This window comes from Staphylococcus sp. SM3655 (assembly GCF_016917315.1).
In the GTDB taxonomy this organism is placed as follows: Bacteria; Bacillota; Bacilli; order Staphylococcales; family Staphylococcaceae; genus Staphylococcus; species Staphylococcus aureus.
This window is the reverse complement of record NZ_CP070305.1, coordinates 865,071-922,741: the sequence shown is the minus strand read 5'-3', so window position 1 is coordinate 922,741 and position 57,671 is coordinate 865,071. Positions and strand designations below refer to the sequence as shown.

Here is a 57,671-nt window from a genome sequence, read left to right as displayed (position 1 = left end):
TTTGATGATTGTTTATTGCAAGCCAAAATTGCCCTCCATTATTCAAATAGTTATGTTCGATGTTCTCCAAATCAGGTTGATCATCTCTATCAATTTTTATATTAAATTCATTTTTTTGAATCGATAAAATAAACTCGATTAGCTCTTCCTTATAAGACATATTATATTCAATTATGTTTATAGCCATTTTTATCTCCTTTTTCATTTAATTTAATTATAAAATGTGCGTTTAGTTTGTATCTAGTGTACTCAGTACAGCCTCAAATGAAGTTTCATTCCACTTGGCACTTAATAAAGACAAGTATTTTAGCAGTAATACAATAAAGTCCAATAAATTTCCCTAACTTCAATATCCACTTTTTAAAAAATGTATTTTTAATTAATAAAAAAACTCTCCCCAATTTCTATGGGAAGAGCTATATATTTAATGTCTAAACATTACTTTTATTTATTATGAAGGAATTAGAATCCCCAAGCACCTAAACCTTGTGCTTTGTATGCTTTAACAGCTGCGTTGATTTGTTGGTCAACAGTGTTTGTTGGACCCCAACCTGGCATAGTTTGGAATAAACCTGAAGCACCTGATGGGTTGTAAGCATTTACTTGACCATTTGATTCACGAGCGATGATTGCAGCCCATGTAGAAGCTGAAACACCAGTACGTTGAGCCATGATTTGAGCTGCTGATGAACCAGTAGCACCTGCAGTATTACCATTGCTTAATCTCACTGAACTTGAAGTAGTTGAAGTGCTGTAGTTATGGTAAGTTGGAGCTGAAACAGCTTCAACGTTTGAGTTACTTGATTGTGCATTGTAGCTTACTGATTGTACATTTGAACCTTGGTTGTATGAAGTAGTGTAGTCTGCACCTGCAACGTTTGAGAAACCAGCAGTTTGACCATTAGCTGCTTCATAGCTCCATGACCATGTAGTACCATTTGAAGTGAAGTTATATTGGAAACCATCTTTTACAAAGTGGATGTCATATGCACCATCTTTGATTGGAGCTGCATTTAATTGATCTTGGTGATTATGCGCTAAGTCAACTAAGTGTGCTTGATCAACGTTTACTTCAGCAGCGTGTGCTTGATGTCCTGTACCTGCTGCGTAACCTGTTACACCTAATGCCACTGCTAATGATGATGCCATAATTGTCTTTTTCATAGTAAAAAATCCTCCAGTAATAATTGTAAGTTTATGTTTTTAGTAATTATATTTTGAATTTGAATGTCGTAGTGCAAGTTTAAATTGTCTTTTATTTCTTTCAACGGTACTCACTATATCACAAAAAACCAGCCAGTAAATTACACTTTCTTTACAAAACATTACAATATCAAGTGTTATTTGTAATGTTGAAATATGGCTGTTTTATACTGTAATGTGAAATATGTGCCCTTTAGAATCCAATCAACCCTTGAAATAGTCTTTAACACATAAGATTTTTACTATATTTAGCTCAACTATTACAGCTTTCGTAATATTACAGATTGTATTTTTGTTACATAGCTGTAATATATCTGACATGTAACTTCTCTTATTTTCGTACATTAAACGCAATTAAAAAGCAATCAACAAATATGTTTCTACACATGTATTGATTGCTATTATTGTTGTATATTCAAAGTTTTAAAACACACATCTTTTGTGAATTGTCTTATCTTTTATTAGCGCAAATAAACTGCAGCTCAATTATATTGTTCAACTTCATTCTCGCAATTCACAATAACATTAAATAATTTTTGGTCTCATATTTTCAAAAAACATACTGTTATTATCCCATGAATTTAAAAATATCATTAGTATATAAACGAAACACTTTACGATAAATGATATCTGCAAGCCAAGCTGTTACAAATGGTACAACAAAGAACGCTACTACAATTAGTAAGACACTCAACCAAGCAGAATCAACCTCCATAAATTTAAATGCATTAATCGGTCCTACCATTCCTATAAAACCAAATCCAGCTGACTCTTTCGTTCCATGAATACCTACTAATGCTGATACCAAACCTGATACAATGGCTGTCGTTAATATTGGTAACATAAGAATTGGATATTTCACCATATTAGGTATCATCATTTTAACGCCTCCAAAGAAGACGGATAACGGCACCCCTAAACGATTCACTTTACTTGTACCAATTATCAATACTGCTTCAGTCGCGGAGATACCAATTGACGCTGATCCAGCTGCTAAACCTGTAATACCTATCGCAAAGGCAATGGCCACAGTTGATAGTGGCGAAATAATAATAAGACTAAATACCATTGAAATCAAAATACTCATGACAATCGGTTGTAATTCTGTAAAACCATTAACCATATTACCGATGGCTGTTGTAATCATTTTCGTATACGGCAATATTAAAACACCAATTGCACCTGAAATACCGCCAACAACTGTTGGGAATACAATCAATGCCATACTACCTACGCGATGTTGAATAAGTAAAATGAATAACACTGCAATCGCTGCTGTAATCATTGTATTAATTAAATCACCAATACCCGTAATCATCCAAGCACCATTTTTAAACTGCGCTGCACCGCTTCCTACATATGCTGCACTTGCCACAACAGCAATTGCTAATGGCGATAGGTCAAATTTCATTGCAACCAATGCACCAATCAAAGCAGGTACTGTAAATTGAATTGCAACGACAACGCCTAATAACGTTTTAAAAATCGGATGATAATCCATAAAGTATTTAAAAATTTCTCCAAGTATCGCATTAGGAACTAAACCCGCAACAATACCTATGGCGACACCTGATAAAACTCTAAATATAAAATCTTTGGGTGTAATTGTTTTAATTGATGTCATAATATCATCCTTCCATTTATGTATATACATCTTTATGCAAATAATAAAAAGCCTTAAGTTATAAGCTGCCACTAGCTTAAATTCTAAGATGTGCATGCCGATGTTGTTATATTTAGGCTAGCAGTATCATCTATAACTCAAGACTATGAAAAATAGTATATCACAAAATTCTGAATTTTTAGATAAAGAAATTGGCAATTTTTCAAACATATTGTTACAATACACTTTTATTTTATCTTCATTTTTAAAATCCATTAATATAATAGAAGAAAGACATTCAAATGCTTACCAAAAAGGTACATTATTTGTTAGGAGCGTATCAGCACTTACATATCATCAACACAATTGACAATACAATAGAAGATACTGATAATAAGTGTTAAAACAACAGATGTTAGGTAGTGAACAAATGATGGAAAGTAAATCTATAGATCCAAGAATCGTTAGAACCAAACAATTGCTTGTCGATGCTTTTCTTAAAATTTCTAGAGAAAAGAAATTATCTCAAATTACAGTTAAAGATATCACTGATATTGCTACGCTAAATCGTGCAACATTTTATGCTCATTTCACTGATAAAGAAGACCTCCTAGACTACACATTGTCTGTAACCATTTTAAAAGACTTGAATGATAACTTGAGCATTTCTAATGTCATTAATGAAAAGGTGCTGCGTAATATTTTCATTTCAATTGCGAGTTATATCAAAGATGCTGCAAAGTCTTGCGAATTAAATAGTGAAGCATTTTGCAACAAAGCACATCAACGTATTAATAATGAATTAGAAGATATTTTTGCGATTATGTTAGAAAACAGCTATCCGGAGCATCAACGCGATATCATTGTAAATAGTGCGAGTTTTTTAGCAGCTGGTATCTCAGGCTTAGCATTACATTGGTTTAACACGAGTCAAGAGACAGCCGATGTGTTTATCGATCGCAACCTTCCATTTTTAATTCATCATATAGCACATTTTTAATAAAACTTGGTATTTAGTCATGCATCTTGAAATCACTATGTGACTTAGGTTCATACTTGTACACACAATAAAATTTAACGTATTACGATTGATTAGCCGTGTCTAGGACATAAATCAACGTCCTATACTCTACAATGTCATATTAGCAGTCGTTAACTGAATGAAAATAAGTTTGTCATTAAAACATATAGATTTTAGTGACAAGCATTTTTGTTTTTGCGTACTTAAACAACACTTCAGGCAATATGTTGTTTAGGCAACAAATGATATGTGCGTGTTTATTGGCAAACGTACGACATAGTAGTATAGTATGTCTAAACAACATATGTTGCATAGTTGATATGCGTTGTTTAAATACTAAGATAGGAGGGATTGACGTGAGCGAGACAGATGAACCTCAGGGGTTTGAACGCACGCATAATATATTAAATATTAATCAGAGTAGTCTGGGTGTAGTGACATACATTACAAATAAATTAAAGTCGACGTTGAAGCAACACATAATAATTGCTCGTGGTAAAAAGCGAATCGACTATCGACTGTCGTATAACTTTTACACTACGTATTATGATAATGTAGAAATCAAGAAAATCGACTGTGAATATACCTATGCTATGCCCATTGCAATTTTAATAAGACACACGATGTCATTCGACAATGCTCATTTCTTTGCTCAGTTACGTCATCCTGTCTTATAAAACAACATTGCAGACATGTATATCAAACGACACTTCAATAACATCACTTTGCCATCGTACTACTAGTAAAATCGTGTCTCAAATCCCTTATTTTAATTCCAAAAATCTGCTGGTCAAAAGACCGAGAAACTAAAAACATTACTTAATGTGTTGATAAATTACCATATAAAAATAATCTCAAAATATATCAACACTTGATTCTAAGGAGGATATGACAATATGAAAATTTTAGATAGAATTAATGAACTTGCAAATAAAGAAAAAGTACAACCACTTACTGTAGCTGAAAAACAAGAACAACATGCATTGCGTCAAGACTACTTAAGCATGATCCGAGGACAAGTATTAACAACATTTTCCACAATAAAAGTGGTTGATCCAATCGGTCAGGATGTCACACCAGATAAAGTTTATGATCTTCGCCAACAATACGGTTATATTCAAAATTAATATTTGCTCAAGAGGTATTGCACTTAAGGTGCCAACTGACCTCATAAACAAAGCCCATACTGATTGAAGACACTAATGTGTCCAGGCTGGGACATAAATCAATGTTCTATGCTCTACGAAGTTATATTGGCAGTAGTTGACTGAACGAAAATGCGCTTGTAACAAGCTTTTTTCAATTCTAGTCAGGGGCCCCAACACAGAGAATTTCGAAAAGAAATTCTACAGGCAATGCAAGTTGGGGTGGGACGACGAAATAAATTTTGCGAAAATATCATTTCTGTCCCACTCCCACATTAAACTTCATCTCTGTATGGGCTTTTTATTTATTCTTTTGAGAATTTCATTTTAGCAGACTAAAAAATTAAAATGGTGTCCATCAAGATCTTTGAACATTGCACCATAAAACCCTTGGCTTACTGTTGGTTCTTGAACGACTGCGCCACCCGCTTCTTTCACTTTATTCACCAACTGGTCAACTTCTTCATTTGTGTTCACACCTAGAGAAATCATCACTTCATTTGGTTCAGTATTAAGGCTTTGCTGACTTACATTTTGAAAATGCTTGTTTTCTATTAAAATTACGGTTGTTTGACCTATTTGAATACCGACCATTTTATCTAACATTTGTGGGTTTCTATTTATTTTAAATCCTAACGCTTTATAAAACTGTGCGCTCTTTTCTAAATCTTGCACATGCAAATTAAACCACATTGATTGAATCATGATTGCACCCCATTCATTACTTATTATAGTTTTGGACTTTAAGCCAATCACTTAATGATAATCTTGTTGGATTTATTTCAGCCATTAATTCAAAGTCTACTTCATAACCTTTTTCTTCCAACCATTGCTTTTCTGCAACACCACTAACAAATTCTCCTTCTATAACAGTAGATTTACCTGTCACTTCACTAAAAATTGTTGCTGCTTCACTTAATGTAACTTCATCGGAACCAATCTCTATTGATTGATGCGTAAAGCTTTGTGGATGTGCAAAAATATACGATGCAATTTTAGCTATATCAATAGAAGAAATCATTGTGAATTTTATATTCGGATTAATAAATTCTGGTAATGTAATACGTTCATCTTCGACTTTAGCAATGCGTAAAAAATTATCCATAAAGAATGATGGTTTGATAACTGTTGCATTTATATTAGATTCCATTAATCTATTTTCTATTTTTGCTAGTACTTCAAAGTGTGGGCCAGTTCGATTTCGATTAACCCCTCCCGCAGTACTATACACAATATGTTGAATATTTTCTTGCTCAGCTATTTCAATTATCTTCATACCTTGTCTTAATTCTTCGCTAACATCATCTTTAACGATTGGCTGAATACTGTATAAGCCATACTTCCCTTTCATCGCTGATTGCAAACTAACATTATCACTCAGATCACCTTCAACGATTGATAAATGCGGATGTCCTATGTCTGAAAGTTTACGATTATTCTTATTTCTAGTTAATGCACTTACATACCATCCATCCTCTAACAACTGTTTTACAACTGCATTACCTTGCTTCCCTGTTGCGCCTATTACTAAAATATCTTTCATTTTAGATCCACTCCTCTTTTTATCTTAAAAACCAATAGTCCTCTTTTTCACCTTTTAAATACGTATATGGTTCTGGTGTTTGTCCATTTCCTTTAATATTGTCGTTTATTACATCTCTGACATCCCATACTAAATGAATAAATCGTTGTAATTGATGACTAAAAATGCCTAGTGGCGCTGTCATAGCTAATACTTTTTCCACATCTTCTGTAGTGACATTCAGCTTTTCTGCAATCATTTGAACCGATAAAGTTGATGCTTCGAAATGTGCTTGCAACTCTTCGCACGTAATGCGTCTTTGCTCTTTATTTAAAGACATATGCAACACTCTTTTCTTTTTTAAATATTTACAGCACTTTGCAAATTCATTGCTAACTTTCTTAACACGTTTTATAATAAACGGAGAGTTATCCGTTTGTCAATTTTAGAGAACTATAAGTAGGTGGAACAATGCGAAAGGACGCCATAGAGAATAGGCAACGAATTGAAGAAATAGCGCACAAACTTTTTGATGAAGAAGGCGTTGAAAACATTAGTATGAATCGTATTGCTAAGGAACTAGGTATCGGTATGGGGACATTGTATCGACATTTCAAAGATAAAAGCGATTTATGCTACTACGTCATACAAAGAGACCTTGATATTTTTATCACTCATTTTAAGCAAATTAAAGATGACTATCATTCTAATTATGAGGTTATGCAAGTGTCGTTAGATTATCTTTTACAATTTAAAATCGATAATAAGGCACTACTGCAATGTATTGAAGCAGGCAACAATAAATTACGTTTTTACCAAAGCGCATTTTATCAAGAATTATTTGATTTTTATTATGACTTATTTAAAAGCGATGACGACACTTACACGAAGTTCAAAACAGATATGCTGTTGCAATCATTATCAACTAGTGTATTTGCCTTCCAAATAGAGCATCGCCATATTTCAATTGAAGCGTACAGAAATTATTTATTAAACATTTATTTAGATGAGGTGGAACGTAATGACTAAAATTGTGTTAATCACAGGAGGCAATAAAGGGTTAGGCTATGCAAGTGCAGAGGCACTTAAAGCATTGGGTTACAAAGTTTATATAGGTTCTCGGAATGATGTAAGAGGACAACAAGCATCACAAAAATTAGGTGTTCATTATGTACAGTTAGATGTTACAAGTGACTACTCAGTCAAAAATGCTTATAACATGATTGCTGAAAAAGAAGGCCGTCTTGATATCCTCATTAACAATGCAGGTATATCTGGTCAATTTTCAGCACCTTCCAAATTGACACCTCGTGACGTTGAAGAAGTATATCAAACGAATGTATTCGGTATCGTACGAATGATGAATACATTCGTCCCTCTCTTAGAAAAATCTGAACAACCTGTTGTCGTCAACGTATCAAGTGGTTTAGGTTCATTTGGAATGGTTACAAACCCCGAAACAGCTGAATCTAAAGTGAATTCATTAGCTTATTGTTCGTCTAAATCGGCAGTAACAATGCTAACGCTACAATACGCTAAAGGATTACCTAACATGCAAATCAATGCTGCTGATCCAGGCGCTACAAATACTGATTTAGTTGGTGATTTTAGTAATAATTCCAAACACGTTTCTGAAGGAATCAAGCCAATCATTCAATTAGCAACGATTGGTGCAGATGGCCCAACAGGTACATTTATTAATGGCGATGGAGAGATGCCTTGGTAGATCAATTTTATGTTACAAACATTGAAATTAGAGGTATATAAAAAATGCTTCTGCAATAGATGCAATACAATATGGAGGCGAATTAAATGAAAAGTATTACGTTTGAAGAACATTATGTCATTGAAGATATTCAAAAAGAAACGATGAATGCGATATCAGCAGATCCTAAAGGTGTACCGATGAAAGTAATGTTAGAAGGCCTTGAAAAAAAGACAGGTTTTACAAATGCCGACGAATTATCACATCATGATGAACGTATCCAATTTATGAATAATCAAGACGTTCAAATTCAAGTCTTATCTTATGGAAATGGGTCTCCTTCAAATTTAGTTGGTCAGAAAGCCATTGAATTATGCCAAAAAGCAAATGATCAATTGGCAAACTATATTGCACAATATCCCAATCGCTTTGTAGGCTTTGCAACTTTACCTATCAATGAGCCTGAAGCGGCAGCGCGAGAATTCGAACGTTGCATCAATGATTTAGGATTCAAAGGTGCGCTCATTATGGGACGTGCACAAGATGGTTTTCTTGATCAAGACAAATATGACATTATTTTCAAAACAGCTGAAAATTTAGGCGTACCAATTTATCTACATCCCGCGCCAGTTAACAGTGACATTTATCAATCATACTATAAAGGAAATTATCCTGAAGTAACCGCGGCAACATTTGCTTGTTTTGGTTATGGTTGGCACATTGATGTCGGAATTCATGCAATACATCTAGTATTATCTGGCATTTTTGATCGTTATCCAAAGTTAAATATGATTATAGGACATTGGGGTGAGTTTATCCCATTCTTCTTAGAACGTATGGATGAAGCTTTATTCGCTGAACATTTGAACCACCCTGTAAGCTATTACTTTAAAAATAATTTTTATATCACACCAAGTGGCATGTTAACGAAGCCACAGTTTGATTTAGTCAAGAAAGAAGTAGGTATTGATAGAATTCTTTATGCTGCTGATTATCCATATATTGAGCCTGAAAAATTAGGCGTATTTTTAGATGAACTGGGTTTAACAGATGAAGAAAAAGAGAAAATAAGTTATACAAATGGTGCTAAATTATTAGGTTTATCATCTAACAATTAACAAATGGAGGTCATTGAATATGGAAACTTTAGAATTACAAGGCGCTAAATTACGATACCACCAAGTCGGACAAGGACCCGTGCTCATCTTTATTCCTGGTGCAAACGGTACCGGAGACATTTTTCTGCCTCTTGCAGAACAGTTAAAAGACCATTTTACTGTTGTAGCCGTTGATCGTCGTGATTATGGAGAAAGCGAGTTAACTGAACCAATCCCTGATTCCGCTTCTAACCCTGACAGTGATTATCGTGTCAAACGCGACGCACAGGACATTGCCGAACTTGCAAAGTCATTAAGTGATGAACCTGTCTATATATTAGGTTCAAGTTCAGGTTCAATCGTTGCGATGCATGTGTTAAAAGATTACCCTGAAGTCGTTAAAAAGATTGCATTTCATGAACCACCAATTAATACATTTTTACCAGACAGTACTTATTGGAAAGATAAAAATGATGACATTGTGCATCAAATTTTAACAGAAGGCTTAGAAAAAGGCATGAAAACATTTGGTGAAACATTAAATATCGCACCAATTGATGCAAAAATGATGTCTCAACCTGCTGATACTGAAGAAGGACGTATAGAACAGTACAAACGTACGATGTTCTGGTCAAAATTTGAAATTAGACAATATACGCATTCAGATATTACTTTGGATGATTTCACAAAATACAGCGATAAAATCACCCTACTAAATGGGACAGATTCTAGAGGCTCCTTCCCACAAGATGTTAACTTTTATATAAATAAAGAAACTGGCATACCTATTGTAGATATTCCAGGTGGTCACTTAGGTTATATTCAAAAACCTGAAGGCTTTGCTGACGTATTATTAAATTTGTGGGGTTAATCTATCGTTCTCTAATAAAACAGCTTGGACAGTTTTCAAATTATATTTGATGGCTGACCAAGCTTATTTTTGTTTACGTTTAAACGTTCAAATCAACTCGTTATTATACATGAAGGCATGTTAACCATTCTCTTCCACTGAAAACACTACTGTTCCAAACATTGATAGTCTTCTTTTGAAATACCCTTTCCGATAAGCACCAAATATTCTGGCACTTTTTTTGAAAATGCTACAGGTGTTAATTCATATTGTCCTTGTGTAAATTGAATGAGATACGTATGTGCGGTGTCTTCAAATGTCATAAACCCTTTCAACCTATAAATATGAGACGGAAGGCATGCTAAACGTTTTATAAACTCTGCTTTAGTACATTTGACTGGTGATTGCACAAATTGATGATTAATCATTTGATGTAACGACTTATGTTTATTGTCAGAAGTTGCTGTCATTTGTCTAACTGATATTGGCAAAGTGACGCTGCCATGCATACCGACTTGTATATCGGCCTCTGGGTTAATAACTTCTAAATCTTTCAATAGTTTGCTCGTTGTTTCAACATCTGCTGAATCTATTTTATTAACAAATAAGACAGAACAATATGCTAATTGCTCATAAAATAAGCCTTGGATGTCTTTAGGGAATGATTTAATGTGTTTATACATGCTTGCGTCTATTACACCAATCATATGTGTAATTGTTGTAAACGGAGCTAAAATAGGCGTTAAACAAGCATCTAAGACAGAGACTGGTTCTGCAATCCCACTACATTCAATAAATACAATGTCTGGTTGCTCTTTTAAATATAATTGATGTAACTGTTCTGATACATCTGCTTTCATTGCGCAACAGATACACCCCTCTGTCAGTTCACTTAAAGGTATGTCTTCAGATACTAAGGCACCATCAACACTCATTTTCCCAAATTCATTCATGATGACTGCTGGTTTCAGCGATTCCTTTAATGATTCAGCGAGCAAATGATTTAAGACAGTCGTTTTACCGCCACCTAAAAACCCACCTATAATAACTATTTTCATCTGCGACTCTCCTCTTATACTTCATATGAATAGCATATTCCAAGATAGATCTCCTATTGACTGACATGACTCTATATTCAGTTATAGTTCATTTTTTTAAATAATCAGCATTACTATTTTAACAATGATGCCTACACCAATAACTAAAGACAATGATGTCACCATTTGCTTTCCAATTAATTTTAGTGCTGACTGACCACCTAAATGTTTCAAAAGCATCGTCATTGTGACCGAGCACGCTGTAAAAGTTGAACTAAAAAACACAAGTAGTAGTAACTGTGTTGCTGTCATTCCTTGTAATAAGGCGCCCTGATGCAAATTAAACAAGAGCATGCCGTCTTTTCGAATCATTGAAAATAAAATCCCTGGTGACAATTCTGACGAGATGCCTAATAACGATAATATAGGTGTAAATATTTGTGATAAAACATTCAAAATTGGCGTTAGTGATAAAATACTAACAATAAGACAGATTGTGATAAAAATAGGTAGCGCTTGAACGATAAACATTTGTATATTTTGCCACATTTGTAGCAACATTTGACGTATATTTGGCATATGTAATTGCCTATCATAAGGTAGCGGAACGCTAAGTTGTTGATCATTCTTTTTCAACCATATCCTATTATGTAAGATGCCACCTAAAAGTACTAATATTAAGTACGGCATAAATAGCCATGACTTTCCAGCTACACTAAAAATAGATAATGTCGCACCTATTTGATAACTACAAGAACTACCAAAGCTTATTAAACTCATACACTGCGTCTTCGTGCAGGTATGGCATTGGTGTGCTGCTTGTGAAATAGCTGCTGCATTACATCCAAATCCTTCTAATAGTGGCACGATATCATTACCTTGTAATCCTATCCGTAACATTGAAGGTTCAATTGCCCATATCATCCATGATTTAAGTCCTGTTTGATCAATTATAGCAGTTGATAAACTAATCAATATTACGACCGGCAATGCCCATACGAGCGAATATGTTCCAAGTGATAGCACACCATAATCACCAAATAATATATGTTGTAATATATCGTGATTGAGCAATGTTGTTTGAGTTAAATATTCTATCCATGCTGATACATACTGATTTTGAAACCAATCTGAAAATTGATAAGCGATACCGATTGGCAATGCAAACATTAAAAATATCAACAACCAGGCTAAAAATGTCGCACTTATTTTAGGTCTTAAATGTCGTCGCTCATGTTGAAATAGTGTCAATTGTTCTATCACATGTTCGCTCGCTATAGGCGAAGAAACTACACTTTCTGCCAATGAAATATCTAATTTCTGTTTTATGATTAATAATCTTAATTTCGCTTTTTCTGTTGCGGTAAGTTTATCCGCATGACTAATAACCAAATAATGAGGTTCATTAGGTATGGGCGTATAATGCCCCGTTCTCATATCATATTTCACTTCTAACATGTGCATGACACTTCACAACATGAATAATCATCTAAATACATTTGATTTTTTTGGTAATTTTCAATGACCTCTTGTTTAGCTGGTAAGCCTTCCCGCTGTGTTAAAAGATGTGCAAGTACTGCAAATCGCGCTCTGAATTTATAGATATAGCATAATTTGGCATTATCATTTTCAACTGTTGCACCAATCATAAAAATATTCGGATAACGTGTCGATTCATCATGTGTTGTTAATTTAATATCTTGATTTGTTGTCACAAATAATTGTTGAACGATTGGATTTTTTGTTGCATCAAAGCCAGTTGCTAGTATTGGTTCATGAGGCGTATGCACACTTTGTCCGCTATCAAAACTGATATGATACTGTCCATTGTTAAAATCAATATCTTTAACTGTATAATGTACATTCATTTCAATGCGAGCACCTTGCTTAATGACGTTACCTAGTCTCTGACGTGTATAAGGTGACAATCTAACACTAGGATCAGCATCCGGATCATTTAAACCGGTTGTGCTAGTATAAAGTGCGATGTCAGAGCCATTTTTTGCAAGTTGATATGCAGCATCAAAGCCACTTTCATTACCTCCGATAACCACATATTGTCCCTTATTAAAGTTATCAAAGTCTTCAATTTCACTATAATGAATACCATATTTAAATGGCTTTTTAGGGAAATTATAATCACCTGTTGCGACAAAGATATAATCCGCGTGATATGTCTCTGTTGTCGTTGCAATCGTATAAAATGCATCATCTACAGATATATTTGTGACAACTGTATTTTCAAAGATATTCAGCTCGTAATGGTTGGCAACCACTTGTAAATATTCAGCATATGTTTCTCCGGAAATATGTTCTTCATTAAATGTAAATGCTGGTGAAGTATCCATGGAAATTGCATTCATATCAGGCATGCCAAATCCATTAGACGTAAATGATGGCGTAATCGTAAGGGTCGATTTCGGCCAATGTTTAAATGAATGTCCTACTGTTCCTTTTTCTAAAATAATGACATCTGTTATACCGAAATCTTTTAAGGTAATGGCCATACCTATACCTGCAGCACCGGCACCGATAATAGCCACTTTATGATGTTGCATATTAACACTCCCTCAATGATCTATTTCAAGTTATTGTTTTCGATTATAAATCGTAATAATTACGATTTATAAAGTATAGACCTATCCTTGAGAAATTTCAATATTAAAAGAAAAACTTCCGTTATTGTAGAGAATTTATCTACATTTCGGAAGTTGGTATGTGTCTTTTTTATTAAATTTAAGGATGCTACGTTTAGTTCAAATGATTATGAATAACATTTCATGGTATCATCCAGCCTCAGTACTTGGAGATAACATTTTGGCGGTGAGACAGAAATCATATTTTTACAAAATTTATTGGGGTGTAACTTCTCCACGTTGTATTTCACTATCCAAATTTTGTTTCATATTTTCAAACAATTCTTGAAATCTAACCTCATCTTGATCAGAATAACCTTTAAAAATAACTGAATCTATATTTTCTTCGTTAAAATAATAAATTTCATCTTCCACAACACCAATCGGATATTTACATGCAGAATAGTCAAACATATACTTTTGATTTTCAATTTCTACAATTGGTCCTCTATTAATAATCATTAACTTTTGCGAACCTTCTTTTAAATAAATAATGCTTCCTATTGTTTCCATTTATTTTCCTCCTTTGTCACCGTCTCAATTTCAACATTCCTTCGCATTTCCAAGTCAATCATCTCTTCTTCTGCTTTACGAATGCCATGTTGAATTTGCTGTTGCTGCTCGTATAACGCTTCCGTTGAACGTCGTTTCGCAAAATGAAATTCATCGCGGAACTGTTCCATACGACTAGCCATATTGCTACTATAATAACGCTCACCTAAATGTTGATATAATTGATCTATCGAATGATTAAGCGCATCACTTTCATCTATCAATGCTTTAACCTCTCGCTTTTCATCATATAAGTCATCCATTTGCTTATGTTTCGCTGTGATTATTTTATTGATTTCATCCAGTTTATTCGACATCATTTCACCACGTTTTAATTTTTACCAATTTCATTACCAATCATTACGTCAGTTTGGTCAAAAGCCTCACCAACTTTTTGTATATTATCGCTCGCAGTTCGTATTGCTTCAGCAACAGATTGATTCTTACTCATCAAATCATCTATCACACTATGAGCATTATTATTTCCACTTACTGTTGTACTTTCATCTTTATCCGGTTTCGACACATTATTACATGTTTCAACAGCGCTTTTAATAGATGATGATGCACTATTGGTCTTAAAAATATCACTTTGAACTGTACTCATCATTTACACCTCTCTCCATTTAAATTATTTTAAAATTATTAGAAACTGTATCAATATATGATATTCAAACATTCAATTATACTTAAATATTGTTTTATGATTATATTCAAAATTATTGTATCAATAAATATGTATCATTCCTAGAATTTTATTGAACAAAAAGTTATAAAATCACTTTTATTGCAACTCAACCTTGTTTTACATTACAGAAATTAACAATAGCGATTAAAATTTTATTTTCCAACAATAAAAAAGCACAAATATTTTTATTGAGGCAGCTGAAGGCCTTCTCATTGTAAAAATATCTGTGCATATTATCTATTTATCTCAATCTAACGTCTTAACTAACTTGTTGTATCTTGTAAAATCTTATCCATAGAATGCGCAACACTATCACGGTACATTTCACCAAATTTCAATAAATGGACCATCAATAAATATAAACGATAAAATTCAAGTCTATAGGATGCACCTTTTGCGAGTGGATAATGTTTATTATACGCATCATAAAATTCGCTCGTAAAACCACCAAATACCGTTGTAATACCGATATCGAATTCTCTGTCACCATATAATGGCGCTGGATCAAATAACGCCGGACGACCATCTTGTAAGAACATATAATTACCACCCCATAGGTCACCATGTAATAAAGACGGTTTACTTTGATGCTTTTCTAATTCCGCCACAATTTGACGTCGCACTTTGTCATATACTTTGATATCGTTGGCATCCCATAGCCCTCTATTTAGCAACTCATCTTTCAAATGGTCCAAGCGCTTGTCGACAAAAATGGTACACCAATCGTCTTGCCAATGATTATCAAAAGAAATATCGCCACCTTCATAAGGTAATGAGAAGCCAAATTTGCCTTCTTCTTGTTGCTGACTGTGTAATTGAGCTACGAGTTGCCCTAATTGGCGTTGACTCCCTGAAGCCCCTTCTTCTAAATACGTCATCATTAAATACGCATCACCGTTAACCTCGCCACTTGCAATTACTCTAGGTGCCGTGATACCTGCACGTTCAAATTCATTTAAACCTGCAATTTCTGCAGCATAAAATGATTCTTTACGTCCACGTTGGACAAGTAAGAAAAATGTATCCGTATCTGTTTCGACTCGATATGCTTCGTTTACATCACCACCACTCACTGGTGAAATCTCTTTAATATCTTTTAAAGGTAAATGCTCTAACCATTGTTCATTCATACAAACACCTTCCATTACGCTTACTTTATACTATTATATTGCCTAATTAGGATGATTTAATCTTAAAAACGTTATTCAAACTTGCGTCAATTTTCAAAACTTTTTAGTTTTAACTAGGAAATTATGTAGGGAAATGCTAGTCTATTAAAAGAATATATTTCACATATATTAAGTTGAGGATAGTAAGCCTCAAATATAATGAAATAGGAGCATACTCATGTACAAATTAATTAAACCTTTCTTATTCAAAATCGAACCCGAAAAAGCACACGGACTAACTATCGATGCATTAAAAACGTTACAAAAATTTCCGGTTTTATTCCCAGTCGTCGATAAACTATTTACTTATAAGAATCCAACGTTATCACAAACGATACAAGGTAATACGTACGACAATCCAATTGGCTTAGCAGCTGGTTTCGACAAATCTTGCGAAGTACCAAAAGCATTGGAACACCTTGGATTCGGTGCTTTAGAATTAGGTGGTATCACACCTAAACCTCAACCGGGTAACCCTCAACCACGTATGTTTAGATTATTAGAAGATGACGCCTTGATAAATCGAATGGGCTTCAATAATATTGGTATGAACAAAGCACTCAGTCATTTGCGTAAAAATGCTTATCAAGTACCTGTTGGTATCAATGTTGGTGTGAATAAAATGACACCTTATGAAGCGCGTTATCAAGATTATATAAAGGTTATTGATACGTTTAAACACGACGTTTCATTTTTCACAGTCAACATCAGTTCTCCAAATACTGAAAATCTTCAAAACTTCCATGATAAAGATGAATTTTCAATGTTATGCCAAGCTTTAACAGCATTTAAAAAACAACATGATGTAACAGTGCCAATTTATTTAAAACTAACGTCTGATATGGATTTCGATGGCTTAAAAGCACTATTACCAGCGATTACTGAGACATTTGACGGTATCATCTTAGCAAACACAACGCGACAACGAGATGGTTTAACTTCTGCTAATAAAGTCGAAGAAGGCGGTTTGAGTGGTCGTCCATTATTTGAACGTAATTTAAAATTGATTAAGTATGCTTATCAGCAAACAAATGGCGAATTTTTAATTATAGGTACAGGCGGCGTATTCAGTACTGAAGATGCAATCAAAATGATGCGTCACGGTGCGTCACTTATTCAAATTTATTCATCACTTGTTATTGAAGGCCCAGGTTTAACTAAGAAAATGAACAAAGGCATCGCACGTTACTTAAAAGATCATCATTTTGACAATGTCAGTGATATTATAGGACTAGATGCCTAATCCAACATAGTCAAATAATACTTTAAAACTTGCTGAATCGTCTTATTAAAATTATGATATAACTCAAGAAGATATATTTATCACCATTTTTCAAAATAATGGCTTAAATATCACATATCATTAAATATAGCGTTTTATAACGGAGGCGTTTGTTATGACTAAAGAAACAGATAATAAAAAAACAGTAGCGACTTCTGACAACAAAGACACACAGCAACAAAATCAACCTGAAGAAGATGAACGTCAAGGTTTGAATGGTTATCGTAAAACAGATCTTGATTTAGAAATCGAGCAAGAGCTACGTGAAATGATGAAAACAGGAGAAAATGAAACGAAAAATGACTACAAAAAGTTTAAAGTGTTTTCACTTATTTCAACACTTGTCATTGTCATTTTAGCAATTATAAGATTTGTTCATAAAATGATGTAATTAGAGTGAGACATTGTTTTATGTCTCAGAATCCAGTTATTCATTATAGCTACAATATTTACGATTATATAAATAACCCGAGATTTTAGTATGATTTATTTCACTAAAATCTCGGGTTTCTATTTGATAATTTTTAATAGGGCATGGCTTGTATTTGCGCCTGCCTTTTATCTCATTTCCAATGATTAATCTGGATATTGTTCTAAAAATGCTTTCGCTTCTTTATTAACTGTTTTAAAATCAATACCTTGTTGCATCGCTGCAAAGACACATCCACAATAACACTGCCTAAAGATATTATAGTCATTACACATTTCTATGGAACGCTCATAACCTTTACTTTTCTTAAAATCACTTGGCAAATAGTTCACATCGTATATTTTTTGGACATCCATACCAAGTTCATTGATTAATTGTGCGTTCTTTTTAGGTGATAACGTGATTGCACTGCCAAAATAATCATAGCCATGTTCTGCAGCTGCTTTCGCTACAATATCCAAACGCATTTCAAAACAAGCGGTACAACGTAAGCCGCCTTCTTTTTCATCAGCTAATTCTTTATCCTTCACCATTTTCACAAACTTATGCGGTTCATAAGGTGCTTCAATATACTTCACATTCGCACCAGTCTTGCGATTAAAATCTTCCACAAATTGTTCTTGCACTTTAGCACGTCGTAAATATTCATTTTTCGGATGAATATTTGAATTCGCGAAATAAATTGCAATGTCTGCATATTGTGTTAAAAACTCTAATGTATATGTACTACAAGGTGCACAACAACTATGCAATAAGATTTTAGGTCTGATTGCTTCTCTTTCCCACTGCCCGATTAATTTCTTCAACACCTTGTCATAATTAATTTTTTGATTTTTCATTTTACTGATAATAGGTTCAGCATTAATCATGATTTAACCTCCCACATTTAATCATTAACTTCTATTATATATGATTCATATTAAATGTCAGTCAAAAAAGTTAGAAATTCATTTTAATGCATTTATATTTCGAAAGTCCCTTATGTATCTAAAAGCATTTTTTAAACTTGAATTTTAAAACACTAAACAACACATACGTCTCTGTGTCATTTTCATTTTTTGTATGTCATATATATGTTTACTTCATTTAAATCAATTTCATCTTACAATTTATCGTGTATTTTACAAAAGATTGACTTCAATTCATCGTAAAAGTTATACTTTTGCCATTTTTTAATGTAACATGGTGTTAGTAATAAAAATAATACATTGAGGTGTTTTACATGACAGCATTATTCCCTTATATCGCTTTTGAAAATTCAAAAGAAGCCCTTGCATATTACGAAGAAGTATTTGGTGCAACTGACGTTAAACGTTTAGAAGTTGGCGAAGAACAAGCGTCACATTTTGGTATGACTAAGGAAGAAGCGCAAGAAGCAACTATGCATGCTGAATTTGAAGTGCTTGGCGTAAAAGTGCTATGTTCTGATTCTTTTGGTCGCGCTGACAAAATTAATAATGGCATATCATTATTAATTGATTATGATGTTAACAATAAGGAAGATGCTGATAAAGTTGAAGCATTCTATGAGAAAATTAAAGATCATTCTTCAATTGAAATAGAATTACCGTTTGCTGACCAATTCTGGGGTGGCAAAATGGGCGTCTTTACCGATAAATACGGTGTTCGTTGGATGTTACATGGTCAAGACTATACTGCAATCCAACAATAATGTTATTGATAAAGATATCATTTAATAAGCTTATGTTATTTAGCAAGGCAAGCCACTCTCGATTCATGGCTTGCCTTATTTTATTGTATATTTTTAATTATCGTTGCTGGCCCTTGATTGACAATCGTATTAAAATGCATTATTAAGTCAACTTTGTCTATACGGTTTGGATCTTCTACCCAATGTCTTATCAAAGACAATCCCGCACCTGAAACATAACTCATGAAATAAGAAAATGGTATACCATTAATTTGATCATTTTCATTTTTATAACGTTGTAAATGACACATAATTAAGTCATATAGTTTTTCGTGTATATTTGAATCTTTACCCATACGAAACATCAATTGATAAAATGCGATGTCTTTTTCTATCATATCTATTAAAACAGTCATAATTTGATGTATGTTATCCGTGGATAACTTAACTGCTCCATTTAACTTCTCATCATGAATGAAGTCTCTTATTTCCTCCAACTGCTGGTCCTCTAATTTTTCAAGCAAATCATATTTATCATAATAATGCGTATAAAATGTACTACGGTTAACATCAGCTAAATCTGCAATTTGTTGCACAGTAATCTCTTCTAATTGGTGTTGATGTAAAAGTTCAATAAATGCATTTCTCATTGCAACTTGTGATTTTCTAATACGTCGATCTATAGTCATTTATATCAAGTCCTCCCCAATGATTATAAACAATTATAAACGTTATGTTCATTATCCCACAAATCTCCAACATTGATGATTGGCACACAATGTTTACCTGTTTAATATAGGTGATACAAACAAACAGAAAAAGGTGATAACAATGAACCAACATTTACTAGGAAATCCAAAATTAACTGTAACTCATGTCAATGAAGTTAAAGCCGGTATTAACCACATCGTTGTCGACAGTGTTCAATATGGAAATCAAGAAATGATTATGGAAAAAGATGTCACTGTGGAAATGCGCGATGGCGAAAAATTATATATTAATATTTTCAGACCAAATAAAGATGGCAAATTCCCTGTAGTTATGTCTGCAGATACTTACGGTAAAGATAATAAGCCTAAAATCACAAATATGGGTGCCCTTTGGCCAACATTAGGTGCCATTCCGACATCTAGTTTTACACCTGAAGAATCACCAGACCCAGGATTTTGGGTGCCAAATGATTATGTTGTAGTTAAAGTTGCATTACGCGGTAGTGACAAATCCAAAGGCGTCTTATCTCCATGGTCAAAAAGAGAAGCGGAAGATTATTACGAAATGATTGAATGGGCAGCAAAACAGCCATGGAGTAATGGAAATATCGGAACAAATGGTGTTTCTTATCTTGCGGTGACTCAATGGTGGGTCGCATCATTAAATCCACCACATTTAAAAGCAATGATTCCTTGGGAAGGATTAAATGATATGTATAGAGAAGTAGCCTTTCACGGAGGTATACCGGATACTGGCTTTTATCGTTTCTGGATACAAGGTATTTTTGCGAGATGGACAGATAATCCAAATATCGAAGACATGATTCAAGCACAACAAGAACACCCTTTGTTCGATGATTTTTGGAAACAGCGTCAAGTGCCATTATCACAAATTAAAACACCTCTACTAACATGTGCTAGTTGGTCTACACAAGGTTTGCACAACCGTGGCTCTTTTGAAGGATTTAAACAAGCTGCATCTGAAGAAAAATGGCTATATGTGCATGGACGTAAAGAGTGGGAAAGTTACTACGCTAGAGAAAATCTCGAACGCCAAAAATCATTCTTTGATTTTTACCTTAAAGAAGAAAATAACGATTGGAAAGATACGCCTCATGTCATTTATGAAGTTAGAGATCAATTTTATAAAGGCGAATTCAAATCAGCGTCAGCGTTCCCTTTACCTAACACAGAATATACACCATTGTATTTGAATGCTGAAAATCACACATTGAATCATGCAAAGATTAGTAGCGCGCATGTCGCACAATATGACTCTGAAGATAAACGACAAGATGTAAGTTTTAAATATACGTTTGACAAAGATACTGAGTTAGTTGGAAACATGAACTTAAAACTATGGGTAAGCACTAAAGACTCAGACGATATGGATTTATTTGCAGGTATTAAAAAGTTAGATCGTCGTGGTAATGAAGTTAACTTCCCTGATTTTAATCATATTGAAAATGGTCAAGTAGCTACCGGTTGGTTACGCGTATCACATCGTGAATTAGATCAAGAAAAATCCACAATTGCGCAACCTTGGCATAAACATGAAACAGAATTAAAGTTGTCACAAGATGAGATTGTACCTGTTGAAATCGAATTGTTACCTTCAGGCACGCTATTTAAACAAGGCGAAACATTGGAAGTTGTTGTAAAAGGTAGTGAAATTGTAATTGGTAATAGTACCCCTGGCATGAAAACGCGTTATGAACATGAAGAAACCGTAAATAAAGGCATGCACATGATTTATACTGGTGGTAAATATGATTCACAATTAATCATTCCTATCGTTAATTGATATGCAGCAATTACGGTCGCTTTTGATTAAAAGTGACATAGTGATAGAACTGTATAACAAGAGCAGGCCACACGCTTGGAATCTTAAACCAAGGTGTGGCCCTTTTTATTATTGATGGCTATTTAATTTTATAAATCTTGTCACTAAACTTACTACAAGCAATATTAAACCAATAAATAAAACCATAATTGCTGTATTACTTTCGTTATTTACTCCTGTTTTTGGTAATTCTTTCAATTGTTGCTTATGTACTGACTTGCTCTTGCTATCCAAATGAATACTTTGTTGTTTAGCCATTTGTTTATTACTTTTTGTGTGAATATCATTTGCTTTAATACTTGGATTTACAGCACTATTATTCGATGTTCCATTTGCGTTTTTCAACTGATTAATAACATTTGGATCTTTCGTGCCATCCATTAAATTATCTGGATGTTTTAGTAAATGTCTGCAGTCGGATACTATTTTAGAATCTTTTGCCTTTACCGCATTATTCGGCACCTCATTATCATCTTTCAACTGCTTGATAACATCTGGATCTTTCGTGCCATCTATTAAATTATCAAGTTTTTTCACACGTGCTATGTCACTAACTGGCCCTGGATAATTTGCATCCGGTTGTCTAACTGGTATTAAATTGCTGTTTTCATTCACACCTTCAGGTTTGTTATTTTCGGCGTTCGCATTATCCGTAAAAATCAACACTGATAAAATTGCAACAAATAAACTTATAACTTTTTTCATCATATCCACCTTCTTCAGACCATCATTCTATTTAGTATAATTTTATTATATAATTGCTATCAATTCAATATTTTCACTTCACGAAACTAAACAACATGTCATTAACTTATCTCGTTAAGTTAAGAATTCTATTTTCTACCAAATAAATTCTGAATACTGTTTTAGATAATCAATTCGCAAAACTATTTCTTTATAAATATGTCCATCATTTAACACTGATAAAATTGCAACGATAATACCTTTACTTCTATTACGCTAACCCAATTGGCATAAAAATAAAAACCCCTAATGGATAACTACATTGTTATCTACTAGAGGTTTCTAACTTATACTATTTTATAACACTATCGTATTTTCTTTTTCATGAATCATTTCAATAATGACATTGTCTTCATTCATTACTGCTACTTTAGGTGCATGGTTTTTAATTTCTTCTTCATTCAACTGTGCATAAGTCATGATTATGACTACATCGCCTACTTCAACAAGTCTTGACGCTGCACCGTTTAAACAAATTTTACCACTACCTCTTTCACCAGCTATTACGTATGTTTCAAAACGTGCACCATTATTATTATTCACGATGGCTACTTTTTCATTTGGCAAGATGTCTACCGCTTCCAATATATCTGAATCAATCGTAATGCTACCTACATAATTTAAATTTGACTCAGTCACTCTTGCTCTATGAATTTTAGCATTCATCATTGTTCTTATCACTTTATTCAGCTCCAATTATTATATTATCTATTAAACGCGCTTTTGAAAATTTAACAGCTAACGAGATAAATATGCGTCCAGTTATTTCGTGTTGTTCTACTAATTGAGGATAACTATAAACAGCAACTTCTTCAATGCGTCCACTTATATGTGATTCAAGATATTCAGTAACCCTGTCTATAATTACTTTACTTTGACGTTCACCGTCTTGATACAACGCTTGTGCTAATAGCAAACTTTTACTTAAATGTACCGCTTCTTGTCGTTCTTGCTCCGTTAAATAAACATTTCTTGAACTTTTCGCCAAACCATCTGCTTCTCGAACGATATCAATACCAATAATTTCAACGGCATGATTGAAGTCTTTTACCATTTGCTCGACAATAGCCAATTGCTGGGCATCTTTTTTACCAAAATAAGCATAATCCGGCATAACAATATTAAATAGCTTATTAACTACTGTTACCACCCCATCAAAATGCCCTGGACGCTTCGCTCCTTCTAACACATCAGCTAATGGACCTACTTTGACATCAATACCTAATTCACCTGGATACATATCTTCTACTGCAGGATGAAAAACAATGTCCGCCCCTACTTCTGATACTAATTCTAAATCTTTATCAATTTGTCTCGGATAAGCATCGAAATCTTCGTTTGGACCAAATTGTAATGGATTAACAAATACACTCACAACTGTAATATCATTTGTACTAACTGATTCGCGTACCATCGTTAAATGTCCATCATGTAAGGCACCCATTGTTGGGATAAAACCAATCGTTGTTCCTGAGCGTTTGGCTGCTTTAACAATGTGTTGCATCTCTTTTACCGTAGTAATCAGCTTAGTCATTGTTATTAACCTCATTCATAATTTTCTTTTTATACGTATATTCTTCTGATGGAAATGCACCAGATTTAACTTCTTGATCGTATTGTTTTAAACCGTCCACACCAACACTAAAATCAGCAAATTGCTTCACAAATTTCGCTTTATGTTCAACACCATAATTTAACATATCGTGATAAACCAATACTTGACCATCTGTACCTTTTCCTGCACCAATACCAATGACTGGAATTGTTAAGTGCTTGCTAATTTCTTCTGCTAAATCATTTGGAATTGCTTCAAGTACTAACGCTACTGCACCAGCTTGTTCTACATTTTTCGCATCTAAAATAAGTTGCTCCGCTGCTTCTTTCGTTGCACCTTGTAATTTATACCCCATAACGCCAACACTTTGAGGTGTTAATCCTAAATGTGCAACAACAGGAATACCAATTGCCGTTGCTTTTTCAATAAATGGTGTAATATGCGCTCCTTCTGCTTTAATTGCATTTGCATTCGTCTCCTGATAAAGCTTTAGAGCATGATTTAAGTCTTGTGTCATAGAGATGCCTACTGCACCAATCGGCATATCAACAACTACAAATGTATTTGGTGCGCCTCTTCTTACTGCACGACCGTGATGAATCATATCTGCTAACGTCACTTGTACGGTACTTTCATAACCTAATACAGTCATACCAAGTGAATCCCCAACAAGAATCATATCAATACCCGCTGCTTCCACTTGTTTAGCACTTGGAAAATCATAAGCTGTTACCATAGAAATTTTAGTTTGCTTTTGTTTCATATCTATTAATTGACTTACTGTTTTCAATGTTATTCAACCTCTTTTTGCAGTATTATTAGAAATAGTATAATGAATCTTTTATAGAAAGGAAAGAAGAAGATGTTATCAGTTGCGATTATCGGCCCAGGCGCTGTCGGTACAACTATTGCCTATGAATTACAACAATCATTGCCTCATACAACGCTTATCGGGAGACACGCCAAAACAATAACATATTATACTGTACCACATGCACCTGCACAAGATATTGTTGTGAAAGGTTATGAAGATGTCACAAACACATTTGATGTTATTATTATTGCAGTCAAAACACATCAACTTGATGCAGTTATTCCTCATTTAACTCATCTTGCACATGAGGACACGCTCATCATTTTAGCCCAAAATGGTTATGGTCAACTCGAACATATTTCATTTAAAAACGTATGCCAAGCAGTTGTCTATATAAGTGGTCAAAAGAAAGGCGATGTTGTTACGCACTTCAGAGATTATCAATTACGTATACAAGATAATGCATTAACACGACAATTTAGAGATTTGGTCCAAGACAGTCAAATCGACATTGTATTAGAAGCAAATATTCAACAAGCTATTTGGTATAAATTGTTAGTTAACTTGGGCATTAATTCTATCACAGCACTCGGGAGACAGACAGTTGCAATCATGCATAATCCTGAAATACGTACACTGTGTAGACAGCTATTACTAGATGGTTGTCGTGTTGCACAGGCAGAGGGGTTAAACTTTTCAGAACAAACTGTCGATACTATTATGACTATATATCAAGGTTATCCCGACGAAATGGGAACGAGCATGTATTACGACATTGTGCATCAGCAACCTCTTGAAGTCGAAGCAATTCAAGGCTTTATTTATCGACGTGCACGTGAACACAATCTTGACACCCCATATCTTGATACTATTTATAGCTTTTTACGCGCGTATCAACAAAATATGTAAGCTCATATATAATATAAAAAGACCTTAACGATGCATTTAGAACCACCTGTTCCTTATATCGCTAAGGTCTTTTAATTATATTAGACTATTCAGCTTCTCTAATTTCTTCTGCCACATCTTTATAGTCTATTTTCGCTTTAACAAACGTCTCGTTATTTACCGGGAAATGTTGTTGGAATGTTTCAAAGTTTTGTATCTCAACGACAACGTCATCCACTTCAAAGTCAAGAACATGTCCACCATAAGCTCTTTCATCATCCGCAAAATGTATATGAAAACCAGCAGATCCTACGCCATGAAATAATTCTGGTGTAAAAAATCCAACAATGGCACCACGAATATCTTGTCTTTTTTCCTCAGGTTGTCTGCGTGCTGAATCAATCAAACGTGTATATGGCGGTTGCTGAGCAGGCATCATTCGTACATGCATATGTTTAAATGTGCCATAAATTTTAACAGCCGAAAATAAATTCTCACTTAACATTTCATTTTTAATTTGTGCGAATACATCATCTTGTGATAATTGTTGCAATGGAAATGTCTTACTCGCTTTAAAATTAGTAATCGATGCATACGGTACTTTCTCATCGCCTTTTAATTCTATAAATTCTTTATGCTCGTTAGCATGATATGCCTTTCCGTCTAAAAATATTACTTCGCCATCAGACCCTGTTAACGTTGCAATCCCTAAATTCCCATGTTCTAACAATTCATTAATTGTAGCTGTGCCTTCTAGTAAGCCAGCCATTAACGTACCTAATGTACCATGTTGATACAAGACATTCGTCATTCCAAAACCATCTCCCTATAGTTATTCCTCGTTGTCATGCTCTACTTCGTGATTAATGCAGAACTACTTTCCTTTATACTCAATGACGCCTCAACATTTTTATTCATGTCACTAAATTTTCACGAGTCATAATACTTTATTCAATTATTATTTTACGCAAAAGTATTGCCTCTATCAATGCTTGCTAAAAAAATGGACCTATCAGTGCCACGTGTTACTGCAACACTAATAGATCCTCTTACCATTAATATATTTCTAATTAATACTTAAAATAGGCTTAGTCTTCTAATAAATATTTAATTGAATCAAATGTATCTTCTAATGTTTTAACAGATTTATCGAACAACGCTTGTTCTTCGGCACTTAATGGCATTTCATAAATTTTAACTGCGCCATGTTGGTTAACTAATGTTGGTACACCTAGGTAAACGCCTTTGTGACCACCATATTGACCATCTAATTGTATAGAAACATTTAAGACATTATTTTCATTATTTAAAATGGCTTTTGAAATGCGCATCAATGCTAATGCAATACCATAGTATGTTGACCCTTTAGCTTGGATAATTTCATAAGCAGCGTCACGTGTATTCACATAAATTTCTTCCGCTTTAGCTTCGCTACCAGTTTGTTCTTTTAATGTGTCATATACTGAAATACCTGCTACATTTGCTTGTGACCAAACTGCAAGTTCAGTATCACCATGCTCACCAATAATACTAGCGTCAACACTTGAAGGTGCAACACCAAGTTCTTGGCTAATTAAATATTGTAAACGTGCACTGTCCAATACAGTACCTGAACCGATAACACGCTCTGCTGGTAATCCAGTATATTCTTTTACAAATCTTGTTAAAATGTCTACAGGGTTTGCCGCGATTAAGAAATATCCATCAAAGCCACTATCCATAACACTCTTAACGATGCTCTTCATAATCTTAGTATTTTTTTCAACTAATTGTAAACGTGTTTCACCTGGCTTTTGAGGTGCACCAGCTGTAATAACAACTAAATCTGCATCTTTACAGTCTTCGTATTCACCTGCTTTCACATCAACTGGTGAAGGACTGTGGACTGTACCATGGTTTAAATCTTGAACATCTGCTTTTACTTTGTCTTTTGCAATGTCAATAATTACAAATTCATCAGCAACACCTTGCGTAACCATTGCAAAGGCATAGCTTGATCCTACAGATCCATCTCCGATTAATACAACCTTTTTACCAAATGTTTTCATAATTATGTCTCCTAACCTAATTGAATTTATTTTACACGTGACTACACGTAAAAATATCTATACTGAAATTAAAGATTAACAATTTTATTTTATTATAATATTATGCTACCAAATTACAAACATAAAACTGAGATGTAAGCGGAGTCAAATTACACTCTAACGCCAATAAATATTGATATCTCAAGCTTTAGCACGTAATTTGAAATTTGTGACAATTTTTAGCATTCTAAAATTGCGTAATGACGCTATTTAAAGGCTTTAACAAACTATTGAGCTTTCTATTTTTTTCATTTTAAAAAGGATGGCTATTCGACTTAAATGACTTACTATATAACCTCCTATTTTCCGCCTTACCCTCATCATATTTGATGCATCTTTTTATAGTCAAAGGATTACATTTCATACAAACTAGCCAATCAGACATAAACATGAAATTGATTTTAAAAATATAATGTGCAAAATTGTTAGAAAATTAGCAAAAAATAGTACTTATTCATTTAATATCTGTTATAATCAGTTTTATCATTTAAAAAATCTATGGATGTTATCAAGACAAGTCATTAATACGTAACATAAAGTTGTGATTTTTCAGAATTTTTAGACAAAATATTGATTATTTGTGCTATGATATAACATATTAAAAAACACCGTATAGAATTGTTTATGAATGTTTGGGAGGAAAGTTTATGGGAAGTTTTTTCAATAAAATAGCACGAAAAGAGGATCCGGCTATCTATCAAAATAAAGATGGTCATTTAAAGCGTACACTTCGGGTGCGTGATTTCTTAGCTTTAGGTGTAGGAACAATTGTATCGACATCTATCTTTACGCTACCTGGCATTGTTGCTGCAGAACATGCAGGACCGGCCGTTGCGTTATCATTCTTACTCGCTGCTATTGTTGCTGGTTTAGTTGCATTTACTTATGCAGAAATGGCTGCCGCTATGCCATTTGCAGGTTCAGCCTATTCTTGGGTCAATGTATTATTTGGTGAATTTTTTGGATGGGTTGCCGGTTGGGCTCTATTAGCTGAATATTTTATCGCCGTAGCCTTTGTTGCATCAGGATTCTCAGCGAATTTACGCGGACTTGTGAAACCAATTGGCATCGAATTACCTGCAGCATTATCAAATCCATTTGGTACGAATGGCGGTTTTATCGATATTATTGCTGCTATCGTTATTTTATTAACTGCATTATTACTATCACGTGGTATGTCAGAAGCAGCACGTATGGAAAACATTTTAGTTATTTTAAAAGTATTAGCTATTATTTTATTTGTAATCGTAGGTTTAACAGCAATAAATGTTAGTAACTATGTACCATTTATTCCAGAACACAAAGTAACTGCTACAGGTGACTTTGGTGGTTGGCAAGGCATATATGCTGGTGTTTCAATGATTTTCTTAGCGTATATCGGTTTCGATTCTATCGCAGCAAACTCAGCAGAAGCACTTGACCCTCAAAAGACAATGCCTAGAGGTATTCTTGGTTCTTTAAGTGTTGCTATCGTATTATTTATTGCTGTAGCACTTGTGTTAGTTGGTATGTTCCATTACTCACAATACGCAAACAATGCTGAACCTGTTGGTTGGGCTTTACGTCAAAGTGGTCATGGTGTTGTAGCAGCTATTGTTCAAGCTATCTCTGTTATCGGTATGTTTACAGCATTAATTGGTATGATGTTAGCAGGCTCACGTTTACTTTATTCATTTGGACGTGACGGCTTATTACCTTCATGGTTAAGCCATTTAAACGACAAACATTTACCTAATCGCGCACTAGTTATACTTACTATTATTGGTGTTTTAATTGGTTCTATGTTCCCATTCGCATTTTTAGCACAATTAATTTCAGCCGGTACACTTGTTGCATTTATGTTCGTTTCATTAGCAATGTATCGTTTGAGAAAGCGTGAAGGTAAAGATCTACCAATTCCTGCATTTAAATTACCTTTATATCCTGTGTTACCAGCAGTTACATTTGTTTTAGTATTGCTAGTATTCTGGGGATTAGGATTCGAAGCGAAATTATACACTTTAATTTGGTTTATTGTTGGTATCATTCTATATTTAAGTTATGGACTTAGACATTCTAAGAAAAATGACGTAGCTGAATACCACCCACCAAAATAAAAATCAAAAAAATCATTTCCCATCTGATTAACATCCAGATGTGGAAATGATTTTTTATTTTATATTAAGATAATCGCTATTACCAACCTTGTCCAGATATGTCATATTGATCTAAGTTACCTGCTTCCAAAGCAGTCAGTGCATCTTCTATAGTGTTTAACGCCGTGTCTAATTGCTCTTATGTTATCACCAATGGCGGTTGGAATCGCAACACATTTCCTGCTACAGCTATAATAACTACGCCATGCTCAAAGCAGTAATTACAAATTTTAAGTGCCGCACTGGCATCACGTGTTTTGAGTTTTTTGTCGGAAACAATATCAATACCAATGCTCAGACCTTTACCTCTAACATCGCCTACACTATTGTATTTAGATACCCATTGATCCATTCGTTTCCTAACATATTCCCCTTTTTCCGCACTAGCCTGAAGAAGCAACTGATCTTCAATCATTTGAATTGTGGCTAATGCAGCTTCACAACTAACTGGATTAGCACCTGTTGTAAATAAATGTGCTGGTGCTTCTAAACAATTCATAATCTCTTTGCGTCCAACAATTGCTGACATAGGCATACCACCTGCTAAGGATTTTCCGAAAGTGATTAAATCAGGCGTAAAATTAAAATGCGAGACTGAACTCCATGTACCTGTTCGCCCAAAACCTTGTTGAATATCATCGACAGCGATTAAAATACCATGTTCACGACAAATCTTTTCTAACGCTTCAAAATACCCTGGAACTGGTTCTAAAAGTCCACCATCGCCTTGTATCGTTTCAATAACAATACATGCTACTTCGTCAGCAGGTACATATTTCGCAAACATTTCTTTTAAGGGTGCTAAATATTCTTCTACTGAATTAGCTTGTGGCTGCTCGTACATACCACGATATTTATCTGGAAACGGAATATGATAAAAACCATTCAATAACGGACCATAATGTTTGCGCATATTTAAACTAATAGCTGACATAGACAATGAGCCAAAAGTTGAACCATGATATGCATTAGTGAAACTAATGATATAAGGACGCCCTGTATATGCTCTGGCAAATTTAATGATGCCATCATTTGCGTCTGATCCGGTTAATCCGAAGGTCACTCTTTTTTCAAAATCTCCAGGTGTAATCTCACAAAGCTTCTTAGCTAAACGTACCAACGGTTCATGATACATATATGCTGGTGTATAATGAATAAATTTATCAACTTGTGCCTTTATCGCTTCTGTTACTTCTCTAGGTGCATGACCTACGTTTTGAGAACTCGCACTCGATAACAAATCGATATATGTCTTCCCCTCAATATCAACCAATGTTGCTCCATATCCATGATCAATCACTAACGGATAATATTTAATACGTCCTGATTTCGCAAAATAATGTTCATCCTCTTGAATTAATTGATGTGCTTTACTCATATACATTCCCCTCCCATTGACAGTATTAATGTGCAAGCAAAGTGGCCTCTCTTAAATCGATTATAAAATCCGATTTAAAATCCTGCTCAAATACCGTCATGCCTCTATGAATACTATCCAATATACTAATAAAATTCAGATTTGTAAATATATTCTGATAATTAAGAATTTTATATCAATCTACTTTGTTTATGCGCATAATTTTGTTCGATTAGGGAATTGTTTACTATATTCCATTTGACTCTGAGGTGATACGAATGCGTTTAAAAGTATTGTTCCATTTCATTGCTGCTATTTTCATATCATTCATGTTGCTATGGATGACCATGTTGTTTGACTTAATAAGCAATCAATCACATTTAAAAGCTTTATTATTGAATTTAGATTTTCTAATTCCTTCTGACAATACACCATATATTCTAGAAATAATATGTCACTTACTAATTGGTAGCGTCATTTATTTTGTATTTGTGTTGCTGTTTCATACTTCTAAAAGGCTTTACTATCTATGTTATATCCCTTTATTTTTCTTATTTATAGCATTGTATCCCTTTTTAGTATTTATTGCGCAACGTCCAATTTTTCAATTTAGTGTGACAGAATTAATCGGTTGGATTATTACACATATTTTCTTTATGTCATTAATGGCGTTAGTCATACCTAGAATAAAATAATATTTTTAATTAAACTGACAATTATTTTTCACATTTTATACACTTTTCAAGGTTTATGACTTGAGAAATGTTCTCATTTTTATCATACTGGAGGTGTATTGAAAAGTTAAGGAGTGGAAAGTATGAATAAAGAGCAATTAGAAAAAATGAAAAATGGAAAAGGCTTTATTGCCGCATTAGACCAAAGTGGTGGTAGTACACCAAAAGCACTTAAAGAATATGGTGTAGACGAAGATCAATATAGCAATGAAGACGAAATGTTCCAACTTGTTCACGATATGCGTACACGTGTGGTAACTTCACCTTCATTCTCACCAGATAAAATTTTGGGTGCTATTCTTTTCGAACAAACAATGGATCGCGAAGTAGAAGGCAAATACACTGCAGATTACTTAGCTGATAAAGGTGTTGTTCCGTTCTTAAAAGTAGACAAAGGTCTTGCTGAAGAGCAAAATGGTGTTCAATTAATGAAACCAATCGACAACTTAGACAGTTTATTAGACCGTGCAAACGAACGTCACATTTTTGGTACAAAAATGCGTTCTAACATTTTAGAATTAAATGAGCAAGGTATCAAAGACGTTGTTGAACAACAATTTGAAGTTGCTAAACAAATTATTGCTAAAGGTTTAGTTCCAATTATCGAACCAGAAGTTAATATTAATGCAAAAGATAAAGCTGAAATTGAAAAAGTATTAAAAGCTGAACTTAAAAAAGGTTTAGATAGCTTAAATGCTGATCAATTAGTAATGTTGAAATTAACAATTCCTACTGAACCAAACTTATACAAAGAGTTAGCTGAACATCCTAATGTTGTTCGTGTCGTTGTATTATCAGGTGGTTACAGCAGAGAAAAAGCAAATGAATTACTTAAAGATAACGATGAACTTATCGCAAGTTTCTCACGTGCATTAGCTAGTGATTTAAGAGCTGATCAATCTAAAGAAGAATTCGATAAAGCTTTAGGTGATGCTGTAGAATCAATTTACGATGCTTCTGTAAACAAAAACTAATTTATGCATTAAACGTATTTTTTGATATAAACTACTAAAAAGGACTCATACATGTGCTTTAATGGCATTGTGTATGAGTCTTTTTTGATTAAAGTTGATTTTGCCGTATGTATTAGATTACGTAAAAAAATCGGACAGCTGAAAAATCTTTAAGATTTCTCAGTTGTCCGATTTTAAATATAGCTATTAGAATTTAGTTTTCGTAGTAACCTAATTCTAAGTCTTTTGAAGTTTGTTTACGGATTTTTCTCATTAATTTTTCGTCTTCAATTAATGATTCACCGTATGATGGAATCATTTTCTTGATTTTAGGTGCCCATTCAGTTTTGTATTCAGGGAAGTTACGTTCTAATACTTCTAACGCAACTGAAACTGAAGTTGAAGCCCCTGGTGATTCACCTAATAATGCGATTACAGTGTGGTCTTGTGAGTTAACCACTTCTGTACCGAATTGGATGAATCCTTTACCGTGTTCAGGTGTATCTTTGATAACTTGTACACGTTTACCAGCAGTGTATAATTGCCAATCTTCATTACGTGCTTCTGGATAGAAAGTACGTAAATGGTTCATACAACCTTCTTTTGTCATAATCACTTGGTCAAATGAGTATTTAATTAAAGGTAAGTTTTTAACTGCTGCTGCTAATAAAGTTGTAATGTTGTATGTTTTAACAGACTTGAATAAATCTAAGTTAGAACCATTTTTCAAGAATTTAGGTCCAACATTAGCAAATGGTCCAAATAATAATGTTCTTTGGCCGTCAATGTAACGCGTATCTAAATGAGGTACAGTCATTGGTGGTGTACCAGGTGGCTCTTTACCATAAACTTTGGCATCGTGTTGTTCAATAACTTGTGGGTTTGTACAAGCTAAGAATTGACCACTGATAGGGAATCCACCCAAATGTTTACTTTCAGGGATACCTGTTTTTTGTAATAATGGAATCGCTCCACCGCCAGCACCGATGAATACATAGTCAGTTACTTGTTTGAATTTCTCACCAGTTAGGCGATTTTTAACAGTAACTTCCCATTGACCATTTGATAATTGTTCAAAATCAACAACTTCATGGTTAAATTGCACTGTAGCATTTGGATGTGCTTCAATACTTTTAGCCATTTTACGTGTTAATTCACCGAAGTTTACATCTGTACCTTCGTCAATTTTACTTGCCGCCATGATACCAGGGTTATCTTCACGGCCTTTCATCATCAATGGAATCCATTTTTTCATTACTTCGATGTCTTCAGTATATTCGATATTATCGAACATAGGGAAAGCTTTCATCGCTTCGTAACGATCTTTTAAGAATTTAACATTGTTTTTACCTCTAACATAACTGATGTGTGGTAATGGATTGATAAATTCTCTTGGGTTCTCGATGCTACCGCTTTTCACTAAGTGACCCCAGAATTGTTTTGAAATCTCAAACTCTTCGTTAATCACTTTCGCTTTTTCGATGTCGATAGAACCATCAGGTTGTAAAACTGTGTAGTTCAACTCACATAATGCTGCATGACCCGTACCAGCATTATTTCTTTCGTTTGAACTTTCGATTGCAGGACGATCCAAGCGTTCGTAAACGTGGATATTCCAGTCTGGCTCAATTTCTTTTAACATTGAACCAAATGTTGTGCTAAGTACACCGGCTCCAATTAAAACGATGTCTTTACTATTAGACTTAGCCATTGGTTTCACCTCTCCAAAAATTGTAAATGTGTATCATCAATATGAAAGTTACATAAAACTGACATATTTCTTTAAAATATCAACGCCATAGATAACTTCCTGTTTTAATTGATACGCTGTAACAAAATACTATAGTTAGTGCTTACATGTATATGTTAAAGCAAGCAGTGGTAAATGTAAATTATAATTATTCATTAACTTTGCAATATATTAAATCTTTTATTCATAGAAGATAAATATCAAATCAATCATAATTATTTGACAACAAATAGCTAACGATTGTTTTAATCTACATTTGGCTTATAGCATTTTAAACCTATACTCTATTTTGATACAATATAAGTGTAAAATCAATCATAAAAAGGAGATTCAATATCTGCATCCAAGAAAAACATTACAATTACCTTTAATATTGAAAATTATTTTGAATCTTGCACTTATAGGTATTGTAATTATCGTTCTAACACATACTGAGTTTCAACTTAATGCCGGTGATAGTAATGTGTTTTTATTAAACTGGGATATTCGAGGTTTAACATCTTATATTTTCTCATTCTTAATACTGGTTGCGCTTGTTTCTAAACTAATTTTAATATTTATAACTAGACGACAAAGAACATCATAAATAAACAAGCAGTCCAGTGCGTATCATCATACCTTACGCATTGGACTGCTTTGCTATGTTTATTGATTGCTATCTTTTTGTTGTTGCCATTTTTCTATTTCAGAATCTCGTAGTTCAACACGACGAATTTTACCTGAGTTTGTTTTTGGTAAGTCGTCAACGAATTCAATCTCTCTCGGATATTTATATGGTGCAACTTCATTTTTAACAAATTGTTGTAGTTCTTTAACTAACGTATCATCACCCGCAGTATGGTCCTGTAAAATAACGAATGCTTTAACAATATTTCCTCGTATATCATGAGGCTTTGCTACTACAGCACATTCTTTAACGGCTGGATGATTCGTTAACGTATCTTCAACTTCAAAAGGCCCAATCGTATAGCCTGAACTAATAATAATGTCATCTCGACGTCCTTCAAACCAGAAATAACCATCATCATCTACATGAGCTAAGTCACCAGTGATGTAGTATTTACCTGTTTGCGCTTTCGCCGTACGTTCTGGCTCTTTATAATACCCTTTGAAAAGTGCTGGCAAATCAAGTGGTACTGCAATATTCCCTTTCGTATTAGCAGGTACGCTATTCCCCTCATCATCTACTACAGTGACCGAACTACCCGGAATGCCTTTACCCATTGATCCAATCCTCTGTGGTGTATCTTTTAAAAAGCCTATAAGCAAGGTACTTTCAGTCTGTCCATATCCATCTCTTACAGTTAAATTAAAGTATTTCTTGAATTGTTCAACTACTTCTCGATTTAGTGGCTCACCTGCAGAAACGGCACTATGTAAATGCGTTAAGTCATAATCATTTAAGTTCTGTAATTTAGCCATCATACGATATTCTGTCGGTGTACAACATAAAACATTAATTTGATATTTTTGAAGCAATTCTAAGTATGTTTCAGGACTGAACCTTCCATTAAATACAAAAGCAGTTGCACCTGAACCTAATACAGATAAGAAAGGACTCCATACCCATTTTTGCCAACCTGGTGCTGCTGTTGCCCAAACTAAGTCATCTTCATTAATACATAACCAATGTTTTGGTGCCATTTGTAAATGTGCAAATCCCCATCCATGACAATGTGTAACGGCTTTAGGATTGCCAGTTGTACCAGATGTATATGACAGAATCGCCATATCATCACGCGTCGTATCTGCCATTTCTAGTTTGTTACTTGCGTTTTCTTTTTCAGCTTCAAGTGAAATCCATCCATCTTTTTGACCGGCAATAACAAATTTAGTTAACGCATCATATTCTTTAATTTTTTCAAATTCAACTGTGAATGGCTCTAGTGCAATAACTGCATTTATTTCACCGTGCGTGATACGGTATTGTAAATCTTTAGTTCTTAGCATTTCAGAACATGGAATGATTGCAACACCTAATTTTAAAGCAGCAATATATAATTCATACGTCGCAATAGATCGTGGCATCATAATGAGTACTTTATCGCTTTTAGATAAACCGTGCGATGCTAAAACATTACCTACTTTATTAGACTGTTCAATGAGCTGTTGGTAAGTGACTGATATATCTTCGCCTTCAGTATTATGATATAGAATTGCCTTTTTATCTGGTATGTGGCTATATTTTTCGATTTCCGAAATAATGTTATATTTTTCAGGCGCGAATAGAGCTGACTTTTGCATAACTAACTTCCTTTCATACATCCACTTTTCCTGTGATGAACATTGTAATTTTATAAATGAATTATATATATCATACGCCTATCTTTACAGAATTTTCAATTAAATAGGGTTAAATACCAAAGTCCTCGACACTACACTTTGACATGACGTAGCATTCAAGGACTTTCAAATGATTGAGGGTTGATATCTCGGGCTAGACCATATCAGCTAATTCAATACGAATATTGTATGATAATTCACGATTAATTATTTTTACATCTGCACCTTTCGAAGTGCCACGATGCTTGTGTGTATGCTTGTACTCAGCTGAATTTTGCCAATGATAAAATGCTTGCCTATTTTCCCACAGCGTAATAATGATATAGTGTCTACCAGCTGTTCTAGGTCTTAAAAACCTTAATGCTTTAAATCCATCAACGTTTTTTAAATGCTTATTACGTCGCAAAAATTTTTGCTCGAATGTTTCTTCTTGTCCTTCGTTAATATATAAATGATTTAACACACATAATGAATCATTTGATAAATCATTTATCGCTTCTAGCACATCGTAATATGCAGTGTCATTATTTTTTTGTATTGTGAGACAATCATCCAGTTCTTCTATTACATAACTTCTATATTCATCATAAATGTTCATAATAAATGCCTTCATTTCATTTATATTTTTGGTCATATTACTTTATATCTATTACTAATTCATTCCCGTATTTATTAATTACAATCATAGTTTGGCTTCTTTTTAAAAGATAAGACTTTGTAAAAAGTATTAATATTTCATGCAAATGGGGACAGGAGTCGCCCACTATTTTTGTGTCTTCAATTTCATGATCATTATTTAACATTAGTCATGAAAATAGCCGACAACTTCATCTGTGAAATCACCGGCCTTTTATTTTAGCTAACTTTATTTCTGATTTTACGATTTTAATTGATCATACAGAGAAAGTGATCTTTTTACAATTTCTAAAAACTCATGATCTATATTGGACATTTGATGAAAATAAGACAAAATGTTTTCTGTTAGCTTCTCTTGTTTTGGGAATGAATCATCTTCTTTAATCCAAATCGCTAATTCGCCTAATGGTGTTTTATCATCTTTAAATGTTTGTATATATTCGTAAAAGCTCATAGTATTCCTTCTCTCAATTTACTTATATAAATCCTACCACGAAAGCTTTCAAGAAAACACAATTAAATGTCTATTTAGTGAACTTTTTAAGGTTGTGCACTCTTTTAATGTCTGCCAATTAGGTCAATTAATCATCACAATGTACAATTAACTCTATTTTCAGTTCATATACTCACACACCGTTTTTGAACAACACATTAACTTCTCATTTAGATAAAACGCAAAAAAGCCTGGCACCAATACAATAGATGCCAGACTAAGAGTCTACTATATAAATTTATTTAGCGTATGGTTTTACTTCGATTGCACCTTCATTTTCATCATGAACACCATGCTTATAATAATCAATATATTGTGGCTCTAAAGGCTTTCTGCCACGTATAATGTCTGCTGCTTTTTCAGCTAACATTAAAACAGGTGCGTGTATATTGCCATTTGTCGTACGTGGCATAGCGGATGCATCAACTACACGTAAATTTTCCATACCGTGGACTTTCATTGTTAACGGGTCAACTACTGCCATTGGATCTGAAGCAGGACCCATTTTAGCACTACAAGATGGGTGTAATGCTGTTTCACCATCTCTACGAACCCAATCAAGAATTTCTTCGTCTGTTTGCACTTCTGGTCCTGGTGAAATTTCTCCACCATTGAATGGATCCATTGCTTTTTGAGATAAGATATTTCTTGCTACACGAATTGCTTCTACCCATTCTTTTTTATCTTCTTCTGTTGATAAATAATTAAAGCGGATACTTGGTTTTTCGAATGGATCTTTAGATTTGATTTTCAAGCTACCACGAGAGTTTGAATACATTGGTCCTACGTGAACTTGATAACCATGTGCGACCGCTGCCTTTTGACCATCATATCTTACAGCTATTGGTAAGAAATGGAACATTAAGTTAGGATAATCAACTTCGTTATTTGAACGTACAAATCCGCCACCTTCAAAATGGTTAGATGCTGCTGCACCTGTACGTGTGAAAATCCATTGTAAACCAATAAATGGCATGCGCTTGATATCTAAGCTTGGCTGTAATGATACAGGTTCCTTACATTTATGTTGTATGTATACCTCTAAGTGATCTTCAAAGTTTTCACCCACACCAGGTAAATGAACACGTGGCTCAATGCCTTTTGATTTTAGGAACTCTGAATCACCGATACCAGATAATTGCAGTAATTGTGGCGTATTGAATGCCCCACCAGACAAAATGACTTCATTAGCATCGATGGTATGTAATTTGCCATTTTTCTTATACGTAACACCAGTTGCTCTTCTACCTTCAAAATGAATTTCAGTTACAAAGGCACGTGTTTCAACGGTTAAGTTTTTACGCTTCATAGCTGGATGTAAATATGCTCTTGAAGCTGACATTCGGCGACCACGATGTACTTGACTATCGAACGGTCCAAAACCTTCTTGTCTAAATCCATTCACATCAGGTGTTTTATGATAGCCTGCTTCAACACCTGCATCAAAGAATGACTGGAATAAAGGATTCGTTGCTGGCCCTCGTTTTAACTTAATTGGTCCATCATGGCCTCTAAATTTATCATAAGGCGCTGCACCGTATGTTTTTTCTAATTTTTTAAAATACGGTAAACAGTGCGCAAAATCCCAAGTTTCCATACCTTCTGGTTCTGCCCAGCCTTCATAGTCCATTGGATTACCACGTTGGTAAATCATGCCATTAATCGAACTTGATCCACCTAAAACTTTACCTCGGGCATGTGCTACTTTACGACCGCCCATATGTGGTTCTTCATCTGTTGAATAAATCCAATCGTAAAATTTATTGCCTGAAGGGAACATTAACGCAGCAGGCATTTGGATAAATAAATCCCAAAAATAATCACTGCGACCCGCTTCTAATACTAAGACTTCTTTATCTTTATCTTCACTCAGACGATTACCTAGTACAGAACCTGCACTGCCTCCTCCAATGATGACATAATCATATGATTTATTTTTGTTACTCATCGTTATGACCTCCAAAGTTTGTTGTATTTCAAAGTGAGTATTGCATGAAATATTTGTTAGTGGCTGATTGGTTATCGTTGAATTACTAAACTTAGCTAACCAAAACACTCGCTTTTCCTTTTACGATTGTTACTAACAGTCATGAAATAATCTATGATTCATTTTGCGTTTAGTCCAAATTATCAATCAACATTTCGCCACTTATACAAAACAAAGTGAGTGTCTTGTGTTCTTACAATGGCACTCACCTTATCTAATTTTTATTTGCTAAACCAATTCACTAATTGTGGATTTGTATTTGTTAAAATGTGTTTTGAAACAAGGTACTCTTCTAAGCCTTCTTTGCCTAATTCTCTACCGATACCTGATTGTTTGTATCCACCCCATGGCGCTTGTGCAAAATATGGATGAAAATCATTAATCCACACCGTTCCAAGTTTCAACTTGTTAGCAACGCGTTGTGCTTTTCCAATATCTTTAGAAAATACAGCACCTGCTAAACCATATATAGAATCATTCGCTAATTGAATCGCTTCTTGTTCAGTTTCAAAGCCTTCTACAGTAACGACAGGTCCGAAAACCTCTTCTTGTACAATACGCATTGACGTATCACAATTTGTAATGACTGTTGGCTCGAAGAATAGACCATCTTTTAAATCGTCTCTATCTGGACGTTTACCACCAACAGCAATTGTTGCGCCTTCTGCTTTAGCTACATCCATATAAGATTCGATCTTATTACGATGTTCTGTTGAAATCACTGGTCCCATTTCAGTATCAGCATCAAAACCATTACCTAATTTGATTTTTTTCACGCGATCAATAAGTGCTTGCTCAAATTTGTCTTTAATACTGTTTTGTACTAATATTCTTGATCCTGCTGAACAAACTTGACCTGCATGGAAATATCCACCATTTAACGCTTGGTCTACTGCCAATTCAAAATCAGCATCATCAAAGATAATGTTTGGATTTTTACCGCCAAGTTCCAAGGCAATATTCGTAACATTATTAGCAGCATTTTTCATAATATGCTTACCAGTCTCAATGCCACCTGTAAATGATACAAGGTCAACCTCTTTATGACCTGACATTACGTCACCAACTTCAGAACCTGCACCTAGAATAAGATTAATTGTTCCTTTAGGGAAACCAACTTCTTCCATTAATTCAAAAACACGTATCGTTGTTAATGGTGTAATTTCACTTGGTTTCATAACTATTGAACAACCCGTAGCAAGCGCTGGCGCAATTTTCCATGATGCTTGTAATAACGGATAATTCCAAGGTGTAATTTGTGTAACTACACCTACTGGTTCTTTAACAATTTTGCTTTCTGTATCTGGAATTGGTGAATCAATCATTTCGCCACCGTCTTTATCTGCTAATCCAGCAAAATACATAAACACGTTATGAATATCATCCATATCTGCATATGATTCTTCTAACGTTTTTCCAGTATCTAATGTTTCTAATCGTGCTAACGCTTCGCGATGTTCTTTAATCTTGTCCGCGATGGCACGCACTTTTTTACCTCTTGTTTCAGCAGTTTCTTGCGACCACTCACCAGATTCGAACGCACGTCTTGCTGCTAAGATTGCACGTTCTGCATCCTCTTTTGTTCCTTCAGAAACCGTAAATATCACTTCTTGATTGTAAGGATTGATAATATCTCTTGTATTTTTATTCGCGCTTTCAACCCACTCACCATCAATATATTGACGCTGAGATAAATGTTTTAAAAGTTCCATTCAACAACCTCCGTTAAGTTTGTTAAATTTTTATTTAACGAATTTTACAAACTTATGTTAGCATAGAAATGAAAAATGTGTCAATTTACAAAACAACTCAAGAATTAAGTTTTGTAAGTTTGTTAGATTTTTATTTAACGAAACATTTAACTTTAATGCTTTAAATATTTTTAATGTCTTTTTTTAGAAAAGGTTTTATAATGTATTAGTATTTATTTTAACGTGACCAAAATGATGTACGGAGGTGCAATGATGACTCGTTCTCAGAACAAACAGCAACAATTAGAACAAGCAAAAGATATTGTAATTAATTCAATTGGACAGACAATGGATTTGTATGGCACGAACAGAAGTGTAGGAAACTTATATGGCACTATGGTGTTTGAAGGCAGTATGACGCTTGATGAAATGCGTCATCAATTGCAAATGAGCAAACCAAGTATGAGTGCTGGCGTTAAGAAATTGCAGGAATTTGATATTGTTAAACAACAATTTACGAGAGGAAGCCGCAAACAACATTTTATCGCCGAGAAAGACTTTTTCATCTTTTTCCGAAACTTTTTCACTAAAAAATTTCAGCGTGAAATTGACATCAATGTCGAAGCAGTAAAAGATGCTCAAGCTATTATCAATCCATTACTTGAAAGCAGTGATTTAACTGAAGCTGAAACACAAGAGGCACAAAAAATTAAAGCTCAGCTTGATCATACACATGTTTATTACGAATGGTTAGAACAGTTAACCGAAGCGATTGAAAGCGGTGAAATTTTCAAATATTTCCCAATTCCAGAACAGCCTTCTGATTCTGAAAATTAAAATTGACTCAAACAACGACAATGATGATTATGCATGATAAAAACAATGCAATAGGTCCACGAAATAAACGGTAATTTCTATCTCAATAAATAGAAATTACCGTTTTTGTTTTATATGACAATCAATTATGGAGGTATTTTCTAGGGCTTTCTTAGATTCGTTACATTGCTTCGCCAATATATTTCAATTAGCTATTCTCGCCCTCACGTACTCTATCAATAATATTTTGTATTTGTTCACGTTTTTCATATTCATTTTCTACAAAATAAACTAACGGTTCATCTTTGATAGTAACCCAAGGTACAAGTACATCAAAATCTAATTCTTTAACCATCTCTAAACTTTGAATAGATTTTTCTCTATCACTTGAACCTAATATAACTGTACGCCATCTCTTCCCTTCAAAACATATAAAATCTCCAGTAAATAAGTAACGGTGATGACCATCATCCCATAAAAATAGTGTCGTCCCTGGTGTATGTCCAGGCGCGGGAATAACTTCTAAATCCTTATCCAACATTACACGATTACTAAATTGTTTTTGAACAGAAATCTTATGTTTCAGTGCAGCCACATCATTTTCATGTATAAAGTAAGGGGCTTCAACTTGATTAGAACCTCCTATAGATTCATGATCATGATTCATCAATACTTTTGAAACACCACCTAATGATGCAATGTTTTGTTGGGAGTCACCTAAGTGTCCGGAATGATAGATAACAATATTACCTGTTTCACGTTTTAAAATAAAAGATTTAAATAGAAATCGATTATCAAAAGGCAGTTCCGAAGTAGGTGTCGCATATAAGTTTTTTGTGATGGATTCTAAACTGTCATGTAATTTGGACTGTTTATTTTTAAATTGATTAGTCATTTTATTTCATCCTTCGATTAATTTGAATTGTACATACGCAATACCCTTTATTTAATTTAATAATCAATGAGAGTCTTTCAAACTTCGATTTAGAATATGCTTCATACAATAAATAAGTACTTGGAGCACTAAAAAATTAAATCTTTTAGTACAACATTAATGAAAACCTAAAAGTTCATCCTACAATGCTACTAAAAAAAGGGGAATGGAACAGAAATGATATTTTCACAAAATTCATTTCGTCGTCCCAGACCCGCTTTGAATTATAAATTATCGTCTTGTTCTTCTTCTGATACTTGAACGATTCGCAATGAACGACGTTCAACTTCTTTTAATTTTTCAGCACGCGTTTCAAGTTTAATTCTATCGCGCCCTAAAATGATTAAAAATGATATCATCATGAAAATAAAAATAACAATTAATGGCACACTTGCCAGTATTGAAGCAGTTTTCAATACTTCTAATGCACGTTCGCCACCAACTAGCATCAATGAAAATGGCAATAAGCACAATGCAAATGCCCAGAATAAACGATTGGCACGTAATGGTTCGCCTACCACTTTTTTCTGAGATGCTGCCGCTAAAATATATGAACCCGAATCAAATGTTGTTGCTAAGAATAAGAAAGCAGATACTAAGAATAATACAATCATCAATGATGGGAATGGTAAATGATGCACCACTTCAATAATGGTTGCCTCTGTACCATGTGTATTTAAATATTGTGTTACATTAAACTGTCCAGAAATTTGTAAATACACAGCATAGTTACCAAAAATACCAAAGAATAATACGCATCCAAGCGTTCCATAAATAATTGTTCCTAGCACGACTTCTTTAAGGCGTCGACCTTTTGAAATTCTAGCGATAAATAAACCGATAAATGGCGCATATACTAACCACCATGACCAGTAGAATATTGTCCAGTCTTGTGGGAAATTCGTTTCTTTTCGACCTTTAATACCACCGAATGGTTCTAACCATGTTGCCATATGAAAGAAATCTCTCAACATATTTCCGAACCCTGTCACTGTCGTTTCCATAATAAAAACAGTCGGTCCAATAATAAATATAAAGGCTAAAAGTACAAAGGATAGCCAAACGTTGATATCACTTAACTTTTGAATACCTTTTTTCAATCCTGTATATGAACTAATGGCAAAGATAACCGTGATTGTTAATAAAATGGCCGAACGTAAAATCATATTTTTACCATCTAAACCAGTTAATCTTTCTATGCCTGCAGAAATTAATGGCACACCTAACGCTAGTGATGTTGCCGCACCACCTAGCAATCCAAAGATAAATAAGATATCTACAACTTTACCTACAAATTTATCTGTTTGACCTTTTAAAATCGGACGACAAGCTTGACTAATTTTATACACCGGTTGTTTTTTAACAAATACTAAATAACCAATTGGTAATGCTGGTAAAACGTAAATAGCCCAAGCAATTGGCCCCCAGTGGAACATACCATATTGCGTCGCATATTGGAGTGCTTCATCACTCATACTTTTCGCGCCATTTGGTGGAACTTGATAGTAAAAAGCCCATTCAATAACGCCCCAGTATAAAATATCAGAGCCTATGCCTGCACAAAACAGCATTGCCGCCCATGTAAATGTATTAAATTCTGGTTTATCACTTGCTTTACCAAGTGTGACATTACCATATTTACCAAATGCGATATACATTACAAAGCAAAAAATCGCCAGCCCCATAAATAAATATATCGAACCAATTGAATCAGAAATGGCACTATTAATACCAGTGATGATATCTTCACTTGCTTTTGGAAAAGCCATCATAGGTATAACTGCAAAAAGAAGTACAGCTACTGTCCCTATAAAGGTCGTCCAGTCCATAACTTTCTCTTTTTTCAATTGTGCTCCCCCTAATTATTAATTTTATGAATCCTGTTTCGATTTATCTCAAAATGTAATAATTATATTGATTCACAAAATTGACAATAACTAACATTTAATAATAATGCAAATTTCATACAATTTGAAACTTGGCAATTATTGAATATTTATATAATTTTTCCCGTAATAAACAAAACCTTAATAGCGCTAAAACAATAGTGTTAAGTTATGATTTAACGAATTTAACAAATTTTACTAGGACGGCATTTAAGAATATTTATACGTTATTAACGAATATTTATTTATTGTAAAACGCTACCAAAAAGTTAGACTTCCTTCCCACTAAAATACCACTTTTCTCTTTCAACTTTTTTAAAAAACGGATATGCAACTTTTAGTATTGGTATCAAAATGATTGTTAGGTCATATTCTATCAATATATTTTTCTAAAGAATTGCTTTTATTAACTTTCAATTATGTACCTAACCTAAAAAGAAGCCAAGGCAACGAATGTTACCTTGACTTCTAATACATATTCAACTAACTATATATTCAATCATACGCGCATGCGAGAGTGATTGTTGTACATCTATAATGCGTTGATTTAAAGAACCTTTATATGGTAAATCAGGTTTGAATAAGTGTTGTATAAATAGACCATCTACTAAAACGTCAATGTATGATAATAACTCTCGACGTTCTGTACAATCATTTGCTAAATATTCATATAAAAATCCAGTCCATACCCAAATTGTCTTTGTATTTCCAAAACGTGCTCGAAATGCTTTGACAAGATTTAATGTAATATCCAAATTACAAAATGGTTCGCCACCTAATAGACTTAGCCCAGATATATAATCATGATCGCAATCATCTAATATTTCTGCTAATATTTCATCAGTGTATTTCTCGCCATATCTGAACTTTTGTGAGGCTTTGTTATAACATCCAACACAATTAAATGGACATCCTGATACATAAACACTGCATCTTACTCCTTCACCGTCAACAAAGCTATTTGATTCTATTTTAGCAATATAACCTTGTCCTTGTTTAATGTCTAAAAGTGTCATTCTTTAGGCGCTTTCATATGTTTTACTCGTGCGCAAATTTCTTTATGACGGCCTTTAATTACTGGACGTTGAACTGGATTGCCTAAGTAACCACATGTTCGTTTAACGACATCAACTGTTTTAGGATTATCATTGCCACAGTTCGGGCATTTAAATCCTTTTTCAGTTGCTTCAAAATCTCCATCGTAATCACATTCATAACAATGATCAATCGGAATATTTGTACCTAAGTAACCAACTTTGTCATAAGAGTAGTCCCATACCGCTTCTAGTGCTTTCAAATTGTGTTGCAATTTCGGATACTCACAATAGTGAATGAAACCACCACTCGCATAATAAGGATAATCTTTTTCAAAATCTAACTTTTCAAAAGGTGTAACATCTTTACGTACATCATAATGGAAAGAGTTTTGATAATATCCTTTATCTGTAATGTCTTTAATATCTCCAAATCTCTCTTGGTCTAAACGACAAAAACGATCCGTTAGCGATTCACTCGGCGTACTGTAAATACTGAACCAAATGTCATATAATTCTGTCCATTTCGTTTGATAACGTTTCATTTCTTTAAGAATTTCAAGCGTAAATGCTTTTGCTTCTTGAGATGTTTCCCAGTCTGGACCATAGAAAACAGTAGCTGTTTCATACAACCCTATATAGCCCATTGAAATCGTTGCACGTTTATTTTTAAATAACTCAGCAACATCATCTGTTTCTTTTAATTTATAGTTAAATGCGCCACTTTTATATAAAATTGGTGCGTTATTCGGTACAGCATCTTTCAAACGATTTATACGATAAAGTAATGCATCATGTAACACATCGATACGTTCATAAAAAATTTCCCAGAATTTCGTCATATTACCGGCAGATTCTAATGCCATTCTAGGTAAATTAAGTGTAACAACACCAAGATTACAACGACCATTATTTTCAAAATGTCCTGCCGCATCTTTCCAACTTGGTAAAAATGAGCGACAACCCATTGGCGCTTTGAAATCACCTAATATTTCTACGAGTTTGTCATAATTTAAAATATCTGGGTACATACGTTTCGTTGAACACTTTAATGCTAGTTGTTTAATGTCATAGTTCGGATCTTGCGGACTAAAGTTGGTTCCTTTTTTAATTGAAAATACAAGTTTCGGGAAAATCGCTGTCGTGCGGTCTTTTCCTAAGCCTTTGATACGAGTATTTAAGATAGCTTGTTGAATTTTGCGACTTAAATGATCTGTACCTAAGCCGAATCCTAATGTTACAAAAGGTGTCTGTCCATTAGATGTATATAAGGTATTAATTTCATATTCTAAACTTTCAATCGCATCATTGATGTCTTTAGTGACTTGTTGATCAACATAACGATCAATTTCAGATTCTTTGACAAATTGCTTTGCGATATTCCTATGTTGTTCTTCATTATGTCGTGCATATGTACTAAGTAATTCGTCAACGCGGTCAACCGTACAGCCACCATATTGACTGCTGGAAACATTGGCTATAATTTGTACAAGCTGCGCTGATGCAGTTTGTATTGATTTTGGTGAAGTTACATTCGCGTTGCCTATTTCAAATCCATTATGTAGCATATTTTTAGCATCTATTAAACAACAGTTAGTTAACGGTTGGAATGGATGATAATCTAAGTCGTGAAAATGTATGTCCCCTCTTTGATGTGCATCTGCAACGTGCTTTGGTAATAAATGATTTAATGCGTAAGATTTAGAAACGATACCTGCTGTTAAATCTCTCATTGTTGAAAATGTATCACTATCTTTGTTAGCATTTTCGTTAACAATAGCAGGATCTTTAGAAATCAAACCCGTTAATGCTTCTTCGATTTGATTCATTTTACCCCTTCTTCCTATATATTGTGTCTACTCATTACGTTATACCACTATATATAGTATTTTCAAATTTTTATTAGTCTGTTAACTAAAACGTCACAAAGTTATTAACATTTAGTGAAATTCATATTTCTACACAATTATTTCATTAATTTTTAAAATTGTTTAAAGATTCGTCCGTCATTTCGACATGTTTATGCAACTATTATTTCATTTTGCACCGGGACTATAGTTTCTATTTTTCATACTTAAATCGTCACAATGCCCATCAACATTGCAATTACTAACATAACGATGGCGAATCCCCAAATCCAAAAGAATGCATACTTAATATACGTGCCCATGTTTGCCTCTGCTAAACCAATTGCCAACCATAAGGCTGGTGAAAACGGACTGACAAATGTACCTATAATATTCCCTATAACCATTGAATAAGCTGTTGATACAGACGGTACACCAAATTGCCCTGCTGTTTGTTCGACGATCGGTAACACAGCAAAATAATAAGCGTCTGTGCTAGTTAGTAAATCTAATGGTACGCCAAGTAAACCTACAATAATATGCAAGTATGGTCCTACTTCTGCAGGAATCACTTTGATTAAATTCGTCGCAATCGCTTTAAGCATACCGGTTTCATTTAGTACACCTAAAAACATACCTGCTGCAATAATCACTGCAGCCATCATTAATGCATTCGGCGCATGCGCTCTTAATCGCTCCATTTGTTCATCCACTGATTTAAAATTAATAACAAGCGCCAATGAGACACCTATCATGAATGCAAATTCAGGTGGCGCAATATTTATTAACATCGCTAGAATAACAGCTAAAGTTAAAGCTGTATTCACCCATTTTATCCATGGTTTTGTTCGTGCACGTCCTTTTACAGGAAACCTTACATCTTGATCTCGTTCATATACTTCAACTAATTTATGTACATCTATATCTTGTGTTTGCGGTAATTCATTTCTCTCTATTGCTTTTTTGATACGTTTTTGTTCTTTAAATCCAAGATATACCGCAAACAACATAACAAGAATGAATCCTATTATTTGAATAGGAATTAATCCATACCATAATTCATTGACACTTTTGGCTTTTAACACTGCAGCTACACGTGCCATTGGACCTCCCCAAGGTACCATGTTCATAATCGCCGCACTTAATGCTAATAGTAAAATCAATAAATATTTATTCATATTTAACGCTTTATATAAAGGTAATAATGCAGGAATAGAAAGCAAAAATGTTACCGCACCGGCCCCATCTAATTGGGCTATTGTGCCAATTAAAGCTGTCATTGCACAGACAATGACGACATTGCCTCGTGTCATTAATATTAAGCGTTTGACAAGCGGCTTGAATAAACCACTATCGTTCATGATACCAAAGAAAATAATGGCAAAGATAAACATAATAACAACGTTGATGACTTGATCTAACCCTTTAGCAAAAAATCCAACCAAATCTGTCACACTATATCCTAAAATCATTGCCCCTAAGCAAGGTATGATTGTCATACCTACAACTGGATTTATCTTTTTGGCAATGAGTAAACCTACAATTGAAATAATAATAATGAGCCCCATTACTGTTAACAACATATTATCACTATTCATATTATTTTCTCCCTCCACTTTTAATACAATTTACATAATCCCCCTCTTTAACTTAAATATTATAATTAATATAATTTTTTATATTTAAGTTATCTCATTTTATCAAAAAAATCTTTTTTGCGTAACTATCAATAGTGAAGTTTGATTTTCCTACTTGATAACATGGCATGACTAATCCTTGTATATCCTGTCCTGTATTTCATTTTGATTTATCATTTTTATTATTGCTTTCTATTGCACAAAAAATCTGGCTAAAGGTCGCTATGATAGTAACGACTTCAACCAGATTTCAATTTATCCATCTATTTTATTAAGTTTGTTCTACGTATCTTTTTCTCTATTGTAATATTCATATTTAAAACGCATATCATTATCGCTTAAATCCTTCATTATTAGACTATTCACAAAGCCGCCCATGTCTTAATTTCAATGATTAAGCGTTAAAGTTAAAATAAGAAGACTTACCTTAGACGGTTAGACGGTCCGCTATTATTATCTTACATCCAACCACGCTAAAAATTGAGCTTGTTTGTCATGATTTAAATATTCTTGTGACACAATTTGTGACAGTAACTGTTGCTTTTCGTTATATGTTATATCAAGTACTTTTATTTTCTGTCGGCAAGTATATAAAAAGTCGATATACGAACTGTATGATGGTGGATATAACGCCTCAAGCTCTGCCATAATTGATTTTGTCAACTTAGGACTCGCACCATCAGTTGATACACTGATAGTTAGCTTGTCGCGGTGTAGTGCACTTGGAAATACAACATTGCCATTTGATGCATCTCCAACATTATTAAAAAGGGCATGCTCAGGTAAGGCTTGTTTTACCGCTTCATTGACACGTGGCTCATTGGTTGCTGCAATAACTAAATAAGCATTTACAATATCACTTGGTTCAAATTCTTTTTCTTTCCATATGACGACACCTTTATCTACCATTTTTTGAAGTTTTTCTGTGATTGTCGGACTGATGACCGTCATATGTTCAACGTATTGACTTAATGTTTGTGCCCGACGACTTGCAATGACGCCTCCACCAACTATGACGACATTTTTATTTGTTAAATCTATCATTAATGGCATATTCATGTTGAGCAACATCCTTTATATCTTTTTACATCATTACACCTTAAAATATTTAACACCAATCGCTAATAAACATCACGTTGATAGCGTTGTTGTTGTTTCATTTGTCGCAATAATAACTCTGCTTCTTCTTGAGAAATATGACGTTCTTTTACCAATACATCTTTAATGGCTTGATGGACATCTTTCGCCATACATTTTTCATCGCCACAAATATAGATTGCTGCGCCTTGCTCAATCCATTCATTGAAACGTTCACTTTCTTCCATTATACGATGCTGTACATATTCTTTGTGTTCTTGGTCTCTTGAAAATGCTAAATCTACGCGTGTTAAGTTTCCATTTTCAAGCCATTCTTCTATTTCTTCTTCATATAAAAAGTCAGAACTACGGTGTTGATCACCAAAGAACAACCATGTTTTTCCAGTCATACCAAGTTCTTCACGTTCTTGTAAATATGCTCTAAAAGGAGCAATTCCAGTACCTGGTCCAATCATAATAACCGGTATATCTTGCTTCATCGGAAATTTGAAGTTCGGATTTTTCTTCAAATAAATTGGTACTATATCGCCTGGTTTAATACGCTCAGCAAAATGAACCGAGCATACACCTTTTCTCTCACGTCCATGTGCTTGATAACGAACCGTACCAACGGTAATATGCACTTCATCTGGCGTTGCCATAAAACTACTAGAAATCGAATACTCTCTTGGTGGTAATTTTCTAAGGATTTGATACATATTCTCAGGTTGTAATTCTATAGTTGGAAAATCTGTTATTAAATCTATAAAGTCCCGATTTATAACATATTCACGCGCCCATGACTCATCTTGAATACGTTCAGATAATTCTTCATTGTCAAAATAGATATCTGCATTTTTCAATAATGGCAATGTTAATTTAGTAAATTCAAAATGTGATGTTAGAGCTTCAACAATAGGAACTGTATCACCATGATCATTAATTGGCACCGGAGATTGCGGATCCCAACCTAACATGGATATTAGTTTTTCAACCAATTCAGGGTCGTTTTGCGGTAATGCTACTATACAATCTCCTGGTTCATATGATTCACTAAAATCATCAAGTAAAAATTCTATATGTCGTGTTTCTTTATTTGAATCGGTACCATTTAAATTGATATTCGCTAATACTTCTGCTTGGTATGGATTTGATTTAGAATATTTCTTTTCTTTGGCAGACTTAATTGATTCACTTATCACCGATTCACTTTGAATACCTTCTGATGTGGTATCAATCATATTAATGATGTCTGCCATCCACTTTTCTGCGTCTTCTTCATAATCAATATCACAATCTACACGCTTACATATATGTTCAGCGCCTAGATTTTCTAGTAAAGCATCAACATCTTTACCAGCTTGACAGAAAAATTCATATGTTTGATCACCTAAAGCTAGTACTGAATATCTCACATGATTTAAATTAGGTGCGTTATCGTCTTCTAAAAATTCAAAGAAATCCCATGCATTATCAGGCGGTTCTCCTTCACCATGAGTAGACGTAATAATAAATAAATCTTCTAACTGTGCGATGTTTGTCGTATCATATTCATCCATTGACATCAAAACAACTTGATGTCCGATATCACTTAAACGTTCTGAAAAAATTTCAGCTAAACGCATGGCATTACCTGATTCAGAACCATATAGCACTGTAACATGCCGCTGATTAGCTTCGATATGTGGCTCTTTATTTTGTAACATATACGTTGTTGAAGTTGCTTGTTCTTCTGATATTTGTGATTGTTGCCACACTTCTGTCTCTAATTGTTGTTGATTACTATCACTTGTCGTATCGTTACTATTAGCTAGTAAAAACCCACTAAGCCACTGTTGTTGGCTCTCTGTTAATGTTTGCAGCAGATTGTTAATCTGTGAGACTTGTTTTTCTGTAAATGGACTATTAGATGTATTTAATTTCAAATATTTTCACCTCAATAAACTTGAAATAGATGATTGACTCATTTTTTATCGATAGTTTAGTCAATTTTTTAATATGTATGGTATAAATTAAAACAAACTTGAGTTGTGTCTGATAGTTATACTTGCAAATATTTACAACTTTCATGTTGCTTGAATGACATTATCAGTAATTCAGACAAAAATATGATTATGTCGTATCAGTTATTAATGCATACAGTAATGCATCGTTGTTATTTTTTATTTATTTACTATTTATTATGTACCAAATCAGCCTTTCAGTAAAATAGGTCAAATTACTGATTTTCTAAATATAAAATGCCTCCTAATAACATACTATTAGTACATCATTAAGAGGCTCTTGTGTTATTTGCATACTAAGCGCTCAAATTTAAATTTAAGATGAAGATTCTTGCAATAATATTTCTATATTTGTCGATATATCCAATGGATCTTCCATTGGCAAGAATCGATTTACAACATTTCCTTGTCGATCGATTATAAATTTTGTGAAATTCCATTTTATTGGGGACCCAAAGATTCCTGGTTGTTCATTCTTTAAATGCGTAAATAACGGATGTTCATCGTTCCCGTTCACAGATATTTTAGCTAACACTGGAAATGTTACACCAAATTTCTCACGACTAATTTTCAAGATTTCTTCATTAGAACCTGGTTGTCGATTGTCAAAATTATTATTCGGAAAACTCAACACTACAAACCCACGATCCTTATATTTTTGAAACAAAGTCTCTAGTTTTTTCAATTGTTCGCTATATATACATTCTGTTGCAGTATTAACAACCAAAATCACTTTACCTCTAAATGCTTCTAATTTATAAGTTAAGCCTTTATAATCACTTACTTCGATATCATACACATTTCTATTATTCATAAGACACCCCTACACAGCCTTTTTTATATTGAATATGTTCTTTTTAGAATGTTCTGATAAAATAAGTGCGCGTTTACACCGCGAACATACATTATATAGCGTGATACATTTTTCGAGCACACGATAAATAATGTTCGAGTTTATGTTGTTGCTCAACCTATCCGATTTACCGTCTTTTTTCACCTGTCTTACTTTATTAAAATAATCACATTGTATAGCTGTATTAGTCCAGCTACAATATCTTTCGTTATAACCCCTCATTATAATCATCCTTATTTTCTATTTTTAAAAAGACAATTAGACCGCTCTTTAAACTATAGATTAATACTTAAGTTAAACTCATACATACTGATACCATACGTTAGATCTAACAATTTAAAATTCGTTATAACTATGGATTAAAGAGCTGCCCAACTCATATAATCCTTAAAAACTTCACATGTGATTGTTTATTAAGCCCTCCTTTATCTTATTAAATATCCTTATAACCCTTTTAAAATTAAACTGACACACTCATACATTGTTACACGCGACGATAAACGTCATATTATTGCATATCATTAAAACAAGTCACTTTGTATCGTGTGCGACCGAATACATATTAAATCATCAATAATGATTATTCAATTATTAAAAATAAAAACGAACATTCTATATAGAGTTTCTACTTATTGTTTTTTCAGCATTGTCTACATTACTTAACATTCGTGTTTGTAAGTAATATTGACCGCCAATATTTAGACACTTTATAAGTATGCCATTCATCATTTTTAATCATATTATTTTTCTTATTGATATTTCTATTCATATATTTCTGATTGTATATTTAGATATAATAATTTGTTATTGGAAATTATATGAAACAAATTTGACTCATCTTTTTCAATATCTAAATGACACGATGCATGATTTTTGAATTTTGTAAGTAACTTCCTTTTAAATTAGACTGAATTGTGACAATTTTCAAACATTTTAATGTGTAAATCATTGGCAAAATATACGAATTGCATTTAAATCGTCAATTTACATATATTTTTGCGTAGTAATCAATCGTTATCATTGTTATTTATCGTTACATTACTTCGAGTATCAGTATGTATTTCGGGCTTCGTTTGATAACGACATTTCTTTGTGACATCGCTTCATCAGTGTAACAACAAATACAATGATTTCGTGATGTTAGTTACCCATTTTATGTGTTGCATAAAATATGTTGTTATAAAACATTTTAAATCATTTTATATAAACAATCTATATATTTTTGTTATCCCCAAAATATCACTTGTTATATTAAAAAACGACAAGACATTTTATCTTATCGGTTCAAATTTGGTATTGTTATTTGTAATGTTTTTAGGTTTCTTTTTAATATAATATATTTCAGTGAAAATACATGATTGATTGTGATTTCACTGAAACATGGTTAATTACGTTGTTGATGAATAACTTTAGCATAAATATAGGAAGTTATTTTGTACATCGCCATATATAGAAACGAAATTATAATGACAGCTAGTACGTAACTTGTTAAAAATATATGATGGTTATTAATACCTATCATATTTAGTAACGTATATACAATGTTACTAGAAATTAATGTATGAATCAGTGCTACTGTTATTGGTATTGCGAACAAGAAAGTCATTTGATTTCGTGTTATCTTTGCTATTCTTCCATTATCTAAACCAAGTTTTTTCATAATGTCATAATTGTGCTGATTTGCATAGGCTTCTGAAACTTGTTTATAGTACATCATTAAAAATATTCCAATGACAAGTACAATTGATACTACGCCACCTACAAATATTAGTCCACCTGTCAGACGATCCCAAACCATTAGCATTTCTGATTTAGAATTTATTGACGCATCGTATTTTTTCGATAGCTTTTGTATTTGTGATGTTGTTAATTTCGTCTTTCCAAATACATTAAAGTTTATCGATATTGTCGAATTCTTTTGTTCATGTGCATAAAATCCTTTTACTTTTTGTAATTGATTGTTATCTTTAACAATTAAAACCATACTATCTTGAATCATCATCAAATTTAACGCATGTGCGTCAAGTTGTTTCACTTTAAAGACTTCATTATTAAGACCGACCTTAGACTGCTTTTTAAAAATAGGTACATTCGTAATCATACCTATACTTTGATTGTCTAAGTGTAATTTGTTTTGGTGATATCGATTATAATCTTGTGCAGTAAAAGCTGTAATCATTACTGATTGTCTTGAAAATATCGCGCCTTCATTACCAATGAAGTCTATTGGAATATCATCACTAGCCTGTTTTAACTTGTAATAAGCACGATTCTTTTCTAAAGAAGCTCTAAATAATGTCGTTTCATATACTTTGAAGTCTTTTGCATTAACCGAACCCTGTATATCACGTTTAATATTCTCAATCGTTTGTTGACGTTCTATTTGTGACTTAGAATTGTCGCTAAATGACAAATCATAATCATTCGTAATCAATTTCGTAATGGTATGATTCATATCACGATAGGTTGTTAATGTCATTGTGAGCGTTACAATCAAAAATGTACACAGCAAAGTGATTGTTGCAAGACTGACTGCATTCATTTTAAGACGTACACGCATCCCAACTACCACAAAAAAATACCGTGGATGATAGTAAACTTTTGATACCTGCTGCAATATACTAATAATTATTTCACTTATACCTACAAAAAATGCATAAGTACCGATAATAACTAATCCTATGACAATCCATATTTTAAAAAAGGCACCAAACGTCGTATCTTGTTGTAATGCAATAAAGTAACCTAAATATAGTGCTGCGCTTCCTATAACAATTAAAACGTAACGCAACCATCGTGATATGACACTAGAATCGGAACGATGTTGATAAGTTATCGGCCGTTGAAAATTAATACTGAACAAGTTGAATATAAGTAGCATGCCCATTAATACAGCAATGATAATCAAAGTAATAAACATCGCTACAGAGTCAAATGGATAATACCTTAACGTCGCAACTTCACTGCCCATTATTTTCTGTATAAACAAGAAAAATATCGCACCAAGTAAGTATCCGCCGGCAATACTAACGACTGAAATTATCACAAATTGTAAGATAGTTTCCATCACTACAATTAAACGCATACTTTTCTTGGTCATGCCCAATGTCATAAAAATGCTAAACTCTTTTCGTCTTTGTGACATCATAAAGTGATTTGCATAGAAAATAAAAATAAAAGTTAAAAGCGCCATAAAAAAATTAGCTATGATAATAAATGGTACTAGGAAGTCATTCTTCTGTTTTATGTAGCTATTTAACCCAATTGACACAAGCGTATATTCAATCATGAATAGTACACTTACCGCTAAAATGAATGGAATGATTACAAGTC

61 protein-coding genes and 2 pseudogenes (2 of these 63 cut by a window edge) are annotated in these 57,671 nt (G+C 33.7%); 20 read left to right on the top strand and 43 right to left on the bottom strand.

The window, feature by feature from the left end:
- The 4 genes from JQN76_RS04515 to JQN76_RS04500 all read right to left on the bottom strand — a co-directional run.
- Window positions 1–187: the 5' end (the start) of a GNAT family N-acetyltransferase gene (locus JQN76_RS04515; protein ID WP_001836831.1), read on the bottom strand. 302 nt of this gene lie to the left of the window's left edge; 187 of the gene's 489 nt are visible here — the first part of the coding sequence; its start codon is at window positions 185–187; its stop codon lies beyond the left edge, outside the window.
- A gap of 275 nt (window positions 188–462) precedes the next feature.
- The gene (isaA, locus tag JQN76_RS04510) at window positions 463–1,164 is read right to left on the bottom strand and encodes a lytic transglycosylase IsaA (RefSeq protein ID WP_000751267.1); all 702 of its coding nucleotides are present in this window, start codon (window positions 1,162–1,164) and stop codon (window positions 463–465) included.
- 607 nt (window positions 1,165–1,771) lie between these two features.
- Entirely contained in the window at window positions 1,772–2,827 is a 1,056-nt protein-coding gene (locus JQN76_RS04505; RefSeq protein WP_000200684.1) for a PTS sugar transporter subunit IIC, read from the bottom strand.
- Between the two features lie 126 nt (window positions 2,828–2,953).
- Entirely contained in the window at window positions 2,954–3,052 is a 99-nt protein-coding gene (locus JQN76_RS04500; RefSeq protein WP_223181132.1) for a hypothetical protein, read from the bottom strand.
- A gap of 184 nt (window positions 3,053–3,236) precedes the next feature.
- On the opposite strand from JQN76_RS04500, the gene JQN76_RS04495 reads away from it, so the two are divergent.
- The 3 genes from JQN76_RS04495 (at window position 3,237) to JQN76_RS04485 (ending at window position 4,954) form a co-directional block, all read left to right on the top strand.
- Window positions 3,237–3,806, top strand: coding sequence for a TetR/AcrR family transcriptional regulator (locus JQN76_RS04495; RefSeq protein WP_001789900.1), 570 nt, complete (start codon window positions 3,237–3,239; stop codon window positions 3,804–3,806).
- A gap of 197 nt (window positions 3,807–4,003) precedes the next feature.
- Complete coding sequence (locus tag JQN76_RS04490; RefSeq protein ID WP_001795157.1) at window positions 4,004–4,504, top strand: hypothetical protein; 501 nt, start codon at window positions 4,004–4,006, stop codon at window positions 4,502–4,504.
- Between the two features lie 219 nt (window positions 4,505–4,723).
- Window positions 4,724–4,954 carry a DUF896 domain-containing protein gene (locus JQN76_RS04485; protein ID WP_000697134.1) on the top strand — a complete coding sequence of 77 codons (231 nt, stop codon included), beginning with the start codon at window positions 4,724–4,726 and terminating at the stop codon, window positions 4,952–4,954.
- A gap of 345 nt (window positions 4,955–5,299) precedes the next feature.
- Here the strand turns inward: JQN76_RS04485 and JQN76_RS04480 are convergent, their stop codons facing one another.
- From JQN76_RS04480 to JQN76_RS04470, 3 genes are read right to left on the bottom strand one after another with little or no spacing between them, the layout of a single operon-like run.
- The gene (locus JQN76_RS04480; RefSeq protein ID WP_000616225.1) at window positions 5,300–5,677 is read right to left on the bottom strand and encodes a VOC family protein; all 378 of its coding nucleotides are present in this window, start codon (window positions 5,675–5,677) and stop codon (window positions 5,300–5,302) included.
- 16 nt (window positions 5,678–5,693) lie between these two features.
- A complete protein-coding gene (locus JQN76_RS04475) occupies window positions 5,694–6,515 on the bottom strand; it encodes an NmrA/HSCARG family protein (protein WP_000651837.1) in 822 nt (273 codons plus the stop codon).
- A gap of 19 nt (window positions 6,516–6,534) precedes the next feature.
- Complete coding sequence (locus tag JQN76_RS04470; protein WP_000055859.1) at window positions 6,535–6,834, bottom strand: DUF2316 family protein; 300 nt, start codon at window positions 6,832–6,834, stop codon at window positions 6,535–6,537.
- A gap of 131 nt (window positions 6,835–6,965) precedes the next feature.
- On the opposite strand from JQN76_RS04470, the gene JQN76_RS04465 reads away from it, so the two are divergent.
- The 4 genes from JQN76_RS04465 (at window position 6,966) to JQN76_RS04450 (ending at window position 10,167) form a co-directional block, all read left to right on the top strand.
- The gene (locus JQN76_RS04465; RefSeq protein WP_001224182.1) at window positions 6,966–7,523 is read left to right on the top strand and encodes a TetR/AcrR family transcriptional regulator; all 558 of its coding nucleotides are present in this window, start codon (window positions 6,966–6,968) and stop codon (window positions 7,521–7,523) included.
- Complete coding sequence (locus tag JQN76_RS04460) at window positions 7,516–8,220, top strand: SDR family NAD(P)-dependent oxidoreductase (RefSeq protein ID WP_000161829.1); 705 nt, start codon at window positions 7,516–7,518, stop codon at window positions 8,218–8,220. The genes JQN76_RS04465 and JQN76_RS04460 overlap by 8 nt, the downstream gene beginning before the upstream one ends.
- 86 nt (window positions 8,221–8,306) lie before the next feature.
- Window positions 8,307–9,317 carry an amidohydrolase family protein gene (locus JQN76_RS04455; RefSeq protein ID WP_000836425.1) on the top strand — a complete coding sequence of 337 codons (1,011 nt, stop codon included), beginning with the start codon at window positions 8,307–8,309 and terminating at the stop codon, window positions 9,315–9,317.
- Window positions 9,318–9,336: 19 nt separating this feature from the next.
- Window positions 9,337–10,167, top strand: coding sequence for an alpha/beta hydrolase (locus tag JQN76_RS04450; RefSeq protein ID WP_000448899.1), 831 nt, complete (start codon window positions 9,337–9,339; stop codon window positions 10,165–10,167).
- Between the two features lie 146 nt (window positions 10,168–10,313).
- Here JQN76_RS04450 and JQN76_RS04445 read toward each other — a convergent pair whose 3' ends face one another.
- The 7 genes from JQN76_RS04445 to JQN76_RS04415 all read right to left on the bottom strand — a co-directional run bounded on the left by JQN76_RS04445 (window position 10,314) and on the right by JQN76_RS04415 (window position 16,189).
- Window positions 10,314–11,204 carry a CobW family GTP-binding protein gene (locus JQN76_RS04445; RefSeq protein WP_000706519.1) on the bottom strand — a complete coding sequence of 297 codons (891 nt, stop codon included), beginning with the start codon at window positions 11,202–11,204 and terminating at the stop codon, window positions 10,314–10,316.
- Window positions 11,205–11,300: 96 nt separating this feature from the next.
- Window positions 11,301–12,641, bottom strand: coding sequence for a nucleoside recognition domain-containing protein (locus tag JQN76_RS04440; RefSeq protein ID WP_000895193.1), 1,341 nt, complete (start codon window positions 12,639–12,641; stop codon window positions 11,301–11,303).
- Window positions 12,635–13,741, bottom strand: coding sequence for an NAD(P)/FAD-dependent oxidoreductase (locus JQN76_RS04435; RefSeq protein WP_001163740.1), 1,107 nt, complete (start codon window positions 13,739–13,741; stop codon window positions 12,635–12,637). The genes JQN76_RS04440 and JQN76_RS04435 overlap by 7 nt, the downstream gene beginning before the upstream one ends.
- A 294-nt stretch (window positions 13,742–14,035) precedes the next feature.
- Window positions 14,036–14,332, bottom strand: a complete 297-nt coding sequence (locus JQN76_RS04430) for a DUF4176 domain-containing protein (protein WP_000447709.1) — start codon at window positions 14,330–14,332, stop codon at window positions 14,036–14,038.
- Complete coding sequence (locus JQN76_RS04425) at window positions 14,320–14,688, bottom strand: hypothetical protein (RefSeq protein WP_000066356.1); 369 nt, start codon at window positions 14,686–14,688, stop codon at window positions 14,320–14,322. Before JQN76_RS04425 ends, JQN76_RS04430 begins: the two co-directional genes overlap by 13 nt.
- A gap of 14 nt (window positions 14,689–14,702) precedes the next feature.
- Window positions 14,703–14,981, bottom strand: a complete 279-nt coding sequence (locus JQN76_RS04420; RefSeq protein WP_000987949.1) for a TIGR04197 family type VII secretion effector — start codon at window positions 14,979–14,981, stop codon at window positions 14,703–14,705.
- A gap of 341 nt (window positions 14,982–15,322) precedes the next feature.
- Window positions 15,323–16,189: a fructosamine kinase family protein gene (locus JQN76_RS04415; RefSeq protein ID WP_001005509.1), complete on the bottom strand. Its 867-nt coding sequence runs from the start codon at window positions 16,187–16,189 to the stop codon at window positions 15,323–15,325.
- A 217-nt stretch (window positions 16,190–16,406) separates the two neighbouring features.
- Between JQN76_RS04415 and JQN76_RS04410 the strand changes: the two genes are divergently transcribed.
- Both JQN76_RS04410 and JQN76_RS04405 read left to right on the top strand, forming a co-directional pair.
- The gene (locus JQN76_RS04410; protein WP_000277415.1) at window positions 16,407–17,471 is read left to right on the top strand and encodes a quinone-dependent dihydroorotate dehydrogenase; all 1,065 of its coding nucleotides are present in this window, start codon (window positions 16,407–16,409) and stop codon (window positions 17,469–17,471) included.
- A 154-nt stretch (window positions 17,472–17,625) separates the two neighbouring features.
- Window positions 17,626–17,901, top strand: coding sequence for a hypothetical protein (locus tag JQN76_RS04405; protein WP_000159837.1), 276 nt, complete (start codon window positions 17,626–17,628; stop codon window positions 17,899–17,901).
- 185 nt (window positions 17,902–18,086) lie between these two features.
- Here JQN76_RS04405 and JQN76_RS04400 read toward each other — a convergent pair whose 3' ends face one another.
- Entirely contained in the window at window positions 18,087–18,809 is a 723-nt protein-coding gene (locus JQN76_RS04400; protein ID WP_000606207.1) for an epoxyqueuosine reductase QueH, read from the bottom strand.
- Window positions 18,810–19,162: 353 nt separating this feature from the next.
- Between JQN76_RS04400 and JQN76_RS04395 the strand changes: the two genes are divergently transcribed.
- Entirely contained in the window at window positions 19,163–19,612 is a 450-nt protein-coding gene (locus JQN76_RS04395) for a VOC family protein (RefSeq protein WP_000125705.1), read from the top strand.
- A gap of 80 nt (window positions 19,613–19,692) precedes the next feature.
- On the opposite strand, the gene JQN76_RS04390 is transcribed toward JQN76_RS04395, so the two are convergent.
- Both JQN76_RS04390 and JQN76_RS04385 read right to left on the bottom strand, forming a co-directional pair.
- Window positions 19,693–20,280, bottom strand: coding sequence for a TetR/AcrR family transcriptional regulator (locus JQN76_RS04390; protein ID WP_000151110.1), 588 nt, complete (start codon window positions 20,278–20,280; stop codon window positions 19,693–19,695).
- Window positions 20,258–20,366, bottom strand: a pseudogene (locus tag JQN76_RS04385) (hypothetical protein). The gene JQN76_RS04390 and the pseudogene JQN76_RS04385 overlap by 23 nt, the downstream one beginning before the upstream one ends.
- Window positions 20,367–20,422: 56 nt before the next feature.
- Between JQN76_RS04385 and JQN76_RS04380 the strand changes: the two are divergent.
- Window positions 20,423–22,105, top strand: a complete 1,683-nt coding sequence (locus JQN76_RS04380; RefSeq protein WP_001071572.1) for a CocE/NonD family hydrolase — start codon at window positions 20,423–20,425, stop codon at window positions 22,103–22,105.
- Between the two features lie 108 nt (window positions 22,106–22,213).
- Here JQN76_RS04380 and sasK read toward each other — a convergent pair whose 3' ends face one another.
- From sasK to panB, 4 genes are all read right to left on the bottom strand, one after another.
- Entirely contained in the window at window positions 22,214–22,849 is a 636-nt protein-coding gene (gene sasK, locus JQN76_RS04375; protein ID WP_000755987.1) for an LPXTG-anchored surface protein SasK, read from the bottom strand.
- Window positions 22,850–23,185: 336 nt separating this feature from the next.
- Window positions 23,186–23,569 (bottom strand): aspartate 1-decarboxylase, encoded by a 384-nt coding sequence (gene panD, locus JQN76_RS04370; protein ID WP_000621532.1) that lies wholly within the window; start codon window positions 23,567–23,569, stop codon window positions 23,186–23,188.
- Between the two features lies 1 nt (window position 23,570).
- Window positions 23,571–24,422 carry a pantoate--beta-alanine ligase gene (gene panC, locus JQN76_RS04365; RefSeq protein ID WP_000163742.1) on the bottom strand — a complete coding sequence of 284 codons (852 nt, stop codon included), beginning with the start codon at window positions 24,420–24,422 and terminating at the stop codon, window positions 23,571–23,573.
- Window positions 24,415–25,233 carry a 3-methyl-2-oxobutanoate hydroxymethyltransferase gene (gene panB / locus JQN76_RS04360; RefSeq protein ID WP_000860047.1) on the bottom strand — a complete coding sequence of 273 codons (819 nt, stop codon included), beginning with the start codon at window positions 25,231–25,233 and terminating at the stop codon, window positions 24,415–24,417. Before panB ends, panC begins: the two co-directional genes overlap by 8 nt.
- Before the next feature lie 72 nt (window positions 25,234–25,305).
- On the opposite strand from panB, the gene JQN76_RS04355 reads away from it, so the two are divergent.
- A complete protein-coding gene (locus tag JQN76_RS04355; protein ID WP_000953569.1) occupies window positions 25,306–26,166 on the top strand; it encodes an oxidoreductase in 861 nt (286 codons plus the stop codon).
- A gap of 85 nt (window positions 26,167–26,251) precedes the next feature.
- Here the strand turns inward: JQN76_RS04355 and budA are convergent, their stop codons facing one another.
- Window positions 26,252–26,956, bottom strand: a complete 705-nt coding sequence (budA, locus tag JQN76_RS04350; protein ID WP_000186117.1) for an acetolactate decarboxylase — start codon at window positions 26,954–26,956, stop codon at window positions 26,252–26,254.
- Between the two features lie 277 nt (window positions 26,957–27,233).
- Entirely contained in the window at window positions 27,234–28,193 is a 960-nt protein-coding gene (locus JQN76_RS04345; protein ID WP_000846637.1) for an L-lactate dehydrogenase, read from the bottom strand.
- Window positions 28,194–28,879: 686 nt separating this feature from the next.
- Here JQN76_RS04345 and JQN76_RS04340 point away from each other — a divergent pair.
- Complete coding sequence (locus JQN76_RS04340; RefSeq protein ID WP_000534428.1) at window positions 28,880–30,328, top strand: APC family permease; 1,449 nt, start codon at window positions 28,880–28,882, stop codon at window positions 30,326–30,328.
- Window positions 30,329–30,407: 79 nt separating this feature from the next.
- Here the strand turns inward: JQN76_RS04340 and JQN76_RS04335 are convergent.
- A pseudogene (locus JQN76_RS04335) lies at window positions 30,408–31,745 on the bottom strand (aspartate aminotransferase family protein).
- A gap of 257 nt (window positions 31,746–32,002) precedes the next feature.
- Here JQN76_RS04335 and JQN76_RS04330 point away from each other — a divergent pair.
- Both JQN76_RS04330 and JQN76_RS04325 read left to right on the top strand, forming a co-directional pair.
- A complete protein-coding gene (locus tag JQN76_RS04330; RefSeq protein WP_001237629.1) occupies window positions 32,003–32,419 on the top strand; it encodes a hypothetical protein in 417 nt (138 codons plus the stop codon).
- Between the two features lie 122 nt (window positions 32,420–32,541).
- Entirely contained in the window at window positions 32,542–33,432 is an 891-nt protein-coding gene (locus tag JQN76_RS04325; protein ID WP_001031400.1) for a fructose bisphosphate aldolase, read from the top strand.
- Between the two features lie 193 nt (window positions 33,433–33,625).
- Here the strand turns inward: JQN76_RS04325 and lqo are convergent, their stop codons facing one another.
- Complete coding sequence (gene lqo / locus JQN76_RS04320) at window positions 33,626–35,122, bottom strand: L-lactate dehydrogenase (quinone) (protein WP_001130051.1); 1,497 nt, start codon at window positions 35,120–35,122, stop codon at window positions 33,626–33,628.
- 295 nt (window positions 35,123–35,417) lie between these two features.
- Here lqo and JQN76_RS04315 point away from each other — a divergent pair, with 295 nt between their 5' ends.
- The gene (locus tag JQN76_RS04315) at window positions 35,418–35,747 is read left to right on the top strand and encodes a hypothetical protein (protein WP_001791980.1); all 330 of its coding nucleotides are present in this window, start codon (window positions 35,418–35,420) and stop codon (window positions 35,745–35,747) included.
- 59 nt (window positions 35,748–35,806) lie between these two features.
- Here JQN76_RS04315 and mbcS read toward each other — a convergent pair whose 3' ends face one another.
- The 5 genes from mbcS to betB all read right to left on the bottom strand — a co-directional run bounded on the left by mbcS (window position 35,807) and on the right by betB (window position 42,272).
- Window positions 35,807–37,405 carry an acyl-CoA synthetase MbcS gene (gene mbcS / locus JQN76_RS04310; RefSeq protein ID WP_001836725.1) on the bottom strand — a complete coding sequence of 533 codons (1,599 nt, stop codon included), beginning with the start codon at window positions 37,403–37,405 and terminating at the stop codon, window positions 35,807–35,809.
- Window positions 37,406–37,598: 193 nt separating this feature from the next.
- Window positions 37,599–38,042 carry an antibiotic biosynthesis monooxygenase family protein gene (locus JQN76_RS04305; protein ID WP_001028786.1) on the bottom strand — a complete coding sequence of 148 codons (444 nt, stop codon included), beginning with the start codon at window positions 38,040–38,042 and terminating at the stop codon, window positions 37,599–37,601.
- Between the two features lie 279 nt (window positions 38,043–38,321).
- A complete protein-coding gene (locus JQN76_RS04300) occupies window positions 38,322–38,534 on the bottom strand; it encodes a sterile alpha motif-like domain-containing protein (protein WP_000011688.1) in 213 nt (70 codons plus the stop codon).
- Window positions 38,535–38,811: 277 nt separating this feature from the next.
- On the bottom strand, window positions 38,812–40,521 hold the full coding sequence (gene betA, locus JQN76_RS04295; RefSeq protein WP_000066516.1) for a choline dehydrogenase: 1,710 nt from the start codon (window positions 40,519–40,521) through the stop codon (window positions 38,812–38,814).
- Between the two features lie 260 nt (window positions 40,522–40,781).
- Window positions 40,782–42,272 (bottom strand): betaine-aldehyde dehydrogenase, encoded by a 1,491-nt coding sequence (gene betB / locus JQN76_RS04290; RefSeq protein ID WP_000421697.1) that lies wholly within the window; start codon window positions 42,270–42,272, stop codon window positions 40,782–40,784.
- Between the two features lie 68 nt (window positions 42,273–42,340).
- On the opposite strand from betB, the gene JQN76_RS04285 reads away from it, so the two are divergent.
- Both JQN76_RS04285 and cudC read left to right on the top strand, forming a co-directional pair.
- Window positions 42,341–42,436 carry a hypothetical protein gene (locus tag JQN76_RS04285; RefSeq protein WP_001803568.1) on the top strand — a complete coding sequence of 32 codons (96 nt, stop codon included), beginning with the start codon at window positions 42,341–42,343 and terminating at the stop codon, window positions 42,434–42,436.
- Window positions 42,437–42,524: 88 nt separating this feature from the next.
- A complete protein-coding gene (gene cudC, locus JQN76_RS04280) occupies window positions 42,525–43,088 on the top strand; it encodes a choline uptake/conversion transcriptional regulator CudC (protein ID WP_000198598.1) in 564 nt (187 codons plus the stop codon).
- Window positions 43,089–43,275: 187 nt separating this feature from the next.
- Here the strand turns inward: cudC and JQN76_RS04275 are convergent, their stop codons facing one another.
- Window positions 43,276–43,962, bottom strand: coding sequence for an MBL fold metallo-hydrolase (locus tag JQN76_RS04275; RefSeq protein ID WP_000184400.1), 687 nt, complete (start codon window positions 43,960–43,962; stop codon window positions 43,276–43,278).
- Between the two features lie 263 nt (window positions 43,963–44,225).
- A complete protein-coding gene (locus tag JQN76_RS04270) occupies window positions 44,226–45,848 on the bottom strand; it encodes a BCCT family transporter (RefSeq protein WP_000711870.1) in 1,623 nt (540 codons plus the stop codon).
- 131 nt (window positions 45,849–45,979) lie between these two features.
- Here JQN76_RS04270 and JQN76_RS04265 point away from each other — a divergent pair, with 131 nt between their 5' ends.
- Complete coding sequence (locus tag JQN76_RS04265; RefSeq protein WP_001789302.1) at window positions 45,980–46,141, top strand: hypothetical protein; 162 nt, start codon at window positions 45,980–45,982, stop codon at window positions 46,139–46,141.
- 15 nt (window positions 46,142–46,156) lie between these two features.
- Here JQN76_RS04265 and JQN76_RS04260 read toward each other — a convergent pair whose 3' ends face one another.
- The 7 genes from JQN76_RS04260 to JQN76_RS04230 all read right to left on the bottom strand — a co-directional run bounded on the left by JQN76_RS04260 (window position 46,157) and on the right by JQN76_RS04230 (window position 53,407).
- Window positions 46,157–46,267, bottom strand: a complete 111-nt coding sequence (locus tag JQN76_RS04260; protein ID WP_001790600.1) for a hypothetical protein — start codon at window positions 46,265–46,267, stop codon at window positions 46,157–46,159.
- 99 nt (window positions 46,268–46,366) lie between these two features.
- Window positions 46,367–46,903, bottom strand: a complete 537-nt coding sequence (gene nrdG, locus JQN76_RS04255; protein ID WP_000173331.1) for an anaerobic ribonucleoside-triphosphate reductase activating protein — start codon at window positions 46,901–46,903, stop codon at window positions 46,367–46,369.
- Window positions 46,900–48,750 carry an anaerobic ribonucleoside-triphosphate reductase gene (gene nrdD, locus JQN76_RS04250; protein WP_001071713.1) on the bottom strand — a complete coding sequence of 617 codons (1,851 nt, stop codon included), beginning with the start codon at window positions 48,748–48,750 and terminating at the stop codon, window positions 46,900–46,902. The genes nrdG and nrdD overlap by 4 nt, the downstream gene beginning before the upstream one ends.
- Before the next feature lie 245 nt (window positions 48,751–48,995).
- Complete coding sequence (locus JQN76_RS04245; RefSeq protein ID WP_001083490.1) at window positions 48,996–50,366, bottom strand: CitMHS family transporter; 1,371 nt, start codon at window positions 50,364–50,366, stop codon at window positions 48,996–48,998.
- Window positions 50,367–50,687: 321 nt separating this feature from the next.
- Window positions 50,688–50,783: a hypothetical protein gene (locus JQN76_RS04240; RefSeq protein WP_001789304.1), complete on the bottom strand. Its 96-nt coding sequence runs from the start codon at window positions 50,781–50,783 to the stop codon at window positions 50,688–50,690.
- Window positions 50,784–50,858: 75 nt separating this feature from the next.
- On the bottom strand, window positions 50,859–51,464 hold the full coding sequence (locus JQN76_RS04235) for an NAD(P)-binding protein (RefSeq protein ID WP_001057048.1): 606 nt from the start codon (window positions 51,462–51,464) through the stop codon (window positions 50,859–50,861).
- A gap of 62 nt (window positions 51,465–51,526) precedes the next feature.
- Window positions 51,527–53,407 (bottom strand): assimilatory sulfite reductase (NADPH) flavoprotein subunit, encoded by a 1,881-nt coding sequence (locus JQN76_RS04230; protein ID WP_000775127.1) that lies wholly within the window; start codon window positions 53,405–53,407, stop codon window positions 51,527–51,529.
- 203 nt (window positions 53,408–53,610) lie between these two features.
- On the opposite strand from JQN76_RS04230, the gene JQN76_RS04225 reads away from it, so the two are divergent.
- Window positions 53,611–53,694 carry a hypothetical protein gene (locus JQN76_RS04225; protein WP_031797553.1) on the top strand — a complete coding sequence of 28 codons (84 nt, stop codon included), beginning with the start codon at window positions 53,611–53,613 and terminating at the stop codon, window positions 53,692–53,694.
- A gap of 107 nt (window positions 53,695–53,801) precedes the next feature.
- Here the strand turns inward: JQN76_RS04225 and JQN76_RS04220 are convergent, their stop codons facing one another.
- The 4 genes from JQN76_RS04220 to JQN76_RS04205 all read right to left on the bottom strand — a co-directional run.
- A complete protein-coding gene (locus JQN76_RS04220) occupies window positions 53,802–54,299 on the bottom strand; it encodes a glutathione peroxidase (RefSeq protein ID WP_001065268.1) in 498 nt (165 codons plus the stop codon).
- A gap of 9 nt (window positions 54,300–54,308) precedes the next feature.
- Complete coding sequence (locus JQN76_RS04215; protein WP_001791974.1) at window positions 54,309–54,569, bottom strand: hypothetical protein; 261 nt, start codon at window positions 54,567–54,569, stop codon at window positions 54,309–54,311.
- Between the two features lie 381 nt (window positions 54,570–54,950).
- A complete protein-coding gene (locus tag JQN76_RS04210; protein WP_011447078.1) occupies window positions 54,951–55,064 on the bottom strand; it encodes a hypothetical protein in 114 nt (37 codons plus the stop codon).
- Window positions 55,065–55,722: 658 nt separating this feature from the next.
- A protein-coding gene (locus JQN76_RS04205) for an ABC transporter permease (RefSeq protein ID WP_000776734.1) crosses the window boundary here: on the bottom strand, window positions 55,723–57,671 show its 3' portion. The gene runs 52 nt beyond the window's last position; only the last 1,949 of its 2,001 coding nucleotides appear in the window; its start codon lies beyond the right edge, outside the window; the stop codon is at window positions 55,723–55,725.

Excerpts from the sequence above, each read along its gene's own strand:
- lqo (WP_001130051.1), bottom strand. The coding sequence starts at position 35,122 with ATGGCTAAGTCTAATAGTAAAGACATCGTTTTAATTGGAGCCGGTGTA.
- panC (WP_000163742.1), bottom strand. The coding sequence starts at position 24,422 with ATGACTAAGCTGATTACTACGGTAAAAGAGATGCAACACATTGTTAAA.
- JQN76_RS04465 (WP_001224182.1), top strand. The coding sequence starts at position 6,966 with ATGCGAAAGGACGCCATAGAGAATAGGCAACGAATTGAAGAAATAGCG.
- JQN76_RS04275 (WP_000184400.1), bottom strand. The coding sequence starts at position 43,962 with ATGACTAATCAATTTAAAAATAAACAGTCCAAATTACATGACAGTTTA.
- sasK (WP_000755987.1), bottom strand. The coding sequence starts at position 22,849 with ATGAAAAAAGTTATAAGTTTATTTGTTGCAATTTTATCAGTGTTGATT.
- JQN76_RS04285 (WP_001803568.1), top strand. The coding sequence starts at position 42,341 with ATGAAAAATGTGTCAATTTACAAAACAACTCAAGAATTAAGTTTTGTA.
- JQN76_RS04415 (WP_001005509.1), bottom strand. The coding sequence starts at position 16,189 with ATGAATGAACAATGGTTAGAGCATTTACCTTTAAAAGATATTAAAGAG.
- JQN76_RS04325 (WP_001031400.1), top strand. The coding sequence starts at position 32,542 with ATGAATAAAGAGCAATTAGAAAAAATGAAAAATGGAAAAGGCTTTATT.
- JQN76_RS04470 (WP_000055859.1), bottom strand. The coding sequence starts at position 6,834 with ATGTCTTTAAATAAAGAGCAAAGACGCATTACGTGCGAAGAGTTGCAA.
- JQN76_RS04495 (WP_001789900.1), top strand. The coding sequence starts at position 3,237 with ATGATGGAAAGTAAATCTATAGATCCAAGAATCGTTAGAACCAAACAA.
- JQN76_RS04240 (WP_001789304.1), bottom strand. The coding sequence starts at position 50,783 with ATGGGCGGCTTTGTGAATAGTCTAATAATGAAGGATTTAAGCGATAAT.
- JQN76_RS04410 (WP_000277415.1), top strand. The coding sequence starts at position 16,407 with ATGTACAAATTAATTAAACCTTTCTTATTCAAAATCGAACCCGAAAAA.
- JQN76_RS04300 (WP_000011688.1), bottom strand. The coding sequence starts at position 38,534 with ATGAGCTTTTACGAATATATACAAACATTTAAAGATGATAAAACACCA.
- JQN76_RS04380 (WP_001071572.1), top strand. The coding sequence starts at position 20,423 with ATGAACCAACATTTACTAGGAAATCCAAAATTAACTGTAACTCATGTC.
- betB (WP_000421697.1), bottom strand. The coding sequence starts at position 42,272 with ATGGAACTTTTAAAACATTTATCTCAGCGTCAATATATTGATGGTGAG.
- JQN76_RS04435 (WP_001163740.1), bottom strand. The coding sequence starts at position 13,741 with ATGCAACATCATAAAGTGGCTATTATCGGTGCCGGTGCTGCAGGTATA.
- JQN76_RS04345 (WP_000846637.1), bottom strand. The coding sequence starts at position 28,193 with ATGAAAACATTTGGTAAAAAGGTTGTATTAATCGGAGATGGATCTGTA.
- JQN76_RS04485 (WP_000697134.1), top strand. The coding sequence starts at position 4,724 with ATGAAAATTTTAGATAGAATTAATGAACTTGCAAATAAAGAAAAAGTA.
- JQN76_RS04220 (WP_001065268.1), bottom strand. The coding sequence starts at position 54,299 with ATGAATAATAGAAATGTGTATGATATCGAAGTAAGTGATTATAAAGGC.
- JQN76_RS04505 (WP_000200684.1), bottom strand. The coding sequence starts at position 2,827 with ATGACATCAATTAAAACAATTACACCCAAAGATTTTATATTTAGAGTT.
- budA (WP_000186117.1), bottom strand. The coding sequence starts at position 26,956 with ATGACGAATGTCTTGTATCAACATGGTACATTAGGTACGTTAATGGCT.
- JQN76_RS04395 (WP_000125705.1), top strand. The coding sequence starts at position 19,163 with ATGACAGCATTATTCCCTTATATCGCTTTTGAAAATTCAAAAGAAGCC.
- JQN76_RS04405 (WP_000159837.1), top strand. The coding sequence starts at position 17,626 with ATGACTAAAGAAACAGATAATAAAAAAACAGTAGCGACTTCTGACAAC.
- JQN76_RS04480 (WP_000616225.1), bottom strand. The coding sequence starts at position 5,677 with ATGATTCAATCAATGTGGTTTAATTTGCATGTGCAAGATTTAGAAAAG.
- JQN76_RS04450 (WP_000448899.1), top strand. The coding sequence starts at position 9,337 with ATGGAAACTTTAGAATTACAAGGCGCTAAATTACGATACCACCAAGTC.
- JQN76_RS04400 (WP_000606207.1), bottom strand. The coding sequence starts at position 18,809 with ATGATTAATGCTGAACCTATTATCAGTAAAATGAAAAATCAAAAAATT.
- JQN76_RS04460 (WP_000161829.1), top strand. The coding sequence starts at position 7,516 with ATGACTAAAATTGTGTTAATCACAGGAGGCAATAAAGGGTTAGGCTAT.
- JQN76_RS04455 (WP_000836425.1), top strand. The coding sequence starts at position 8,307 with ATGAAAAGTATTACGTTTGAAGAACATTATGTCATTGAAGATATTCAA.
- mbcS (WP_001836725.1), bottom strand. The coding sequence starts at position 37,405 with ATGCAAAAGTCAGCTCTATTCGCGCCTGAAAAATATAACATTATTTCG.
- JQN76_RS04330 (WP_001237629.1), top strand. The coding sequence starts at position 32,003 with ATGCGTTTAAAAGTATTGTTCCATTTCATTGCTGCTATTTTCATATCA.
- JQN76_RS04475 (WP_000651837.1), bottom strand. The coding sequence starts at position 6,515 with ATGAAAGATATTTTAGTAATAGGCGCAACAGGGAAGCAAGGTAATGCA.
- betA (WP_000066516.1), bottom strand. The coding sequence starts at position 40,521 with ATGAGTAACAAAAATAAATCATATGATTATGTCATCATTGGAGGAGGC.
- JQN76_RS04420 (WP_000987949.1), bottom strand. The coding sequence starts at position 14,981 with ATGATGAGTACAGTTCAAAGTGATATTTTTAAGACCAATAGTGCATCA.
- JQN76_RS04340 (WP_000534428.1), top strand. The coding sequence starts at position 28,880 with ATGGGAAGTTTTTTCAATAAAATAGCACGAAAAGAGGATCCGGCTATC.
- nrdG (WP_000173331.1), bottom strand. The coding sequence starts at position 46,903 with ATGACACTTTTAGACATTAAACAAGGACAAGGTTATATTGCTAAAATA.
- JQN76_RS04245 (WP_001083490.1), bottom strand. The coding sequence starts at position 50,366 with ATGAATAGTGATAATATGTTGTTAACAGTAATGGGGCTCATTATTATT.
- JQN76_RS04235 (WP_001057048.1), bottom strand. The coding sequence starts at position 51,464 with ATGAATATGCCATTAATGATAGATTTAACAAATAAAAATGTCGTCATA.
- isaA (WP_000751267.1), bottom strand. The coding sequence starts at position 1,164 with ATGAAAAAGACAATTATGGCATCATCATTAGCAGTGGCATTAGGTGTA.
- JQN76_RS04355 (WP_000953569.1), top strand. The coding sequence starts at position 25,306 with ATGTTATCAGTTGCGATTATCGGCCCAGGCGCTGTCGGTACAACTATT.
- JQN76_RS04445 (WP_000706519.1), bottom strand. The coding sequence starts at position 11,204 with ATGAAAATAGTTATTATAGGTGGGTTTTTAGGTGGCGGTAAAACGACT.
- cudC (WP_000198598.1), top strand. The coding sequence starts at position 42,525 with ATGACTCGTTCTCAGAACAAACAGCAACAATTAGAACAAGCAAAAGAT.
- JQN76_RS04390 (WP_000151110.1), bottom strand. The coding sequence starts at position 20,280 with ATGACTATAGATCGACGTATTAGAAAATCACAAGTTGCAATGAGAAAT.
- JQN76_RS04305 (WP_001028786.1), bottom strand. The coding sequence starts at position 38,042 with ATGAACATTTATGATGAATATAGAAGTTATGTAATAGAAGAACTGGAT.
- JQN76_RS04210 (WP_011447078.1), bottom strand. The coding sequence starts at position 55,064 with ATGAATGGCATACTTATAAAGTGTCTAAATATTGGCGGTCAATATTAC.
- JQN76_RS04425 (WP_000066356.1), bottom strand. The coding sequence starts at position 14,688 with ATGTCGAATAAACTGGATGAAATCAATAAAATAATCACAGCGAAACAT.
- JQN76_RS04430 (WP_000447709.1), bottom strand. The coding sequence starts at position 14,332 with ATGGAAACAATAGGAAGCATTATTTATTTAAAAGAAGGTTCGCAAAAG.
- JQN76_RS04215 (WP_001791974.1), bottom strand. The coding sequence starts at position 54,569 with ATGATTATAATGAGGGGTTATAACGAAAGATATTGTAGCTGGACTAAT.
- JQN76_RS04440 (WP_000895193.1), bottom strand. The coding sequence starts at position 12,641 with ATGTTAGAAGTGAAATATGATATGAGAACGGGGCATTATACGCCCATA.
- nrdD (WP_001071713.1), bottom strand. The coding sequence starts at position 48,750 with ATGAATCAAATCGAAGAAGCATTAACGGGTTTGATTTCTAAAGATCCT.